This is a genomic window from Natronomonas halophila, assembly GCF_013391085.1.
GTDB classification, from domain to species: Archaea; Halobacteriota; Halobacteria; order Halobacteriales; family Haloarculaceae; genus Natronomonas; species Natronomonas halophila.
The window spans coordinates 601,967-656,593 of record NZ_CP058334.1; the positions used below are offsets into that span (position 1 = coordinate 601,967).

Sequence of the window (54,627 nt, forward strand, 5' to 3'; positions counted from 1 at the left end):
GGGGACCGCTTCAAAACCTGCCATCCGCAAACGCTTCTCGCGTTCGCGCGCTGGAGTCTCTGCGGGAACCCCGAATGCTTCGGCGAAGATGACGGCGTCGATCGTGGCGATGGCACGATAGCCGACGGCGGAAAACCAGTCGAACACTACCTCGACAGCGCTGGGGACCAGCTCGAGACAGCACTCGAGAAAAGCGAAGACGACTGGCAGCGAGAAGCCATCGCCGAACTTCGAGAGGATCTTGCAGCACTACAGGGATTCGAACGAGACCCGTCAGCTGCCGCTTTCACTGACGCCGGTAACGGGGAGGTGTTCCGTGGCCCATGACCGACAGCGAGATCGGTCAATCTGCGGACGGCATTGAGCAAATAAAGTTCGACCTGATTAGAGCGAACAACGCCACAGACCCGAAGGTAGACGAGTCGCCTAAGTACGGCTTGATTCACGGACTGCGTGGGATAGTTCGGTACTTCGACTCGGATACTGACCGATCCGAAGGAGGTGAGCGCTGATGTCGCTCGCCAAGCCGAAGGGGCCGCTCACCGAGATCGGCGAGTCCCCGAGCGATCACGAGTGCGAGCATCCCTCGCCCTGCCCGCACGACCCCGTCGTCCGGGTTCCGCATCCGAACCAACTCGGCGCCACGGGCATCACGCTCTGCCCGTTCCACCTCGCCATCTGGATCGACGAACGCGCCGACGCCGTCGACCCCGACATCGAAGCCCTCGCCGCTGACGACGCGCTCCTCGAGCTTGAAGACCTCCCACCCTGGACTCGCCACGCCGGCCAGGAATGGAGCCGGCTCGGCATCGACCACCACGGCCAGGGCCACCTCTACCGCGAAGTCAGCAGCGAGGACACCGCCCGCGTCATCCTCGTCGACGCCGACCTCGAAGTCCAGGACGTCAAGCGCGTCCCCGGCGAGCGCGACCTCGGCGACTGGATTCGCTACGTCCGCCGGAAACGCGGCTGGATGCGCCTCGACCCCGACGCGCGCGCCGCGCACGAAGGAGGTGACGGCCTGTGAGCGACGACAGTGTCGTTACGCTGGGTGAGGTCGAATTCGACCCTGTTGACATCCAGGACTTCCGCCTCAGCGTCGAAGGCACCTCGGGAACTGGAAAGTCCAACACCCTCGCCGTCATCCTCGAGGACCTCGCCGACGTCCCCATCCCGACGCTTATCGTCGAACGACTGGGTGCACTCACACCAGTCCGCCTCGTCGACGAACGGATCACCGTCGTCGGCGCTCGCGACGAGGAGGGAATCGACCTCGCAGTCGCCATCGAGGATCTCGACAAAATTGGTGAATGGGTCCTCGACCGCGGGATGAAGATCCTCGTCGACATCTCAACCTACGCCGACTACGAAGCCGAAAAAAGCCGCATTCACCTCGCCGCGGCGAAGGCTCTCCAATCCCTCAACGACCGTGCACACGAGAAGTACCGCTCCAGCGGTCGGACCAAATCGCTGCTGGTTCTCGACGAGGCGCACATGCTCGCGCCGAAGGACTCGGCGCCCCAACCGGAACTCGACGACTACGTAAAGCGCTGCCGCGGGCAGATCATCAAAGCCGCCACCGAGGGCGGCAACAAGGGAATTTCAGCCATCGTCGGATACCAGCGCCGCGCTTTCCTGCACAACGGCGTCATCCAGCTGTGTCAGGACTTCATCTCACACAAGCCAGGTGACGAGGATCTCGGCCGGACTGCCGACGCGCTTCGCTGCTCCGAAGAACAACTCGATTCCCTGGAGACAGGTGAGATTCTCGCCCGTGGTCAGTCCATCACCGATGGCGACCTCGTCGGACCGACCGAGGTAAGAAAGCGGACGTCGCCAGACCCTCGCGAGGAGACCTTCGAGATCCCGGAGACCCCCGACGAAATCGCGGACGTCCTCAAGGACATCCAAGAGGAAGTCGAAGAGGAAGCCGAGCGGCGTTCTGAGCGGGAAGACGAACTGGAGCGGTTACGCGAGAAGAATGAAGCTCTTGAGGAAGAAAACGAGGAGCTTCGACAGGAACTCGAGGACACCGACCGCCTCGCGTCTGCGCTGGAAAACCTTGGGTCGAACGGTGGCGGCGCTGTCCAAGATGTTGGTGAAGGCGTCGCCGACTTGCAGGAGCGCGTAGACGAACTAAAAGCGAAACGTGACGCACTCGAGGCCGACCTCGAGGACGCCAGAGCAGAAGCCGAAGCTGCTCGCGAAGAGCGCGACGAACTGGAAGACCAGTTGGCTGATGTCGAAGCGGAACTGCAGGAACTCCGCGCCGCTTTCGACGGTGCGGCCGAAGACGTCGCGAGTCTCGTCGAAACCTTCGACGTCGAAGTCGACTTCGAGCAACCGACGACATCGCCCGAGACACATTCATCGGTCGACGCGTCGACGGAGCATACTGCTGGTAGTGGAGGCGTCCAAGACGACATCCTCGCTGACTTCGTTCAGGATGCGGTCGACCGCCTCGTCGAGAAGACCGCCTCACTCTCCGAGCAGGAGAAGAAGCTCCTGAAATTCATCGAGGCACGCGGCAAAACGCTCGACAGCCAGAAGGCGTGGGCACAGGCCGCTCTCGGGCTCGACGGCAACCCGAACTCGACGCACTACAACTGGATGTCGGACCTCATCGACGCCGGGTTCGTTCGAAAGAACAACAACGGGAGCATCGCCCCGAATGTTCGGGGCCTTGTCAAGAACGAACTCGCTGATTACGACGTCAACGAGGAGACCGTCGAGGAAACCTACGAAGCGGTTCTCGCCCAACTCGCGCAGCGGAACGAGGGTGGCGAACGTTGAGCCTCCGACTCGGGGACTGCGGCGAGTGCGGCAATCTCGTCTGGACCACCGACGATTACGAACTCTGGACCGGCGATTCGACTGTCGTTCACGCTAACTGCGGTGGGGAGGCGATGCTCGATGAGTGAAGCCGAACTCGAGAACGAAGAGGTCGGTCTCCTCGTTGAGCAGGAAGCCTGCAATCGGTGGCACCTCGATCACGACGCCAACAACGGCGACGACCCGAGGCACTACGATGCCACCGCCACCACCGATACACCCGTCACCGGCATCGTAGCCGGCGCCCTCGTCGAGGTAAAGGGCTGCGCCGAGTGGATCTCCGACGGCTCCGCGCGGCGCCGAGGCCGTTGGTGGTTTTCAAAATCCAATCACGACGCGCTGCTCGATGAGGGCGGCTACTACGCCCTCGGCGTCTACGACTCCGACGAAGTCGAAGTCCACCGAGTCGTCCTGATCAACGCCCGTGCCGTCGACGGCATCCTCGCCGACCGATGGAGTACCTGCGGGAAGCAACACCATTCGAAGGAATCGGCTCAACTCCCCTGGCCTGAGGTTCTTCACAGCGGCCTCGACGTGGGGGTGAGCGACTGATGGCGGTTCGTGTCGAATGCCGGTACTGTACAACGGAATTCGTTCCACATCCCGAGTTTGCAGACCACCAAGACACCTGCAGGCTCAACCCGATTAATCGACCCCACATAATCGGTACCGCCAACGCACCAGGTATCGACGTTTCCCTCTCTGAACGGGGTGAGGGGTGATGGCCTCCGCAAAGGCCCCGTCTCTCGACCATGAAACCGCCCATAACGTCCTCGCTTCTGCCGCCAACAGCCGGCAGGCATCGAAAATCATCGACGTCCGCTCCTCGAGCGTGCTCGTCGCCGAGCGCGACAGTGGTATCGCCGTCATCATCGCCGGCTGTGACCGCGGCCTCCACGCCATCTGGGCGCGCCAAGGCACCTACTGCGACGATCGCCACATCGGGCTGACACCGCTCGTCGGCGCCGTCGATGCCGCCGACCGAATCGAAGTCGACCAGAACCCGTCGAGCGAGACCCGTCGCATCACCTACTGCGAGGAGCGTGATGCCGAATGACCGACCGGCATCACGCCGGCGACGACAAAGACATCCCCGGCCTCGAGGACGTCAACGACACCGACGACCCCGAGCAAGCAGACGAAATCCTCGAAGGCCTCCTCGGGCCCGACGCCGGCGACCGCGACGACGTCCCGACCAGCGCCGGCGACGATCAGGAAGAGAACGACGAGTCACGCGCTACTCGCGACGAGACACCGACCGGCAAGTGGGCCTGCCGGTTCTGCCGGGAAACACGCCGCTACGCCGACCCCGACGAGCATCACGATGCCTGCCGCGAATCCGCTCTCCATTGGGAGGAGCTCGAAAGTGAAGCCGACTCCCAACCCGAAGACGAACCCGACCTCCCGACGCCAGAAGACCGAGCGGGCGCCGAAGAGATGGGTGAAACGCCGGAGGAACAGCACACCTATCTCGTCGATACCGCCTGGCACGAGTTCCGCGCCTACCTCAAGTTCGAACGCCACGGCCTCGACCCCTACTACGCGCTCCACTCGCTGATGCGTCGGACCGACTGGCACGACGGGGCGCCCACGCGCGAAATCGAGTACATGGACACGACGTTCACCGTCGAATTCACCTATCGCGAGACCGACGCCGAGGAGAAGCGCTACGAGCCCTGGTCGAACCCCGACTTCCAGATTCAGCGCCCGCGCGAGTTCCACCTCCAGGTCGACGGCCCCGGCGATCTCCGAAAGGCCAGCTTCCATATCCGCCCGCGCTGGCCCGGCATCCAACTCCAAGACGGCACCGACGTCAACAACCCCCGGCAGATGACCGGCGTCGACGTCGACGCCGAAGGGTCGAACCTCGAGCCCGGCGCCTACCCCGAACTCCTCGACAAGGCCATGCAGGCCTTCGGCGTCAACGGCGGCAGCGACTACAGCCGGAAGCGGTACCTCTCACCGCCGAACGTCGCCCCCTGGAGCGTCGTCGTCGACGGAGAACTCTACGTCCGCATCAACGAGCGCTGGAGCGGCCGCATCATCGGCATCAAGGGCCCGCTTGAGCGGATGACCTACCTGCTCGCCGACGAGCGCAGCGGCTACCGTAAGCGCGTCGCCGACGACACCAAACGCGAAGGCTACTACCACACGACCACGCTCGGCTCCATGCGCTGCCGTCGTCTTCTCGACGGCCACCAGCTGGGCAAGGAGATCAAGCACTACCACGTCAAGAACCCCGACTCACTCGACGAGGATGACCCGCTCCGACAGCCGAAGGTCGGTGTCTCTCTCCAGCGCCGCATCTCGGATACGACCGTCTACTGGGATGCCGGTGCCCTCGAGGACGACGCCCGCGCTGCTGACGACGCCGTCGGCCTCAACGATATGGAGCGCGAACTCGACGAAGTCCTCCTGAACGTCCTCCGCTGGGCCGACATCCCCACTCGGCCGGATGCCCAGGTCTTCGTCGAGGACAACGTCTTCAAGCCCGACCTGAACCGTCGCGAACGACGTCTCGTCCCCGATCCGCTCCCGGTGATCGAGAACAAGCAGGAGCACATGGTTACGCGCGCGCTCAACAAGATGACCGACTTGGAGCGCAGCGACACCGACGCCCAGGTCGTCACCGAACTGCTCGCCGACGGCGGCCCGCAAACACCGAAAGGCCTCGCCAAACGCACCGGGAAGACCTACGAAACCATTCTCCGGAGCCTCCAGCGACTCGACGACGTCGTCGAACACAACTACGACGAAGTGAAGTTGAAGAGCCAGCACGTCGCCCAGCAACTCGCCGAGCGCGCCGGCAAGCTCCTGGAGGACTTCGGCTGGGTCACCGAGGAGATCGACCGCCTCGGCGACCAGCTCGCGAACGCCGTCGAAGGCCTCTCCCGACAGGACTCCGCCTTCGAGCAATGGGCCGAACGCTACCTCGAAGGTATCGACGACCTCGACGACGACCCTCGCATCATCCTCCGGTTCGGCTACCGGCCGAAGGACATGGAGGAAGCCCGCGAAATCCTTCAGGACGGCCTGATGGCCCTTCGCGACGCCCTCGGCGAGAACGCCGCCGACTCGTCGCGGCTCGTTCGCTGGGGCCAGCCGAAGATGCAGCTGCGAGACGGCACACCGATGGCGTGGGGTACGGGGGTAACTCTCCTCGACATCCTGAACGGTTCCCGCAGCGCTGTCTCCTGACCACCCGACTGGATAGAGGCATCACTCTCCCGGCGTTTTAGAGGCGGCAACAGTTTCCTGCTTTTATTCCTGAAGGTTATTTGCGAGTTACTTACCACCAGCTGACCGCTCCCCTCGATCAGCGGCGGCGCTTCGAAAATCGGTGGGGGGGCCCCTAATTCCCGTTTAGGAGGTGTGCCTAAGGGCACATCCAAAAGGACACCTCCGGGCCTTCGGCCCTCCGGTACCGCACCACCAACCGCAAAAGAACAACCGCACGGTACTTTAATGAATCTTGTAGGCTCCAACAAGAGTTTTCCTTCCACTCATCTATTTGCCTGAATATGTCTGATGAAGACCTTGGTTCAGATCCCGGTCGCAATCTGGTGCGTAGATCGCTTCCCCTTATCATCGCCGTCTCGGCGATTGGCGCTTTTCTAATAACAGCTGGGCATACTATTGCTATAGGTCTACCACAACTCAGTTATAACGGCGATTGGGGTGTGGTATCTTCTGGTTTGGTCGCGCTTGCTACACTCATTTTAGCATTTGTCACATATTCCACTCTTCAGCATACGGAGGAACAAATCCGTCATCTCCAAAGACAAGTCGAATTGCAAGAAACCCGTCTGATCAATTATCAAAAAGAAATAGAACGACCCTTAGTCAAAGATGTTCTGCAGCAAGTGCTTCTGCCATCCTTGGAAGGTATCGAGTCTAACCTTGCCCGGTTGGATTCATCGTCCAACAAAGGTATAGGCTGGAAACAGTCTAACCCCCAAGGAGCGCAATCAACAGAGTTGGACTCTCTTGTTGAACTCGATGAAGTCGATCCAGTCCTCATTGACTGGCTTCGCGACAATTATCCAAGCTTGATTGATTCCATAGAAGCATATCAAGAGAAGAAGGTTGACTTTGAAGATACAATGGATACCGTTGCTAGAGAGATCGAGGTGCCCATTAGGAAGGAGTTTCAAACCGGACGATTCGACCCCCTTTTACAGGAAGAAGAAGATGACATTCCGAGCGCGGTGGACGAGGTTGAGTGGTTGATCAGAAAAGCAATTAATCAAAAATCGTGGTCGAACCCAAAAGGTGGGATGATTCATCCTGAAAAAACTCTTGTTGGAGCCTCCGGGGGTAACATCCGCGGCCTATTTAGACGAGAGAATTACGGGAGGGAGGAAACTGCTGAAAGATATCAAGAGAGCATGAAGGAATTAACCGCAGCGAGCGAGGAATTAAAAGAAGAAGTCTCGGAGGTCATTCAGGAGGTCCAAAATGAATACAATATTCCGCCAAACGAATTTGACTAACTTTACCGGGAGATAGGAAATGTTCGACTCTCTCAATAGAATCGCACACTTTTGCCGTTCCGGCACACGCCTCTTTATATGTCCACTCCCAGCCAATCCGGCCGCTCTACGGATTCAAACATTTCGTGGCTCAAGGCCGACCAGGTCGAAGCCATGCGTGATGCCGCACACGAAGGCCGCCACGGCCCCCGCGACGACGCGATCGTCACGCTCCTCTACGGCACCGGCCTTCGACGCGGCGAGATCGCACAGGTCGACCGGGACATGCTCGACCTCGAGGAAGAGCAACTCCGCATCCCCAGCGGAATCCAGAAAGACTACCCGAACGACAACACACCTTCGCCGGCGACGTTCGACCTCGATCCGAGTGGCGACCTCCGAACCGTGCGGACCCACCGTGTTTACCTCTCCGATCACGATGGTGATGATGCGCTCTTCCCAAGCCAGAAGTCGCCCCGGATGACGGGTAAGGCCATCAACGACGTCGTGAAGCGTCTCGCCGAGCGCGCCGGCGTTGAACCCTACACCTACGCTGGGCGTGGTTCCGCGAAGGACGTGACCGCCCATACATTACGACACTCTGTCGCTTGGCGGATGCTTCGGTACGAAGACAGGAATACGCTCTATGACGTTCGGAATCGGTTACGACACTCATCTATCCTAACTACTGAGCGGAAATACGACCACTTCGAGACAATCTAAGTTCTATTTCTCGGACAAAACCTAAGGCATCTGCCGTGGGGTGTTGCCCTATGCCTGCTGGTCAGACTGTCGACCACTATGACTGCTTAAAATTCGATGTAGAACCAGATGTTCATCCAGATCCAGTATATTTTACTGAGCAGTCCCCTGCTTTCCAGGTCCATATCACCAATGACAACTCCAAATATGAGTGGTGGGAGCATAGCGACTTCGGCTGGAATATGGTAGTTGACGGCGATGTGGTCAGAAGTGAAAGAGAGATTTTTGGACCATTAGATAACGGAGAATCTACGAAGACTACCATAGAGCCCGGAGTCCTTGCTTATGAGGGCCACGGTGTCATCGAGATCTATACCGGTAAAGCAGGCCAAAGGAGAGACACTACTCGACGAAATCTCCATTCGAACGACGAGCGAAACTGTGACCCAGCTTATTCCTTTAGCGTCTGGGATGAATCTCACTACGAAGCGACCGTGAGACGCCCAAAGCAACTACAAAAAGGGATTATATTCACGTCTGCTGTGCTCATCATCTTCGCCTTTATACAACTCGTTTTGGCATCTTCGAGTCTCTAATCGGTTCCGTGATTGGGCCATTCCCGGAAACGGCCAGAACTAAACATTTCCCTCCGATTGGCATACACCAAGTGGGAAACGTCCGACCCGTCAATTGTAAGTAAGTAGTGCTGTATCGCTACCAGTATGGGTAAAAAGGCAGGAGCGATTATCGAAAATGACTCTTCTGCACGACAATCAACTGCTCTATCGATCGTGCTGCCTGTGTATAATGAATCAGGAAACCTTGAGCCATTACTGGAGGAACTTAGACAAGCCGCCGAATCAGATAATCTGAGCGATTACCAGCCATACGAAATCATTTTTGTTGATGACCGGAGTACAGATGGGTCGCGGGATCTCTTGCAAGATATCGCAGATAAACATTCGAATGTTAAGGTGATAGTTCTTAGTCGCAATTTCGGCCAAAGCGCGGCACTAGCAGCTGGAATAGACTCTGCAAGCGGAAATGTTATTGTGACGATGGATTCTGATATGCAGAATGATCCTGCGGATATCCCTCGGCTGCTCGAAGAACTCGAGAAGGGGTATGACTGCGTTAGCGGGTGGCGAAAGGATCGCAAGGATTCAATTTCAAAAACGCTCCCGTCGAAGATTCAAACGTACTTAGCTTGGCTAACTGGCCCTAAGATACACGACTTTGGCTGTACGCTCAAAGCGTATCGGTCTGAGGCAATCAAAGACATTGATTTGCATGGTGAGGGCCATCGGTATATTCCTGCAAGGCTACATCATCGAGGCTATCGGGTTTCTGAAATCCCCACGAATCACCGTTCGCGTGGAAGTGGGGAAACAAAATACGGCAATAAGAGACTTGTCAAAGGGTCCCTAGACTTGTTGTTCCACGCATTTTGGACAAGATTCTCTTCGCGACCGATTCACCTACTGGGGTCTCTTTCACTCCTTTTCATACTTGCAGGGGTGACGCTGGGTGTCCATTCTGTATATATAAAATATGTTCACAATATTCCGTTGGAGCCGAAAACGCCGAGATTGATATTGATATCCCTATTAATCTTGTTTGGTGTGCAACTGTTCATATTTGGCGTTCTCGCAGAAATGATCACAAAACTCTATTATAAAAGCGAAGAACCATACCGTATTAGCGAGGTCATTGAATGAGTCGTTATACCAGAGATGAATTGGTTGAGATCGACGGCTCCCCGGTCGTTCTCAATCTAGGATGTGGTACCGATCGTCGTGGAGTGGGGATAGACGTTAACTATGATACTGCCGACATATCCGCAGATCTAAATGAAGGGATTCCTGTTGAGGATGACGCAGTCGACCATATAATTATTGAACATGTTCTGGAACATGTTGAGAATCCTTCTGAAATCCTGCGTGAAATGTATCGAGCTCTACACTCTAATGGGACAGCAATTATCGAAGTCCCGAATGCAGGCTGGCTTCCTGTTCGGCTCTATCTAACGCAAGATATCCACCAATTTTGGGCTCATAAGGATCCGAATAAGGAGGGACATTGGTTAGCACGACGACTGGGTAACACCGATCCGGACAGAACAGCACATCTAACACTCTGGAGCAAAGCGTTATTGAGAGACCATCTTGACCGGGTTGGTTTCCAATATGAGTTCGTAAATTCCAAACATTGGTCTCGGAATATCCGAGCCAAAGTTAGCATTCCCGATGAATGATAGTACAGCTCCTTCGATATGGTATCTCCAGCCTCGGAGGTCTAATTTTTAATTTATTATTGCTATCCGCTCTTGTTGAGATAGCTGATGTAGGCGAAATCCCCGCAGCAGTAGTTTCTGCTGGAATCGCCCTTTTACTCACATTTGCGCTGAACCAGGGCTGGGTATTCAGTCAATATCAAGCTAAGTCCAAACAAGTACTTGCGAAAAGAGCATCTTTTTATTATATCATTATGATTGGGGGGAAATCTGCAAATATAGTAATCTATTCTGTTTTATTAAAACTGAATATCTGGTATCCACTTGCGTGGGTAATTGGGAGTGGAATCGTATTCGGAGTGACGTTCCTACTGAACCGGAATATTTGGACCAGAACAGCTGACTAAATTTTCATCCACAACTTTGAGTGTGGTTCTTGTGTGTGTATATTGTCATACTTCTACCCCCATGTTGTGTAATGTTTTCTGAAGCACAATAATTCGTATTTACTGACTGTTCAATCGCCGGCGATACGCTGAAAATTGTCTCTGTCCGCCTCTCTACTATGACGTACTGAGTGTTTCCGGATTTTAAATCGTTATTTGTATCCCTAATTATATCTTTGCTTCTACTGGATTCAGGGTCCCATGTCACAGTCCAATATTTTCTCGAAAAGTCGTTGGTAACTCTATGACCGGCTTCTAATATATATAATGGCTGCGCGCTGAAACCTTGAGCATCGTCCCCGAACTCCTTATGGAGATCGTTGCCGATGGCGACTGTATCCGTAACGGTGATTTGATTATCTCCACCTGCCGGTCCCACAACTAAAGGATTAGCCATAGTGAGGGAGATTATGATGGCGCTTACGAGTAAGCAACTCCATGCGATTTTCTGTACTGTTTCAAATTTAATTTCCCGCAAAATTACCAGGGCTGTAATCCCGGTGATTATAGACAAATAGGGGAATGCATCCTGGAAGTACGTGACAAAAATACCTCGGTCCCGTATAGCATAACTTGCGACAATAGCTAGTACCAAGCCAGCTGGGAGAAGCAACTTCGGGTTCCATAAAGGTGTATCTGAGTCTCCATCAATTTGGGGCGTCAGTAGAACCACAGGAAGCCCAAACCCAACAATTACCGACACTACGGTCGATTCCATGAGCCAACTTGATTCGGTAAACGGCGCGAAGTGGACAGAAAACGTTGATAAAACAGCACCTAATCCAAGTACTACAAACATAGCTAAAGTTCTCGTATTCCCAAGCCTCCTTCTAAGATATGTGACAGGATATATTAATAATAACAGCAGAACAGGGAGTAAGACAATAGCTGCCCGCATGTATGTGATACGATAGCCAATATTTCTTGCTACTACGACATAGACGAACGAAAATAAATTTTCAAGAATTCCTGTCTGGCCCTCAGCACCATTACCCGGTGAGACCGGTTCTGAAATTAGTCCAAATAGATGTGTGTTCAAGAGTTGGATAAAGTGTTCCGTAGAACCTCCGGACCATATCATGTATCCAACCATTACGGTTAGGCCTGTGGAAAGGACAAATAAAGCACCCCGTGAAACCGAGTCAATGAACGACTTCCCTTTGATGCCATATCGGTAGTACAACAAAAATACTAGAATGACACCAAAGTGAACGACGACCACCCGACGAACAAAAAACGCGGTTCCAACCGCCCCACCGAGTAAAATCGGATCACGTAGTGGAAGGTAATCGTCGTCAAGATGACCAAGCAGCGGTAATAGTCCAGTTAGAACTACTAGTTGTGCTACCTGTTCCGTCTTCAGCCAAAGCCCATAAACTAGTTCGAAAGGGGCCAAAACGAATACAGCCATGGCCATAATCCCGGCCTCGCGGGAATGGAGTTGGGTTGTGACAAGGTATATCGCCACTCCGAGAGTGAGGCTTACTAAAGCCATCTGTACTCGCGCAATAACGATTGGACTCAAATCGAGGAGTATAGCGGGCGATAGGAACGCATGGAAAAGAGGTGATCGGCTAAAATAATCTATAAGCGGAACTTGTCCTTCTAAGAGGAGTTTAGTGTCATATAAATATAAACCTGCATCATAGTTGACAACAACCAGATTAAAAAAGACGATTCGAAAAATGACACCAAGAGCTAGTATTGTGATAACGGGATGAGAATAGACCCGATCTCGAATAGATTCCATATTCATTCTTGTCAAAAAGGTAGGCCGATATATCTTCAAATTATCGAACCTGTGATATCGTCTCTGACGCAGAATTTAAGAGCATTTTAATCAACTCCTCAATACTGACGAGTTGGTTGAGGGCATTCCAGGTTTGATTGATCCCAATGAGGTCCCGATCTATATTGTGTCGGACTGAGCGGGTAAGTTAATGAATTGATTTTGTTATCGATTCGCGCTAACGTTTCAAGCGTCTACAGCCGATGGCATCGTGAGCGTGTCATCGACTGATCGATGTCGTTCGGTTCTCGCCGACGCCTTCACACGCTTGAGTGTCTCGGCGTCGGCGCTGGGTACTCCTGATGATTACCCTCGAAATGTTTCGCGATGGCCAGCGCCGTCTGCGGGCCGACGACGTCGACGGCGGCCCGCATGATCCGTTCGGTGCCGAGCCGCTGGAGAATCATCACCTCGAAGGCGAGATTCTCCTCGTCGTCGATCTCTGTCGAAGCGTAGAGGTCTTTCGTAGCCTGCAGCTCCTCCTCGAGAACTTCGTCGATCGTGTCGATCTCATCTGATTGTAATCCTCCTCTGATGGCGTAGCCGGCGAGGAAGCCGGTTCCGACGCCGATAAGAAAGGGTTCGAGCATGGAATATCGAGGTATAGCTGGGCCTCTGAAGGTTTTTCTGGGAGTCAGCCGAGTTCGGTAAACTCACCCCCTGTCCATTACGCGCGCAGTATAGGTCGTGGAACGTGGCGCGCGGGCGTATGTGATGATGATTTGATTCAGGGAACGATGTCAGACCACGGCGCATTGAGCGCTTTCTCGCCGACGGGCGTCAGTACGTACCCGCCGAGCTCTTCATCCTTTACGATACAGGCACCGAGGTCCTCGTTCGTACTGGCGTAATTCGCGATGGTCGTCTCTTTCACAGTACAATGGTCGGCAATCTGGCCATAGGTCCCGACACGATTATCGCGGACTGCACGCAGGACGTCCAGCATGTTCGAGCGCTTGTCATCGCTGACGTATGCCCATGGCTCGATGACAGTCGGGATATCGTGGTCATCGAGGTTGTTCTTGACGCGTTCTTCCTGGGCTTTCTCGGCGTCCCGAATCGTCGTCGTCCGCTCGGCCCGCGGTTGCTCGGTCGGGTACAGCGAGAGGTCGCTCGGAACGGGATACTCTCGCCGCCGTTCAAGCGCCTCTGCCACGACCTCGGCGTCGATGTCGGCCGGACTGATGTCATCGGGGAAATCATCGTCGATGAGATACCAGTCCGAGTAGTAATCCCGAATCGCGGGTTTCTCGTCGCCGTCGTGGACTTCGATATCGTTGACTTCGACCCACCACTCCACGTCGTCGAATGTGTAGTGCCACTTGTCGCGTTCCTCTTCGCGAACGCGGGCGCCCCACGCGATGCCGTATCGATCCAACCAGACTCGGTCTTTATCGGAGAGCCCGCACCGCGCGCCGGCGAACTCAACGGGCCAGCGTTTCCATTTCGGCGTTGCGATGAGGCCCTGGCCCTTTTTGAAACTCTTAATCTGCTCTTCGAGGCCATCGAGGTCCAGGCCCTCTTTCAGCGTGCTAATCCCTTCGTCCTCGTTCGACAGGACGATCTTGTTTCGCATGTTCACGCGGATGGAGCGCTCGACGTCGTTGAGTTTCTGGGTCGACCCAACGAGCATGATACCGCGAGAGCCGCCCTGTGAGGCGAGTTCGAAAATCGTTTGGGTCGTCGCCTTCCGCTCGGCGCTATACTTGTGATTTCGCGGCTGTGAGGGCGCGACGTTCTTCAACTCCCGAATCTCCAGCGCAATCCGAGGCACGTTCTTGTTCTCGTCGATCGCCGTCCAGATAAGCTGCATCCACAGGTCCATGATGACGAACTGGAGGGCGCCGTGGCCGTCATCGAGGAAGTTACAGTTCAGCGCGGCGACGCGCTCCTGGTCTTTCAGCACGGCCTCCATATCGAGGTTCGTCTCGGCATCGGCGTCCTCGATGAGGCCGTCGGCGGCGTACTGGGCGAGTGTGTTGGCCGCCTGCTGGAGGGTTTCGTCTTCCTCCATCTGATAGGAGATGTCGCGCATCGCCTCTTCGTCACCCAGTTCGTTGACGGTGACGGTGGCTTCCTTCTCGCCGGCGAGGTCCTGCAGTTCGTCGACGAGTTGGTCGACCGTTCCAGTGCCGCGGCGCGTCGTTTTCAGCGCCTGCTTGATCCGGCGTTCGGTTGAGCCGCTGGCCGAGGACTTGCCAGCCAGTCGGAGGATGATCTCGGGCGTCAGTGTATCGACGCCGACGGTGAACAACTCGAAGTTCCCGGGGAGTCGGTCCGGGAGGCCCGGCATCGCGGGCACGTAGACGCGTGTCTCGTATGCTTTCGGTTCCTGCCCGAGGCGTTTGAGACTCTGCCGAATCGGGTCTTCGTCGTTCGGGATGGCGATCATCGGGAGTTCGTTTCGGCCGTCGTCGAGGATGGAGACCCACTTGTAGCCGTGTTGGTCCTTCAGGTTCCCACAGATGCGGGCGTTCGTCGAGTCCTTGCCCTGGCGTGGACTCGCCGTGGTCAGGATGTGGTCACACGACATGTGCGGGACGGCGGCGCTCATGTACTCGACGGAGGCTGTCGAATCGCCAGCCATCCGCTTCCGGCCGATGGGGAGAAGGTCCTCTTCTTTGACCAGCGAGCGCATCCCCTTCTTATCGAGATGTTCGAGCGTGATCGGGGCGTAGTTCGTCCGGTCGCTGGCGCCGGCGATGTAGCCCTGCGCTTTCGCAATTTCATGCAGGACGGCGTGTTCGTCGACAGCGTCGGGGCGGCGACCACGCGTCCGAAGCCGGTGCATCCGGAGAAAGGCGCTGCGGGCCCACGGTGCGACGTCGCTGCCGCGAAGGACGTCGTCGCGGTCGGGGTCCAGCCACAGGTACCAGTGGGCTTGCGCGAGCAGTTCCTCGGCATCAGCGTCGCTATCGCCGACCAGCGCGTCTTCGGCGTCGCTGATAAGCGTCCGAACCTCGGCTTCGACCTCACGATTCTCCTGATAGAGTTGCTCACGAATCCGGTCGCGAAGCCGGTTTTCGGCCGCGGTGGCCGTGTCGGTCCGGTCGCGTTCCTGAATCGCGTCGAATTGGCTATTCATGATGGAATCGTGTACCGTTGGGTCGTTTCTTCAGGCGTTGCGTCCGGCAAGTCGTATCGCGTCTCCAGCGACTGCATCGGGAATCGCTGGGAGAAGTTCGCTCGCAGCTTTGCGACGTCCGGAGGCAGCGCCTCGACGCGGGCGCGGACGCCCACGATGTCCCGGCCGCCGTCGGGTGCCTCCAGCGTCATCTCACGCTCGACGAGCGCCGCGGGCACGAGTTCTTCGTAGCACTCGGCGACGAGATCGGGGCCGTAGCCCATCCCGACAAAGCGGAGACCTTGCCAGATGTAGCGGCGGTCGTGCTCGGTGACGCGGCCGGCGAGGACGTCTCGTGGGACGATGCCTTCCTCGGAATCCAGCACCTCGCTCACGAGTTCGTCGTAGATACCGGGCTTCTCGAAGTTCTCCCGCCAGCCCGCGAAGTTGAGGATATAGCGGTCGACACACCACGCGTACCGCTCCTCGATGGCTGGCGACGGGTGATAGCCGTTCGAGCGTTCGAGGGCCCGCGTCGCGAGCGTCTCCACGAGATCCTCGCGGTCCTTCGAGGCGTATCGCCGCCCGGCGAGAAAGCCGATGTGGAGGGTGACTTCCGGCGTTTCGACGGTCTTGACGAGGACGCTGATTTCCTCCCACGTCTCGCCGGTGCGGTCGCCGCGAAGGCGTCGGAGGCGACGTTTTCGCCGCCACTGGTCGGTCTTGTACACGCCGAGGCCGACCAACAGCGCTGCGGCCAGCATCGACGGATACAGCCACACCTGTACCCAGAACTGGACGACGATGAGCTCAAGGACGAACACAATCGCCGCCGGCACCAGGAGGCGCCAGATGAGTGCCGATGTCTGCAGCGAAGTTGCCAGATCCATGCGCCAGAGCTTGAAGCGCTCCGAGGCCGACGCCGCCGGGCCGTCGTCGCCGGCATCGTCGCTCTCGTCGGGGCGGTCCGGGACCTGAATAACGGTCTCGGCCTCTGGCTGGTCGTCAATCGGGCGGACCGCAGGCGTCAGGGCTTCGTCGAAGGGATCGGTGACGCCTTCCTCCAGTGAGAGCGTGTCGGCTTCGCCCTCGAAGGCGCTGCGGATGTGGGCTTTCGCTTTCTCAACCGTGTCGTCACCGAAGATGATGGCGCGATTCGTGCCCTGCGTCGTCCGAATCTCGTCGGCTGCCTGCGTAATCGTCTCCGGCGAGTAGCCGGTCTCTTGGGCGGCGCGGCGAATCCGCGCGGACCGAATTCCCCAGATGGTACCGCGGCCGAACACGACGGCCGCGATGACGTAGCCCCAGCCGTTCGTCATCCACTCGAAGAGCGCCGAGATGACGGGCGCACTGGAGGCCGACACTTCGGTGCCGGAAGTCGCGGCGTAGAAGAACCCGGCGCCAGCGATTGACGCCAACAGGATCGCGCCAAGAGTAAGCGCTTTCGTTGCGGGCGAGGCGACGAGCAGACCTCGAATGCTTCGCCAGACGCGAATCGGGATACGGAACGGGAACGTGAGGACTCGCCACAGGAGCCTCAGCCCTCGCGACCCTGCCTCGAAAACAGGTCCGAGCAGCGTTTTGATGCGGCGGGCAGCACGAACCACGAGCCGAACGGGTAGGGTGAGAACCCGCCAGATGAAGCCGATAACCGTCGCGACGGCCGCCCGAAGGCGGTCAAGCGCCCCCATCAGTCATCACTCCCGGTGCCGTGGTTCGACGGCCCGAACGCCATCTTGTCCTCGTTATCGAGTTCCTCGATGAGCTGGGCGACGTCGTCGCGAGCGTCTCGATACAGGTGGCCGAGGTTGTACTCGGTCTCCATGTACTCGAGTGTCGCCTTCACCTCGCCGAGGGCCTGCTTCGCGGTCGGGATGCGGTTCCCGCGAAGGACGGGCTCCAGCCACGAGTTCTCGATGTTGCCGGGTTCGAGATCGGCCACGCCGTCGTGGACCTGCTCCAGTCCGTCGTCGGTCTTCCGGTGGGCGCCCAGCGCTGCCAGCCGGGCGAGTTGGCCCGCGGACCGCGTCTTCAAGCCGTCCTGCCAGTAGATCGCGTTCGACCCGACGGCTGGGATGTCTTCGAGCGGCACTTCGTCGGCGGTCTGGCGCTGCTCGCGATACGCGAGTTCCAGTTCGCGACGCTCGCGTTCGGCGCGTCCGACGTCGTTCTGCAGGGCCTCCAGGAGGCCGCCGTAGCGACGCTGAATCCACTTCGCCAGCAGCGCGATACCGGCGAGCAGCAGGACCCAGAACAACCAGTTCGTCGCGGCGGCGATAGCCAGCCCCATCAGTTGGGCGGCTTTCTCGGTGAGGAAGCCTTCAACGAGGTCGGCGCGGTCATTGATGTAGCCAAGGTAGACCTGGAGTTCGTCGGGGGAGGTCCCGTAGCCGTGGGCTTCCGAGACCTCCTTCAGTTCCTCAATGACGGGCGCGTATTCCTGCAGTTCACTGGCGCCGACGGAGACGCCGGTCTTCCGCGCATACAGCGTGATCTCTTTCGTGCTGCCGTCTTCGAAGAACAACTCCAGCGTGTACAGCGATTTCTCGCCGAGCGGCGCGGCATCGTCATCGTAGTCGACGCGGACCTGCCGGCCGCCGGCCAACACCTCGGCGTTCGCGGGTTGCTGTTGGACACGGGCGGCCTCGACGGATTGAGAGAGGGAGAACACCGCGAACGGCCCGGTGGTTTCGAACACCGAATCCGACTGGTTGACGGCAACGCCAAGGAAGTCCTCGTCGAACTGCACGGGCGTGACGCGCACCTGTGAGGCCGCGGTCGGGCCCTCGGGCTCCGAGTCACCGGCTGCCGGTGTCGGCGTCGAGGCTGTCTCTGTCGGCGTCGCGGTCGTCGTGTTCGTACCGTCCTGGGCGACGGCGCCCATCGGGACGGCAACCAGCGAGAGGATCAGTAGCGCGGCGAGGACGAGACGCTTCATGTATCGGCCTCCATGCCGGCGCCGTTGGCCTCACGCTGGTCTTTCGGGAGTCGCTCGGCACGGCGGTCCTGACGGACTTCGACCGACCGCTGCGGCGTCGGTAGCCGCTCCAACGTCTCCATGATTTCCTCGCGAGCGGCTTCGCGATTGAATCGCTCGTTGGACTGCATCCGCCGCTGAAGGTCGGACAGCAGCGCCTGTGCCTCGCCGAGTTTCGCGTCCTTGGTGTCGAGTCGCATCTTGTATTTCTCGATTTGCTCTTTTTGCTGGAGGTAGCTCTCGTAGGGCATCTCGATGGGGGATCGATACTGGTAGTCGGCAGCGTTCGAGACGCCCTCGGTGGTTTCCTGGGCTTGCGTGCGAATCTGGTAGTGGTCCTCGTCGATCTGGACGGCGTGACCCGGGATTTCGTGGGCGACGCGGTCGCTCAACACCGTGCGTTTCGACCGGAGTTCGCGGTCGTGGGCGACAAGCTTCCGCCGGCCGAAGAGCCCGAGAATCCGGGTGGGGAAGTGCTCGTAGACGATCTTGTTGCCGTCGGTGTTCGTCGTCGTCTCGGCTTTGCCGTACCAGACGGTTTCGGTGCTTTCCTCGTCGCCGCCTTCGTCTTCGTAGACGATGTCGAGGCGGCCGCGGCCGCGGTCCTTCTTTGCCCGGTAGGCGACGCCGCCGAAGATACCGACGATGGCGATAACGCCGGCCTGAATCGCGTTCGCGTACGGGACTTCCGCCGGCGCGCCGGCTTTGAACGTGAAGTAGACGTAGACGCCAGTTGAGATGATGATGCCGCCGATAGCAAGTACCACCACCTTCGCGGGTAGCGTCAGGGTCTTGTGTTTCTTCAGCCACGAGACGCTGTAGTCGCCGCTGCGGCGGGCTTCCTGTTTCACGCGGTCGGTCCCGCTGTCGGGGTTTTCGCGGTCGTCACCGAAGACGTTCCAGCGGTCCAGCGCCCAGATGACGAGCAGAACGATGACGACGGCGATAACGCCGATGGCGACGTAGTTCACCATCAGCGGTCCCCCTGAGCGACTTGCGCCTCGATACGGGCGGCTTCATCACTCTCGTCAGTGTGGCCGATCTCGACGTCGCTCTCCTCGTAGAGATCCATCCCGCGTTCCCAGAGGGCGTTGTACTCTTCGGCGCGGTCGGCCAACGCCTGCGTAATTTGGTGGCAGCCGATGGATTCGGCATACCGCCGATAGGCGCGCTTCGTCTGGCTCATATCGGCGTCGGCGTACTCCGATTCGAGCGCTTCGCGTCGCCGGCGCTCGACTGGATCGATGAACACCGGACAGCGAGTTCGGTAGTGCTCACACCCCTTGCACGAGTCGGGGAAGTCGCCCGTGCCGTCGCCATCGACGCGGCGCATCGGATATTCGGCCATCCCGGCGTCTTCGTCGTCGCTATCGATGCGGCGGAGTTGCGTGAGGTGGTGGTCGACGATGCTCACCATATCGCCGCCGGGCAGGTCGTGGGCGTCTCGGAGCCACTGGTAGATGCGCTTGGTGAGGTCGGGATCGTCGACGAATCGGACTTCGGCAGCGAGCTCCTCCTGGAGCCAAGTGATGCTGCCGAAGCGAGACGGCTGCTGGTGCTGTGTCTGTGGGTTCATGGATTAATCAGTCTCCTGTAATCGGTGGTCGGCGAGCGGTGCGTCTGGCGGTGTTTGGATGTCGAGACCGTCAAGGAGGTCGGCGATGGTCGGCGTCACCTCCACCGGCGTCAGCAACAGCCCGACGCCGGCGATGGTGCGGACGCTGAACTCGTCGTGTGGGTCGAAGGGACAGGCGTCGCTGCGACTCACGTCGGCTGGAATGTAGAACTGGATGTTGCCGGCGCCAACCTCGGTGACAGTCCCCGTCTCGTGGGGCATGTCTAAGTCGTGGTTGTAATGGTTACAATCGAGGAATCCGTTACAATCGGCGGCCGATTAAAAACGGCGGCCCGGGGCCACGGGCCCGCGGACCGGCGGCGTAACTCCGGGTCATCCAGCGATTTTCTTTCGGAGGCTGGTTGAATCATCGAGGTTCGAGGTATGCGTCGCCCTCGGAGATCCGGAACTCGCGCTCCCCGAGATACGTATGCACGCAGAGCTTGTAGATCTCGTAGCCGAACTCCGGGATGGTCGTACCCGTCGTCTCGCCGAAATTGATGTATCCAGTTTCCGGGTTATAGCGACGCCGGACGCGGTGGGCGCCGTACTCTATAGTTTGCCCTCCGAGTTCGCGCTCCTTCGGGAGCGGGAGCTTCGGGGCGGTGAGTTCGACGGGTTTCTGTTCGCGATGCAGGACGTCGCCGCGGCCGTCGATACAGTCGTCGTCAACGAGCCACGCGAGGAGTTCGGCGGGCCGGCCGCCGTTCCACGCTGGTTCTTCGAGTTGGGTGCGACACAGCGGCTGGCAAAAGCGGAGGGCGAGTTGGCGGGCTTTGTGCTCGGCGGCGTCAGTGCCGGCGACCTCGACGTGGCCGCGTTGGCGGTCGGGCGTGGTGTCGTCGCCCCACCAGTTGTCGCGGTTCCCGAGCGGTTCGCGACTGCTAAGGCTGGTGCTGTCGCTCTCGGTGGATTGGCGTGTGGACATGATGGGTGAAGGTGACAGTTGGGACTGGTGTACTCGGCGTGCGGTGTTCGCGCTGCGCCTCCGCCAGTCCAACTGGGTTGGGTTTTCAGGGGCAGCGTTGTATCCCGGATGGGGCCACACGCACGCCGCGCGTTACTCGATATAACTGCCTCCTCCTAGAAAAACCTATGCCTATATTCGCGTTTCAAGCACTCTACCCACCGATTTCCTATTAAAATACCCAAGAAACTGATAGGTATAGGTGTTGCTTTATTGTCTCGGGTTGTGGGTGGCTCAGCTGTCGATACGCCCGAATGTTTAAACCCCTAGGCGCGGCCACCAGTATGTGAGCGCAGACAGCACGCGAGAAAGACGGGTTCGAGGGAGCTACCCAAGTTCCCCTCGCCGACATCTGATTGTTGGTGAGGGGACGCTTAAACCCCGCGGCCCAACTTCTCGTCGTGAAACCGCTGCGCCGCAACCACCAACCATGGAATTCAAACAACTACTCAACGACGACGACGCGGTGTCGCCGGTCATCGGTGTCATTCTGATGGTCGCAATCACCGTGATTCTCGCGGCCGTGATCGGGACATTCGTTCTCGGTCTCGGCGACCAGGTTCAGGAAACCGCACCGAACGCACAGTTCAGCACCGACTACGATACGTCGGGCGACCCGGCACTTACCATCACGCATGACGGTGGGAGTACCATCCCTGCAGACCGACTCACTATCTCCGGGAACAATCACCTGAACCCAAACACGAATGAGACATGGATAGATTATGCAGGCACTGTCAGCGGTGATAGCGAGGTGGCAGCCGGTGACCAAGCTACTGTCACGTTCCAATCGGATATTTCGGACAACAGTGCGCGCGTCATCTGGACGTCTGAGGGCGGCGGCCGAACCGCAACCCTCACCGAGTGGGAAGCCTAACTGAGCTAACCGACCGCTTTTTTATTTGCGCACCACCTCGATAGCACCGTGCTTGCCGACCCGACCGACGCTGCGGCCGCCAAGAAAGCCCTCGTCCGCACGTACAACCCACCGGGCTACGATGACTCAGGGGCTGTATGCAGGACTACGAGCGTGTCCGGCGCGCCGCGGCCAAACAGCAGGAATCCTGAATACCTCCGAACCCATTTATCGCCAGAAAGCATAGCGAGACCTAATGGAAAACACCCCATCGGCGAAAACACAGGCGCAGATATATACGGCCCCACAAACAGATGTCTCGCAGAATCAGGGCAAGTTTCGAACCAATTTCAACTTCCCCGGGCGCACGCTTCCTGACCACGACGACCACGGCTACGGTCCGCTGGCGACCGTCGTCGAGTCGTTCATGGACCCCGGCACGCTGATTCGGATGCACCAGCACCGCAACGAAGAGATCATCTCGTGGGTGCCCGAGGGCGTGATGCGCCACGACGACCGGCAGGGGAACGAACTGGTGACCGACCCCGAGCATCTGATGGTGATGAACGCCGGCAGCGGCTTCTGGCACGCCGAAGAAACCGAGGCCGGGGACCCGCCGCTGCGGATGCTCCAGATTTTCGTCCGCCCCCATAGCCTCGATTTGGAGCCGGACATCCAGCACGAACCCATCCCCGAGCAGACGGCAAACGAGTGGCGCCACCTCTTCGGCCCGAAGGGCGGGGACGCGCCGCTGTACGTCCGCAACGACGTGGCGTTCTACGACTGCCGACTCGACGAGGACGCGACCGTCGCACTTCCCACACGCGCCGGGTGGGATACCTACCTCTACGTGTTCGACGGCGCGGTGACCGTCGGCGAGGACGCCCACGTCGGATTCACCGAAAGCGCGCTCGTGACCGACGGCGAGGACGTCGCCGTGACCGCCACCGAGGAGTCGACTATCGTCGCCTTCTGTATCAACCCCGAAGCACCGATTACCCGACAGGGAACGATTGGCCGCTGACGCGTCGCCGGGGATGACGAGTCGTGGAACGACGCGAGCCACACCCGTCAACCTCGCATGAATATTTAAATACCACATCCATGAAATATGATGTGGTATGGCATCCCAAGAAGTACGGCTGGAAAGCACCATCGGTAGCTACACGGCGAGCGGCCAACTCCATACGCTGAGCGTCTGGTTCATCCTCGCGTTGCGGCTCATGATGGGGCTGGCGTTCCTGCAAAGCGGGGTCGATAAGGTACTGTCCGGTAGTTTCAGCGCCGCGGGCTACCTTCAGAACGCCCCGCCGGCAAACGGCAGTCCGGTCGCGGACCTGTTCGTGAGTATGGGGAACACCCCGTTATTCGTCGACTTCGTGAACATCGCCGTCCCGTGGGGCGAGGTCCTCATCGGCCTCGGCTTGCTCGTCGGCTGTCTCACCAGACTGGCCGCCTTCTGGGGTGCGTTCATGATGCTCATGTTCTATCTGGGCAACTGGGACATCAGCCACGGCTACATCAACGGCGACTTCGCGTATATGCTGGTGTTCCTCTCGGTGGCCGCGTTCGGCGCCGGCCGTATCCTCGGCCTCGACGCCTACATCGAGCAATACGACGTCGGCGGCCAACCGCTCGTCGAGCGGTATCCGTGGACCCGGTACTTCCTCGGCTAGCGGTTCGATTCCTCTTTTATTGCCGTCCGCCGCGACCACCAGCACGAATTGCTACGGGACAGGGGTTTATCCGTCCCATCCGACTAGGGCTCCGTAATGCCGTCCCCGTTCGAGGTGCTGGAGATCGAGCCCGGAGCAGACGAGGAGACGGTCGAACGGGCCTATCGCGAGCGCATCAAGGACGCCCACCCGGACCACGGCGGCTCACGGGAAGCCTTCCGGCGGGTCCGCGGCGCCTACGAGTCGATTCTGAACGGCGACGTCGATGTCGACGGCGATGGCGACGCCGCGGAAGATGCCACGGCGACGAACGGAACGACGTCGGATTCCGAACCGACCGCCGAGAAGCCGCCCGAGGAACGGCCCTCGCGCGTGGAGTATCTCAACTACGAGGTGCTGGCGGATTTCGGCTGGTCGGTCACCGACGACGACCTCTTCGAGAAGGCATCGGCGGCGGACCTCGATACGCGGGATTACGGTCGCTTTCTCGTCGAACCAAACGAGTTGCTGCTGGAAGCCGCCGAGGAACGCGGCTTCACATGGCCCTTCGCCTGCCGGGGCGGGGCGTGTGCGAACTGCGCGGTCAAGGTAGTCGAGGGCGAACTCTCACAGCCGGTCGACCACATCCTACCTCCAGAACTCGTCGAGCGGGACATCCGGCTGTCCTGTGTCGGCGAACCGCTCACGGAGACGCTCCGTATCGTCTACAACGTCAAGCACCTGCCGGAGTTAGAGGAACTCCGTCTGCCCCCGGGGCCGTTCAAACGCGCCAAGGCCGATGACTGACGGGAGACTGCCGACAACGGGTTTCGAACGCCGTTTTCGGTCCGGCGTATTTATATCGGGCCGCCGAAGCATCGGCCGCCTAGAGGCGACCCGCCGATAGGCTCCGTCTTCGGGCTGGCAGCCTGCATCACTGCCTTTCCGAGCGCGTTCTTCCCGCGATAACGGCGTTATCAGATACCGAAACTGCTCTCGTGGTATTTAGTTACGCTGTTGACAATAGTACCGTATGTACCTGTTACAGAAGGGTGGGTTGTTTCTGTTGACCGCGCTGATAGTCGGGGTGGTGTTGCTGGCGATCTCGTATCTCGGCACGACGCTGTAAGGGGAGAGGTCAGCGGTCGGCCAGTGTCTGGACGCCGGTGATTTCGAAGCGGGCCCCGCCCGAGGAACTCTCCGCGGCCTCGATATCCCAGCCGTGGGCTTCCGCGATGCTTTGGACGATAGCCAACCCGAGGCCGGTGCCCTCGTCGCCGGTCGTAAAGCCGGCATCGAAGATTTCGTCGCGTTTGTGCTTGGGGATGCCGGGGCCGTTGTCCTCGACGAAGAAGCCCTCGTCGTCGATCATTCCGACACGAATCCGGGCGTCCTCGCCGCCGTGTTCGATGGCGTTCCGAAAGAGGTTCTCGAAGAGGCGTCTGACCCGCTCGCCGTCGGCGGTGATGTCCTGCAGGTCGCCGTAGTCGAGTTCGGCCCACATCTCGTCGACGCTGCTCCAGGCGAGACTGACCGTCTCTTCGAGGTCGACGCGTTCGAACTCGTCGACGTCCTTGCCCTGACGGGCGAGGGTGAGAACCTCCTCGATAAGTTTCTCCATCCGTTCGAGGGATTCCTCGGCGGTCTGGAGTTGCTGCTCGTTGTCCTCCTTGCCCTTGGCCATGCCGATGTTGCCGATAGCGACGTTGAGCGGGTTCCGGAGGTCGTGGCTGACGACGCTGGCGAAGGCTTCGAGTTGGGCGTTGCGGCGCTCCAGTTGCTCGCGTTTCGCGCGTTCGTCGCTCCGGTCGGCGAGCAGCAGGACGTAGCCGAGCAGGGTATCGTCGTCCTGAACCGCGGTGAGGGTCCCCCGGCCGTAGAACGTCTCGCCGTTGGCCTGTCGGAACTCGTCTTCGAACTCGACAGCATCGGTCCGGAGCGCACGCTGGAGGTCCTGTTTCGGCTCCCGGTCGCTGTGTTCCGGATAGAGGGCGTCGAGGCGCGCGCCCACGACGTCCCCGGGAGCGAAGCCGGTGAGGTCGGCCGCGCCCTCGCTCCAGTCCTCGATGTAGCCCTCGGGGTCGAGACGCGCGACGACGAACCCGCGGGCCGCATCCAGCGTCCGTTCGGCCCGTTCGGCCCGCGCTTCGAGGTCACCGACCGTGTTGCGGCGGCGCGTATCGACGAAGGCGGCGATGGCACCGCCCGCGGCCCCGACCGAGGCGACGGTCGATATCATGAGCAGGGGGTCCAACTCGGCACCGAAAACGCGCGTCCGCAGGAGGACGGCGTCGGCCGAAAAGCCGACGGCGGCCGCGCCGGCCACCGTCCACAGGAGGACGCGGCCCGAATCCGCCGATAGCGTTCGTACCCGGACCCCGAGCGACAGCAGGAACCCGCCCGAGAGGAACACCGGCGTCAGCGCCAGTATCAGAATCGGGTCGAGCGTCTCCGCGGCGTAGGCCCGTTGGCCCGCGACGGCGATGGCGGCGATACCACCGAGCACTAACAGCGGCCCGACCGGCAAGGCGTCAGCGAATCGTCCCATCGGGGGAGTGTGTGTCCGCGTCCGGTATAACCTCTCGCATCGCCACGACAGTCATATCTCCCCGACTCCCGTCGGGCGCCGAAGCCACAAGCGCTTTCTCGGCGCCCGCGTCACCTCTACCACATGCTCACGTCCGTCGAGGCGGCCGCGGTACTCGCGGCCGTCGCCATGGGTGGCCTCGCCGCACAGGTCGTCGTACCGACCTGGCGGACCGTGCTCGCCGCTGCCCCCTGGACCGTCACCGCCGCCATCGCCGTCATCGCGGCGCATATCGGTGCCTACGACCTCCTCGCAGTCGACGCCTCTCCGCTTGCGGTCACCGCTGGCATCGCGGCACTCGCGGCCGCGAGCTGGGTCGGCTGTATCGAACTGGCCACCCTCCGTGACCTCGCCTACCGGGACCGCTATCTGGCTACAACGGGGACTGTGGCCGGCCTCATCCTCGGCGGGTCGCTGCTCTCACACGCCGATTTCACGCCGCTGCGACTCGTCTGGCTCGCCATCGCCCCCATCGGGGCCGGACTGCTCGCCGTGGTGACGTATTTCGTCCTCGGTCTAGTCTACACCGACGCGCTCACCGAACTGCAACTGGCCGGTCTCTATACGGTCGGCGTCATCACCTTCGACGGCGTGGCCTCGGCTATCGTCGTCGAACAACTCGGCGGAACCGACACCGCCGTCGTAACCACGGGTCTCATCTGGGTGGCCGAGCGCGTCGGCCACGACCCGTACATCTGGGCGCTGGTTCCCGCCCATCTGCTGGTCGGCATGCTCTTCGTCAGCGCCTGCGGTTGGGCCGGCAGACACCGCCACGAGGCCGGCATCCTCTCGGCACTCGTCGGGTCGATTGCGGTGCTCTGGTCGGCGACGGTCCTCCTGTTGTCAACCATCCTCCTCGGATAGTTACTTATCACCCCGAGGTGTATCGGGAGTGTGAAAAGCCACATCCGTGACCCGGTCGGAACCGGCGTGGCCGTGGCCATCGGTGTCGCTCTCGGCGTAACGCTTGCGGCGCCGATACTCCCCCAACAACTCGGCCTCCAGACCGATATCGGCGGCGGCCACATTACGATGCTTCTGGCGCTCGGCAGCCTCGGCCTCATCGCGGTTCCGTTCGGCGCATTACTCCTCTATCTCCTCTTTTCCAGAACCGACAGATGAACATCGGACGCAATCTGGGGCTTTTCGTCGCTCTCTCGGCGCTGTGGGGACTGTCCTTCCCAGCTATCTCGGCGGGGCTCGAAACGCTGCCACCGCTGCTTTTCGCCGCGTTCCGGTACGACGTCGGCGGCACACTGCTGCTCACGTTCCTCGTCGTCCGCAGTACCGACTGGCGACCGAAAACCCGGGAAGACGGTCTCGCCATCCTCATCGCAGGCGCATTCCTCATCGCCGGCAACAGCCTGCTTTTCGTCGGCCAACAGACCATCCCGAGCGGTATCGCCTCCATCCTCTATGCGCTCGTCCCCATCCTGACCACCGGCTTCGCGGCGGTCTTTCTTCCGTCCGAACCGTTGACCGGCCGGCGCATGGTCGGCGTCCTCATCGGTCTAGCGGGCGTCGGCGTCATAGCTCGACCCAACCCATCGAACCTGCTCGCGGCCGAACTGGTCGGCATCGCGTTCGTCATCGCCGCCGCCGGCAGCGTCGCCCTCGGCAGCGTCCTCCTCCGGACGCGCACCCCGACGCTGGATACGGCACCGATGACCGCGTGGGCGATGCTTCTCGGTGGCCTCTTCCTCCACGCCGGCAGTCTCGCGGCCGGCGAACCAGTCGCCAGCGTCCGGCTCTCACCAACCAGCATCGTCGCCATCGTCTATCTCGGCGTCCTCGCCAGCGCCGTCGCCTACGTCATCTACTTCACCCTTCTGGACCGATTCGGCCCGCTGGAAATCAACCTCGTCTCCTACGTCGTCCCCGTCTTCGCCACCATCGGCGGCATCTTCCTGCTGGACGAGGAACTGACGGCCACGATGGCGCTCGGCTTTACGCTCATTGCCGGCGGGTTCTTCGTGCTGAAGGCGCGCGTCATCGCCGAGGAGTTCGGTTATTCGGCATGACGGCGTGAGGTGGTCAGACTCTTATAAAAAGAGGTGGGACTCTTAATCGAGAACGACCAGCGGGTCGCCCTGATCGACCGAATCGCCTTCGGCGACGGCGATTTCGGCGACGGTGCCGCCGATTTCGGCGACGACGTCGTTTTCCATCTTCATCGCTTCGAGGACGCAGATAACGTCACCGGCTTCGACGGTGTCACCCTCGGCAACGTTGACTTCGAGGATGGTTCCCTGCATCTCGGCGTTGATGACCTCGCCGTCGGCGGTGACGGCCGGTGCGGACCCGCCGTCGCTTCCGCCACCACCGCCTCCGCCGCCGCCACCGCCACCCGAGGGGCCGGGCGCGGAGGGGCGTTCGGCGGCGAACTCGGCGCGCTCTTCGAGTTCGACCTCGAAGCGCTTGCCGTTGACCTCGACGGTGAACTCCCGTTCGACGACGTCCTCCTCGCTGGAGGATTCGACGTCGCCGGTACCCCACTTCTCCTGAGCCTCTTCGAGCCGTTCCTGTTCGAGTTCGTGGTCGAGGTATTTCGTGGTGTGCGTCCCCGAGGTGAACTCGTCGTCCCGGAGCATCAGCCGGTGGAAGGGGATGATGGTCGGGATGCCCTCGATGTCGTATTCGGCGAGCGCGCGGTCCGAGCGGGCGAGACACTCCTCGCGGTCCGATCCGTGGACGATGAGTTTCGCGATCATCGAATCGTAGTCAGTCACGAGGTCGTCGCCCTGCCGGAGCGCGTCATCGAGGCGGACGCCGATGCCGCCCGGTGGGTCGTAGGTTTCGAGTTTGCCACCCTTCGCGGGCGCGAAGTCCTCGGCGGCGGTTTCGGCGTTGATACGGTATTCGACGGCGTGGCCGTCGAGTTCGACGTCGTCCTGCGAGAAGGTCAGTTCCTCGCCGTCGGCGACGCGGAGTTGCCATTTGACGATGTCGATGCCCGTCAGTTCCTCGGTGACGGTGTGTTCGACCTGAATGCGGGTGTTGACTTCGAGGAAGTAGAAGTTCGCATCGGGGCCGAGCAGTTCGCCGTCCTCGCGGTCCTCCTCTTCGACGAGGAACTCGAAGGTGCCCGCGTTGTAGTAGTCGGCGGCGTCAGCACCGCGGCGGGCCGCCTCACCGATTTCCTCCCGGAGTTCCTCGGAGAGGGCCGGCGAGGGGCCTTCCTCGATGACCTTCTGGTGGCGGCGCTGCAGCGAGCAGTCACGCTCGCCGAGATGCCGGACGTTGCCGTGTTCGTCGGCGAGAATCTGTACCTCGATGTGCCGGGGGTTCTCCAGATAGCGTTCGAGATAGACCGAGTCGTTGTCGAAGTACGCCTCGCCCTCGCGCTTTGCGGCGTCGAGTTGGTCTTCGGCTTCGTCGGGTTCCTGAACGATTTTCATCCCGCGGCCGCCACCGCCGCCTTCGGCCTTGATGGCGATGGGGTAACCGTATTCCTCGCCGAACTCGTGGACCTCCTCGACGTCGGTGACGGGGTCGGTAGTCCCGGGGACGATGGGCACGTCCGCCTTGTCCATGATTTTCCGGGCCTTGGTCTTCTCGCCGGCCTGTTCCATCGACTCAGAGGAGGGGCCGACCCACGTAATCTCGTCGTGGGCTTCGACCTTCCCGGCGAACTCGGCGTTCTCCGCGAGGAAGCCGTAGCCGGGGTGAATGGCGTCGGCGTCGGCCTTTTCGGCGGCCTCGATGACCGCGTCGTGGTCGAGATACGAGTCGGCTGCACGGGCAGGCCCGATGTTGTACGCCTCGTCGGCGTATCGCACGTGGCCGCCGTGTTTGTCCGCATCGCTGTAGACAGCGACGGTGTCCACGCCGAGGTCGTCGCAGGCGCGCATCACGCGCACCGCGATTTCACCTCGGTTGGCAACGAGTACCTTATCGAACATCCTGTGGGTAGAAAATCACGGGGCATACGTCATTCTATCGATTTTAACAATTACCAACTCCGGGAGAGTTTTCGCAGGAAAGGACGTATACTATCCGGAAGAGGACGGTTGACGAAACGGGGGCCGGCTCAGTATCGGTCGGTTCGGCCGGCCGCACTCCAGGCGTCCCGCGGCGCGTCGGTCGGCACGCGAACCATGCGGTTCTGCAGCGAGTTCACACGGCCGGTGAACCGCCAGCGGTTACCGGACCATTCCGGTTCGACGTCTTCCTCTTCTGTCTCTTCCTGTGCCCGCATATGCGAGCGGATAACGGCGGCGATGGCCGCCGCCTCGTCCTCGTCGGCGTCGTCGGGGATGTCGAGTCGCATCGTTACAGCGGGATGTTCCCGTGCTTGCGGTCCGGCTGGTCCTTGCGCTTCGATTCCAGCATCTCCAGGTCGTTGATGAGTCGCGGCCGCGTCTCCTGGGGTTCCAGCACGTCGTCGACGAAGCCGCGCTCGGCGGCCGTGTAGGGGTTCGCGAACGCATCCCGGTACTCGTCGATGAGTTGCTGGCGCCGTTCTTCGACGTTGTCGGCGGCTTCCAGTTCGTCGTCATACAGGATGTTGACCGCGCCACGCGGGCCCATCACCGCGATTTCGGCGGTCGGCCACGCGTAATTCACGTCCGCCTCCAGATGCTTCGACGCCATCACGTCGTAGGCCCCGCCGTAGGCCTTCCGCGTGATGACCGTCAGGAGCGGCACCGTTGCCTCCGAATAGGCGTAGAGCAGTTTCGCGCCGTGTTTGATGATGCCGTTGTGTTCCTGGTCGGTCCCGGGCATGAAGCCGGGCACGTCGACGAAGGTGACGATGGGGATATTGAAGGCGTCACAGAAGCGGACGAACCGCGACCCCTTCAACGAGGAGTCGATGTCCAGCGTCCCCGCGTTGACGCGGGGCTGGTTGGCGACCACGCCGACCGACCGGCCGTCGAGTCGACCGAACCCGGTCACGAGATTGCGCGCGTACCCCTCCGCGACCTCGAAGAAGGACTCCTCGTCGACCACCCGGTCGATGACGTCGACGATGTCGTAGGGCTTCTGCGGTTCGGCGGGCACGATGTTCTCCAGTTCCTCGTCGCGGCGCTCGGGGTCGTCCCACGGTTCGACTCGCGGCGGGTCCTCGACGTTGTTCGACGGCAGATACGACAGCAGGCGTCGAATGTCGTCCAGCGCCGACTCCTCGTCGATTTCGCCGAAGTGGGCGACGCCGGATTCGCTGGTATGGGTCGAAGCGCCACCGAGTTCCTCGAAGCCGACTTCCTCGCCGGTGACCGTCTCGATGACGTCCGGCCCGGTGATGAACATGTGGCTGGTGTCCTGAACCATGAAGATGAAGTCCGTAATCGCGGGCGAGTAGACTGCCCCACCCGCACACGGACCCATGATGGCCGAAATCTGCGGGACGACGCCGGAGGCCTTCTGGTTTCGGTGGAAAATATCGGCGTAGCCGGCCAGCGAGTCGATGCCCTCCTGAATCCGGGCGCCCGCGGAGTCGTTCAGGCCGATAATCGGTGCGCCCGTCTCGATAGCCCGGTCCATGACTTTGCAGACCTTTTCGGCGAAGGCTTCGCCGAGCGAGCCGCCGAAGACGGTGAAATCGTGCGCGAAGACGAAGACCTGTCGGCCGTCGACCTCGCCGTAGCCCGTGACGACGCCGTCGCCGTAGGGCTGGTCTTCGTCCATGTCGAAGTTCGTCGACCGGTGGGTTTTCAGTTGGTCGAACTCCTGGAAGGTACCGTCATCGAGGAAATACTCGATGCGCTCTCTGGCGGTCATCTTGCCCTTCTCGTGTTGGGCCTGAATGCGCTCCTCGCCGCCGCCTTGCTCGGCCTCCCGCTTCTTCTCCCGTAACTCCTCTATCTTGTCATCCATCGTCATAGTGACCGCCTTGCTCGGGGAACGGCCAGCAACGAAAAAGGCGTTCCGCTATCGGATAACGAAGGGGCGGCCCCGAATCCGCCTACAGCGGGGCGCCGGTCAACTCGAAGACGCTCAGCGCCAGCGTGCCGAGAACGGCCAGCAGCACGAGCGTCCGCACCGACCACAGCCAGACCGGTCCGAGGGACTCGAAGGTCTCCGTGCCCGCCTGAATCTCCTCGACGGCATCACCGGCGAGCACCCAGCCCACGAAGAAGACGACGAGCAGGACCGTCGCCGGAACGAGCAGGTTCACGCCGATGTTGTCGAACCACGTCAGCCACGCGGTGTCTCTCGCCGAGGGCACGCCGAGCAGGAAGATGGCGCTGCCGAGCAGGAGCGTCGTCCGCTTGCGCTCGAAACCGTACGTATCGACCAAGTGAGAGACGACGACTTCGAGGAGCGATATCGCGGAGGAAAGCGCCGCGACGGCCACGATGAGGAAGAAGACGAAGCCGACGGCGGCACCGAACGGCACCTCCGAGAGCGCGGTCGGCACCGAAACGAAGATGGCGCCCGGGCCTGCCGAACCGTAATTCCCGCCCTGAACCGCGAGCAGCGGGAAGACGACGAGGCCGGCAGCGATGCCGACAAAGGTGTTCGTCACCGCGATGGCGCCGCTGTCGACGAACATGTCCTCGTCGTCACCGATGTAGGAGGCGTAAGTAATCATCACCGAGAAACCGACCGACAGCGAGAACAGCGCCTGTCCGACCGCGGCCGGGATGACCGCCTGATAGTTCGCCGCGATGACCGAGAAATCGGGCTGGAGGAAATACTCGTAGCCGGCACCGGAGCCGGGAAGCGTGAACGCGTAGACTGCGAGTCCGACCAGCAGCACGACGATACTGGGGACCATCACGCGCGTCGCGCGTTCGATACCACCCCGAATCCCGAAGGCCACGATGCCGACCGTCACGGCCATGAAGACCGCATGGAAGGCGATGGCCTCGGGGCCGGCGGAGACGGCGCCGAAGTACTCGCCGGGCGCCGAGAGGTACGCGCCCGTCAGGCTCCCGATGATGTACCGGAAGACCCAGCCGCCGACGACGCTGTAATACGACAGCGTCCAGAAGCCGGCGAAGACGCCCAGAGCGCCCACGGCCCGCCAGCCGGGGAAGCCGAGTTCGTCGAAGGCGTCGATAGCACTCAGGCCCGCCCGGCGACCGATGACGAACTCCGCGAGTATCGCCGGGAGACCGATAATCAGTACAGCAATCAGGTAGACGACGAGGAACGCCGCCCCGCCGAACTCGGCTGTCTGATAGGGGAACCGCCAGATGTTCCCGAGACCGACGGCCGAGCCGACCGAAGCGAGTATGAAACCGAGTCGCGTCGCCCATGTTTCTCTGTCTGCCATGCCTATCGGAGAGCAACCGGTGGATAGGGATAATTGACACTATTCGACGGCGCTATGGGACGGATTTTGACTTCCGGAAGATGCCGCCGCTATACTTCCACCCCGTGGCGAGCGTTTTTATATACCGATTCGATGCCATACGACAGGCACTTATTCACCAATCCGTCAGGGAGAGATATGCGACTCATCGCCCACCGTGGCTTCGCGGGGGCGTTCCCGGAGAACACCCGTCAGGCAGTCGACGAGGCCACCGCCTACGCGGACGAAATCGAAATCGACGTACGGCGGTGCGAAAGCGGCGAACTCGTCGTGATTCACGACGCGACCGTCGACCGCGTGACCGACGGGGCCGGCGCCGTGGCCGACCACACCATCGACGAACTCCGCGACCTCGACGTCCTCGGCACCGGCGAGGGCGTGCCAACCCTCTCGGAAGTCCTGCGCGCTGTCCCGAACCACATCGGTGTCAACGTCGAACTCAAGGAACCCGACCTCGCCATCGACGCGCTGACGCGAATGAGTTCGCTCCACCCCCAGACGCTCGTTTCCTCGTTTCTACCGGACGCGCTGGCGGACTGTCGGACCGCTGCACCCTCCGTGCCGCGGGCACTCATTACCGACGACGACGAGGATGCGGTCCGGACCGCCCGCGAACTCGACTGCGAGTACGTCCACCCCGCCATCGACGCCTGTACCGAGCGACTGATCGGCGCCGCACACCGGCAGGGCCTGAGCGTCAACGCCTGGACGGTCCGCACCCGCGAGGAAGCCGCGGACCTCGCCGAACTCGGCGTCGACGGCGTCATCGCCGACCACTGGGACATCAGGCCGGAGGACAACCTCTAGCCGGTTCTGTCATACGAACAACCCGTCAATCAGAGTCCTTCGATCGGCGCCATCCCGTCGATTTTGCGTCAAATTCGTGAACAACTGTTCGTGAAATCAACCGCCATGCGTGTCCCGTGTTACCACGAATACGGCAGTATATGGCACGATTTAAGCGCCTGCCGGTCACCAACACAGGTGGATGAAGCTACACGAATATCAAGCGAAGGGAGTCTTTGCCGATGCCGGGATTCCGGTTCCGGATTCCACGCTCGCATCGACCGTCGACGAGGCGGTCGAGGCGGCCGAGGAGATCGGCTACCCCGTCGCGATCAAGGCGCAGGTACAGGTGGGCGGCCGCGGTAAAGCGGGCGGTATCAAACTCGTCGACGACGCCGACGAGGCCCGCGAGGCCGCCGACGAAATCATCGGGATGGATCTCAAGGGACTGCACGTCGACAAGGTCCTCGTCGAGGCTGCCGTCGACTTCACGAACGAACTCTACGTCGGCGTGACGATGGACCGGACCGTCGGCAAGCCCGTCGCCATGGTCTCGACCCGCGGCGGCGTCAACATCGAGGAAGTCGCCGAGGAAGACCCCGACGCAATCGTTCGGGAACACATCGACCCCGCCTTCGGGATGCATCCCTTCCAGGCCCGGAAGGCCGTCTACGAGGCGGGCGTCGACCGCGAGGTCGCCAACGACGTCGCCTCCATCCTCTCGCAGCTCTACGACCTCTGGGAGGCCAAGGACGCGACCGAAATCGAGGTCAACCCGCTGATGGTCACGGCCGACAATGAAGTCATCGCGGCCGACGCCGTGATGAACATCGACGAGGACGCCCTCTTCCGGCATTCGGACCTCGAAGCCATGGAAGACGAAGCCGCAGGCGACGAACTCGAAGCCAAGGCCAACGAGTACGGCTTCGACTACGTCCGCCTCTCCGGCAACACGGGTATCATCGGCAACGGCGCCGGCCTCGTCATGACGACGCTGGACCTCGTCGACTACTACGGCGGCGAACCCGCCAACTTCCTCGACATCGGTGGTGGCGCCAAGGCCGAACGCGTCGCCAACGCACTCGATATGGTCTTCTCCGACGAGAACGTCGACGCGGTCGTCTTCAACATCTTCGGCGGCATCACCCGTGGCGACGAGGTCGCCCGCGGTATCAACGAAGCCCTCGAAAGCTTCGATGAGATTCCGAAGAAGGTCGTCGTCCGCCTCGCCGGCACCAACGCCGAGGAAGGTATGGAAATCCTGAACACCGACCTCGTGACCGTCGAAAAGACGCTGGAAGACGCCGTCCAGCGTGCGGTCGAATACGCAGAGGAGGCGAACTAACATGTCCATTCTAGTCGACAACGACACGCGCGTCGTGGTACAGGGCATCACCGGCGGTGAGGGCGAGTTCCACACCAGCCAGATGATGGAGTACGGAACCAACGTCGTCGCCGGCGCCGTCCCCGGCCGCGGCGGCCAGGAAGTCGCCGGCGTCCCCGTCTACGACACCGTCCACGAGGCCGCCCGCAAGGAGGACGCCGACGCATCCGTCGTCTTCGTCCCCCCGGCCTTCGCCGCTGACGCCCTCTTCGAGGCGCTCGACTCCCCCGTCGACCTCGTCGTCGCCATCACCGAGGGTATCCCCCAGCAGGACATGTCGAAGGTCTACCGCAAACTCAAGGAAACCGACACCCACCTCGTCGGGCCGAACTGCCCCGGCGTCATCACCCCCGGCGAAGCCAAACTCGGCATCCTGCCGGGTAACATCTTCTCCGACGGCAACGTCGGTCTCGTCTCCCGCTCCGGGACGCTGACGTACCAGGTCGTCGACAGCCTCACCAACCGCGGCATCGGCCAGACCACCGCCGTCGGTATCGGTGGCGACCCCATCATCGGGACGGACTTCGTCGACGCCCTCGACATGTTCGAGCAGGACCCCGACACCGACGCCGTCGTCATGTGTGGCGAAATCGGTGGCGAGGACGAGGAAGAGGCCGCCGAGTTCATCGGCGCCAACATGGACACGCCCGTCGCCGGATTTATCGCCGGCCGTACCGCCCCGCCGGGCAAGCGTATGGGCCACGCCGGCGCCATCGTCTCCGGCTCCGGCACCGGCACCGCCGAATCCAAGATCAACGCCCTCAACGACGCGGGCGTCCCCGTCGGCGACACCCCGAACGAAGTCGTCGACCACATCGAGGACTTCCTCTAGAACACCCACTTTTTGCACCTCCTTCGCGCGCCGAAGGCGCGCTCAGTCGGGCAAAAACTTGGGGAAAATATGCGCGACTCGCTCCTGTCGCGCGCCTCCGGCGCGCGGTAGTCGCTCGTCGCTACCGGACTGCGGGCACCTTCGGTGCCCTTGTCCGGGGAACCGCCTCGGGGGCCGACCTTCGGACGGCCCCTCGGCGGATGCTTCACGTCACCTTCCCGTTTATTTAAATACCAGAACGGCAGCACCGGCCCTGTGCGCTGAGAAACGCCCACGGCCCGCCGAGGCGGTTGTGCGGCACACGGGTCGTGGTGTTGGGTGCCGCCTGTTCGCTATCCGAAACGCCATAATGCTCGGCGAACAGTCGCCGGTATGCGCGAACACATCGTCGGTCGGTCGCGGCGCCTGACGGCCTACTTCTGCGGCATCGCGCTCGGCTTGGCCTTCCTCGTCGCGGGGCTGGAGGCTGCGCGAGTGCAGTTTCTCGGGGACCTCGGTGGTGTCGCACTCTTCGGCTACGCGGCGATCGGCCTGCTCGGCGGTCTTGCCCTGTCGTTCGTCGCCGGCTATCTGAACGGCGGTATCCTCGCCAGTTGGGCCGGTGGCTTCGTTCCCGCGGCCGCTCGCGTGGGACCACCCTTGGCCGATGGAGCACTGCGCGAGGCGGCCGTCACGCTCGTCGGCGCGGCCGGCAGCGCCATACTGCTTGGCACCATCGGCTTCGTCGTCGCCGTCGAGAAGCATCGCCACGACAGCCGGAATGCCGACCTGCCGGACCCGCCGTCGCGGTTCGCGCTCCTGCAACTCGTCGCACTCGCGCTATTGGTCGGGACGACGCTCCTGATGCTGTCGCTGTTCCTCTGAACCACGACACGAACGGCGAATACCGTCGGGATTATGCGTCCGGCCGCCGGCCGATCGATATGGCAATTCTGCACACCTGCCTCAACGTGGCTGACGCCGACCGCGCCGTCGAGTGGTACACCGAGAACCTCGGTTTCGAGGAATCGTGGGGCTTCGAGACGCCCGACGGCGAGACGGTCAACCGCTACGTCGCCGACGAGGACGGCGTCGAACTCCAGCTTTCGGACACCGAGGGCCAGACGCCCGCTGACGAGGGGGACCTCTGGGACCACCTCGCCGTCAAGGTCGATGACGTCGACGCGGCCTTCGAAGATATCGACAACCACGGCGTCGTCAAAGAACCCGCCGACCAGCCCGCCGCGGGCGCCCGAACGGCCTTCGTCAAGGACCCGGACGGCCACGTCATCGAACTCATCGAACCGCTCGAAGATTAAGCCGGATCGGCCGGTACGACGAAAACAGGTTTGTCGACCCGCGAGAGTACGGCTCGCGTCGTCGACCCAATCGTCGAGATACCGCCCTGCCGCGCGGGACCCATGATTATCTCGTCGACGTCGTTCTCGCGGACGAAGGTGACGATTTCTCGTGCCGGTTCGCCGTCGCGTCGGAACGTCCGAATCTCGGTCACATCGGCGAGCCGAACCTGTGCGAGGTCCAGCGCCGCCTCCCGGTCGTCGGACTCGTCGGGGACGTCGACGGTGAGTACGTTAACCCGGTCGCCGTCTTCCAGTTTGTCCCGAAGGTACTCGCAGGCCGCCGCAGTCGTCTTCTCTGACGCCGTTGCGACGAGGTACTGGGTCACTATCGGAGGTTAGGCGACGGGGAGTTAAGCGCTTTCCCCGATTTTGACCCGGTTCCGTAACGACCGGCCGTCGGCGAGTCGCCGAACGTTCTCCGCGACGATATCCGCGAGTCGGCCGTAGTAGTTCGGCGTCGCGCCTGCCGTATGTGGGGTGATAAGCACGTCGTCGAAGCCCCACAGCGGGTGGTCGTCAGGCAACGGTTCGGGGTCGGTGACGTCGAGTGCGGCACCGCCGAGCCGACCGCGTCGGAGGGTGGTCACCAGCGCGTCGGTATCGACCACCGCGCCCCGGGCGATGTTGACGAGGACAGCGTCCGACGACAGCGTTCCGAACTCAGTGTCCCCGATGAGTCCGCGGGTCTCCGACGTCAGCGGACAGCAGAGTACGAGGTAGTCGGTTCGGCTGAGCGCCTCGTGGAGTTGCTCCTGGCCGAACACTTCGTCGGTTGGACCGCCCCGCTCCGGCCGGCGACGGACGCCGAGCGTGCGAACGTCGAAAGCGTCGAGTCGCTCCGCGATGGCGGTGCCGATGGCACCGAGTCCGACGATGGTAGCCGTCGACCCCGCGAGTTCACCGGGCGACAGCGTCTGCCACGTCTCCGCACGGCTGGCGTCGTGGAAATTCCGGGAAAACGCGAGCATCGCACCGACCGCGTGTTCGGCGGCGTTCGGCGCGTGGACACCCGCTGCGTTCGTGAGTTCGACGCCGGCATCGGCGAGAGCATCGAGCGGGAGGTGTCCGTACCCGGCGTAGGCACACGCGAACAACTCGAGGGAATCGGCCCGCTCGAGCAGGTCGGTATCGATTCGCGGGCCCGTTACCACGTCGGCGTTGGCGATGGCGCGCCGCTCCTCGGCCGGCGTTTCGGCGTGCCGCACCGTATGTTCGTCAAGCCGCGTCCGGAGTTCGGTCGCATACTCTTCGGCGTCATGGCGATGGACGCCTTCCCGAAGGACGAGCAGGTCCATACCGGCCGTTCGACGGCCGGTCATATCAACCTCCGCGGCTCACAGCGAGAGCGGAACGACGACCACGGGGACGTCCGCGCCTTCGATAATTCGGCGCGCAGTGCTGCCCATCTCCGGACCTGCGTCAGGCGTTCCGGCGTGTGGGCCGATAATGATTGTATCTGCGGTTCGGTCGTTAGCCGCCGCGAGGATGGCGTTCGCTGGGTTGCCGTCGCCTTCCAGTCGTTCGGTCGAAATCTCGGCCTGTCCGAGCAATCGGGCGTTCGCGACGTTAATCGCGTCCTCGGCGTCCCGCTCCTCAGCGGCCGGAACCGTGACCACGTCGACCCGGTCATCCCTTTCGAGGCGGTCTTCGAGATAATCGCAGGCTGCGGCCGTCGTATGCACCGAATCGGTGGCGACGAGATACTGCATACCGACACCTCGGGCGGCCGCCCCTCGAAAGTTCGGGTCGGCGCGAAACGCGGGCCTTACCAACGACCAGTTCGAGCGTTCGGTAATGACGAGTCGTCGGCAGTGGGCGGCGTTGAGCGTCGCCACGTTCGCACGCTTTGCCGGGGCCATTCTCATGGGGACGGTGCTGGCTGTCATCGTCGAGGAACGCGCCTCCGCCTTCGCCGCGGGCGTCGTCGGCACCGCTTACTACGCGGGCCTGATGTTCTTCTCGCCGTTCTGGGGCGCGCTGGCGGACATCTCCGGCCGGCGCCGCCTCATCCTCGTCGTGACGGGTATCGGCGGCGTCCTCGCGATACTCCCCCTCATCGTCGTCGATACGGTGCCGGTCGCCATCGGTTCGCGAGCCATCTACGCTGCCTTCCTCGCCGGGTTCGCGCCCGTCGCGCTGGCCATCGTCAGCCATCACGGTGGCACGACGGGGCGAGGCCGCTCTATCGGCATCTTCAACAGCGCGCGGTCCGGCGGCTTCGCGGTCGGCTACGTAATCTCCGGTGCCCTGTTGGAGTACGTCACAGCCGTCGATATCTACTGGGCTATCGCGGCGATTACGTTCGTTTCGACGGTCGCAGTGCTGCTCGTCTCTGACCCGACGCCGACGCCCGAACGCCAACCGACCGCGAGCGAACTGGTCGCCGAAACGCGTCGACGGCTCTTTCCGGCGCCCGACGAACGCAGTCACCTCAAACGGAACGGACTGGTGTGGCTCTACGTCGCCGTCGCGCTCCGGAACGTCGCCGTCCTCGGTATCATGGCGATTATGGCGCCGTACCTAGTCTCAGTGGTCGGCGTCACGCAGGTGGCGATGGGGGTTCTTTTGGCGTTCAATCACGGCTCACAGGTCGCCTTCATGTACTGGCTCGGCGTCGTGGCCGACCACATCGGCCGCAAGCCGCTGGTCGTCGTCGGCATGGGCGGCAGCGCCGTCTTCGCGGTCATGGCCGCCGGCCTGACGATGCTTCCGTCGGGCCTCCCGCAAATCGCCTTCGGCGCACTCACATTCATCGTCCTCGGGGCCTCGTTCTCGGCGATGACCATCGGCGGCCTCGCCTTCATCAGCGACGTGGCGCCGGTCGAACGGGAATCCGAACTGATGGGCATCCGCGAGACGGCGAAGGGCATCGGCGGCGTCATCGGCCCGGCGCTCGTCGGCGCGGGAGCGACCCTGTTTACCTACGAACTCGCCTTCGCGGGCGCGAGCCTCGTCGGCTTCGCCGCGACTGCTATCGTCGCGTGGGGACTGGTCGAGACCTACGATGCCGATAGCAACACCGTCGTCGTGGACGACTGACCTCGACGCGAGTCCAAGGGTGTTTTGCCGCGGCCGTCCAAGGTAGGGATATGAAAATCCGCGGCCAGCGTGAGTGCAAGGAATGCGGGACACGGTGGTCCTACTACGACACCGGCGAGGTAGCCTGCCCGGAGTGCGGTAGCCTCCACAGCGTCGGCGTCGACGAGGAACGCGCCCTCCACACGGCAGCCCCGAAGTCGCTGGACCTCACGCCGATTCGGAACGATGTCGACGAGGTTCCGCTGCGTCGCCTCGCCGAGCGGGCGACCGAACGCGCGAAGGAGTACACCGCGGGCTACGGGTTCATCGACGCCGGCGACCTCCAGCCGCTGGACGACACCTATCTCGCCGCGATGGAACTCCGCCACGTCGCCGGGGAACTCGCCCGGAAATCCAGCGCGACCGAGGATGAGGAACTCTATTTCACCAAACTGCTGCAAGCCGACGAAGGGGAGCGTCCGGACCCCGAGGAAGTACCCGATTCCCTGCGGGCGCTTTCGGGGCTGGCGTACGCGAACGCCGTCGAGGAGTATCGGTCGGACCTCCGAACCTACCTCGACGAGCACGCCGACCCGACGGTCCGAGATACGCTGGAGCGGCTCGCCGACCACACCAAGCGAATCCGAGCGCTCGATGGGGACGTGCCGCCGCGGGAGGCCGAGACGCTCGTGGCGGCCGCTCGCGATGTCGGACGATACCTCATCGAGGGCGACGAAGGCACGCTCACGCAGGCCGAAAATCGCCTGGACGGCCTCGTCTGACGTTACTCGGTGTATTCTGCGGCGAGTCGCTCGACCAACTCTCCGTCGAAAGTGTTCTCCGGCACGTCGTCGTGCCACGCCACCTCGTCGATGCCGGGTTCGGGGCCGAAAGTCGGGTCGTGCTCGGCGGGGGTACCGACGAACGTGGCGAAGTAGAACTCGAAGGATTCGCCAGTCTCCTCGTGGACGAACGTCTGTTCGGCGATGGCGCCGAGGCCGGTTATTTCGACCTCGATGCCGGTTTCCTCCAGCACTTCGCGCCGCGCTGCAGCGACGGGGGATTCATCGGATTCGACGCGGCCCCCCGGAACCAGCCACGCGTCGCCTTCCCGAACGAGGAGGATACGGCCGTCGTCGATAGCTAAACAACCGGCGCCCCACTCGCCGTCGTCGCCACGTTCGATACCTTTCTCGAACCGCTCGGCGGAGATTTCGATGCGTTCGGCCTTGCGGTAGTGGTCGTCGTAGCGGGCCGCCAACACGTCCGGTGAGAGACTCATCGGTAGTCGAAGTTTTTGCGAGAAGTCAGTCAGGGCAGTTCGACGTCGACGTCTTCCTGCAGGCCCGCCGCCTTGACCGTGTTGTACAGGAGCATCGCGCGGGTCATCGGGCCGACACCGCCCGGGACGGGCGTGATGTAGTCGGCCTGCTGCTTGGCGCTGTCGTAGTCGACGTCGCCGACCAGTTCGTAGCCCTTCTCGGTGTCGGCGTCGACGCGGTTGATACCCACGTCGATGACCGTCGCGCCCTCGCCGACCATCTCGGCGTCGATGAACTCGGGCATCCCGGCGGCGGCGACGAGGATGTCGGCGTTGCGGCATTTGGCTTCGAGGTCGTCGGTTCGGGAGTGACAGACCGTCACCGTCGCGTTGCCGTCCGGCGCCTTCTGCAGAAGGAGGTTGGCCAGCGGCTTACCGACGATGTTCGAGCGGCCGACGATGACCGCGTCGGCGCCCTCGGTTTCGATGTCGTAGGCCTCCAGCAGTTTCTGGACGCCGTGGGGCGTACAGGGCCGGTAGCGGTCGTTACCGGCGACGAGTCGGCCGACGTTCTCGGGGTGGAAACCGTCGACGTCCTTGATGGGGTCGATGCTCCGGAGGACCTGCCGGTCGTCGACGTGGTCGGGGACGGGCATCTGGACGAGGATGCCGTGGACCTCGGGGTCGGCGTTGAGGTCGTCGATGGTGTCGTAGAGTTCCTCGGCGGGCGCGTCGGGGTCGATTTCGACGTGGATGCCGTTGATGCCGACCTCCTCGCAGTCCCGCTGTTTCATCGAGACGTACGTCTCGCTGGCGGGGTCGTCGCTCATCAGGACGGTGGCGAGGCCGGGCGTGACGCCCTCAGCTTCGAGCGTCTCGATGCCCTCGGCAAGTGATTCGCGGATATCAGCGGCGACGGCATTGCCGTCGATGTCCTCTGTCATTACCGGAGGCTGGTCGGCCCGTACGTATAAAATATCCGGGTTCGTGCCTTTTTCTATCCGTTAGTGTGGTAACGTGTACAAGAACATGCCTATAATTCGCCTCCAAGCACCTTCGCCGCCGTGAGTATCGGGTCCCACGTCGTGTTGAACGGCGGCGCATAGGCGAGGTCGTAGTTCGCCAGTTCCGCGACGGTAACGCCCTCGGTGACGGCGCCGACGACGGCGTGGCTCCGGTGGACCGCCCCCTCGCCGTACTCGGAGACGAGGCTGGCACCGAGGACACGCTCGGTGTCGCGGTCGGCCGTCAGCGTCACTTTCACGGTGCCGCCCTCGGGGTAATAGCCCGCGCGGGATTTGGCGTCGATGGTCTCCGTGACGGGGTCGAAGCCCGCTTCCATGGCTTCGTCATGGTCCAAAATCCCGGTACGAGCCGCCTCGACGTCGAAGGCCTTGACCGCCGCTGTGCCCGCGATACCGCCACCCTCTGTCGGGGTGCCGGAGACGGTCTGGCCGACCGCGCGTCCGTGCCGATTCGCGGTCAGCGCCAGCGGGACGTAGGCCGGGTCGCCGGTGACGACGTGTTCGGCCTCCGCGCAGTCGCCGGCCGCGTAGACGTCCGGCAGGTTCGTCTCCCGGTATTCGTCGGTAGCGATGGCGCCGGTCGGACCGAGTTCGACGCCCGCCTCATCCGCGAGGTCGGTTCGCGGCCGGACGCCCGTTCCGAGCAGGGCCATCTCAACCTCGATGCGTTCGCCATCGGCCGTGACGATGGCCTCGATTTCCTCGTCGCCGTCTCGCGGCTCGTCGCCGCTCGATTCTTCCGCGGCGCGTTGCGCCGCGCCCTCGAAGGCCTCGACCTCAGAATTCAGATACACTGCAACGTCCTTCGATTCGATGTGTTCGCGGACGGCCTCGCTGGTGGCCTCGCTGAACCCCTTGAGGATTCGGTCGCCGCGCTGGAAGAGATGAACCTCGAAGTCGTTTTCGGCCAGCGCCTCGGCCATCTCGACGCCGATGTAGCCGCCGCCGACGAGGCCGACCGCGCCCTCACAGGATTCGAGGAAATGGCAGGCCGGCCCCCGGTCCGGCTGTTCGAGCGGGCCGTCCTCCCGCGAACGGGCGACGAACTCCCGCAGTTCCTTGCCTTCGGTCATCGACCCGAGCGTGTAGACGCCCTCGCGGTCGCGGCCGTCGATGGACGGAACGACCGCTTCCGCACCCGTGGCGATGAGGAGGTCGTCGTATTCGACGGTCACCTCGCCGTCGTCGTGTTCGGCTGTGACGGTACGCTTCTCGGGGTCGATAGCGACGACTTCGTGGCCCGTCCGCAGGTCGATATCCCGCTCCTCGCGGAACTCCTCGGGCGTCACCGAGACGAGTTCCTCCAGCGTCTGGATTTCGCCCTTGATGTAGTACGGCAGGCCACAGGCGCCGTAGGAGACCCACTCGCCCTTCTCGAAGACGACGACGTCGAGGTCCGGGTCGTCGCGTTTGGCCTTGCTCGCGGCGCTCATCCCTGCGGCGTCCCCGCCGATGACGACGAACGTGCTCATACTGACCGTTCACAGCGACGGCGAATAAAGGCCGGTCGCTCGTGTGCTTGGAAGAGGCGGTCGCGGACGTCAGGTCTGGTCCATCGGCTCGGTGTACCACCACGCCCACGCGATGAGGACGACCTGCATCGGGAGGCGGCCCCACCGCGCCAGCGGCGAAGGGTCGCGAATCGGCGCCGACGCGCCCTCGATGACCACGCCGCTCGTCGCCATGTAGACGTTCGCCGGGAAAACGGCGACGAGCAGAGCAATCAACCCCCACGCCGCGTAGGGTCGCGTTCGCGGATGGAACATCCCCAGCCCGAGGGCAACCTCCGCGACGCCGGAGAGATACACCAGCGCCATCGGCGCCGGCAGATACGGCGGGATAATCTGGACGTACGACTCCGGCGCGACGAAGTGCATGATGCCGGCGATGACGTAGATGCCACCCATCAGGTAGCCGAGCGGCCGCTTGAGGCGAGTCAACAACTCCGAGAGGCCGGCGTCCATAGGTACGACTCCGGCCGCGAGGGGTTATTCCTTGGTGCTGGCGCATGTTTCCCCGGCTTCGGCCCGGCGGTCGCCCCGGCCTCGATGCGGCCAGCGGTTACCGATTGTATCGCCGATGCCGGTACTAACTTACCACTGTAAATCGATGGGTGTTGTATGCCAACCTCACAGTTCAGCGTCGAGGGACGCAACGCTATCGTCACCGGCGCATCGCAGGGCATCGGAAAGACCATCGCCGAACGACTCGCCGCCGACGGCGCGAACGTCGCCATCTGTTCGCGCGCACAGGAACGGGTCGACCCCGTCGCCGAGGGGATTCGCGACGAGGGCGGCACCGCACTCGCCGTCGAGTGTGACGTCCGGGATTCCGAATCGGTTCAGGCGTTCGTCGACGAAACCGTCGAGGAGTTCGGCGGCGTCGACCTGCTGGTCAACAACGCCGGCGGCGAGTTCGTCGCTCCCTTCGAGGACATCTCCGAGAACGGCTGGAAATCCATCGTCGACCTCAACCTCCACGGCACCCGCCACGGCATCCAGGCCGTCGGCGAATACATGCGCGAAAACGACGGTGGCTGTATCATCAACATGTCCAGCGTCAACGGCCAGCACGCCGCGCCCCACGAGAGCCACTACAGCGCCTCGAAAGCCGCCATCATCCGCCTGACCGAGACGCTGGCGACCGAATGGGCCAAATACGGCATCCGCGTCAACTGCGTCGCCCCCGGCCTCATCCAGACGCCCGGCGTCGCCGAGACGCTCGGCATCGACGAGGACCAGATGCCCGACCGCGAGGAAGTCGACCGCCGCATCGGCCACACCGAGGACATCGCCGACGTCGTCCAGTTCCTCGCCAGTGACGCCGCCGCGTTCATGAACGGTGAAACAGTCACTGTAAAGGGCGTGCCGCGGGCTGGCAACAGTTTCGACGTCGACCTCGGTCTCGAATAACAACGAAGAAATCGCTTTTTTCGACGCCCGGACGCGTTACCCGAATATCGGGTCGGTGATCGGGTCGAGCACGCTGCCGTTCTCCGGCGTCGCCGTCGGCGTCGCCGTGGGTTCAGGCGTCGGTGTCGCCGTCGGTGTTGGTGTCGCTGTCGGCGTCGGTGTTGGCGTCGCTGTCGGCGTTGGCGTTGGTGTCGCCGTCGGCGTCGGTTCGGGTGTCGGTTCCGGCGTCGGTTCCGGCGTCGGCGTCTCGGTTGCGGTCGCGACCGGCTCTTCGCCCCCGGTGTCGGCCGGCGGGCTACCGAATCCGGCGGCCGGTCCGAGCGCGGCGATGGACCCGGTCAGCGTCAGGCCGACGGCGACGAGGCTGGCCGCAAAGAGCGCGAACGCGGCCGCTTTGATGGGCGGCGTGTCGGTGATGCTGCCGCCCGGCGGAGTCGGATAGCTCGGTTCCTCGATGGTGGCCGAGCCGCCCGCGGCCGACTCCGGTTCGGGTTCGATCGGCTCGATGATTTCCGCGGTGCCGTCGCCCTCGCTGAGCCACTCGCCGAACTCGAAGCCGCCCGGGTACGTATCTGCCTGCTGTGGCCCGCTGAAGAAGGGCAGCAGACCGAGCAGTCGCGCCCGGGTCGAGACGTCCGGTTTGGGCGTCGCGCCGACGACCCGGGGCGTTTCCGGCGGCTTCGTTGGTCCGATTTCGCCGTCGTCGGCCATCCAGCGGCGGAAGTCGAAGCCCGAGTAGGTCGGACCGAGGTCGGCCTCGGGTTCGGGTTCGGCCGTTTCGGTGTCGACGGCCTCGGCCTCGGTGGCGTCGAGCCAGCCACCGAAATCGAAGCCCTCGAAGTCAGTTGGTTCGACCGTCTCGACCGGTTCCTCGGTATCGACGGCGTGTTCTGCGGGTTCGTCGGGGGTCGGCGAGGTGTAGCTCCCGAGCCACTCGGTGAAATCGAAGCCACCGAAACTCACCGATTCGGCCGCCGACGTGTCGGACTCCGACGAGCCCCCACCCCAGAGGTTCGATAGCGACCCACCGAGCCATTCCCGGAAGTCGGAGCCGGCGCCCCGGCTAGTCCCGGCCCCGTCGGTACGGGTCGGCGGACGCTCGTCGTCGTCCCTGCCACCGCCGTCGGCCATCCCGAACTGGAACCCGCCGACCGCTTCGGGTCGTTCGCGTTCGTCATCCGGTGTTGTATCTCGTTCTGTCATCTATACGTAACGCGTTTCCTTACTGGGGTGATTCGGGATAACACGTATAAATTCTCTGCTCAGTATGGCCGGCCCTTAATACACCGGTCTTGCCCGTGGTATACAGTATCGTGATACTTAATGTCACTCATTAACATAATAAATCAGACAGGAAATCGGAGCGGGCGGCCGAGCGATGAAACCACCAGAACGGCCACGTCGGTCAGGCTTCGACCCAGTCGTCGGTCTCCGTATCGTACCGGCAGACGTCCGAAAAGAGGCTCTCTATCGTCGCCAGCGTCTGGTCGTCGTGTGCGTTCGGGTCGATGTGATAGTGGGCCACGCCGTCGACAGCCTCGATGCGTTTGGTCGTCACGTGGAGATACTGGAACACCCGTTCGGTGTCGACGTACTGCAGCAACGTCGTGAGCGAATCGAAGCAGACGTGCGTGCGAGCGTCGTCGTCCTCCCAGGCGGACAGGCAGTTGTTCATTTTGATACCGATACCGGTCAGGTCGCTCGGTTCGGAGACCGTCGTCGTCGAGATGACCGTTTCGCCGGACTGGCGGGTCGTCGAACCGCCGCCGGAAGCGGCCACACTGCGGGTGTTATCGGCCGTAATTATGGCGACTTTCCCGGGGAGGCCCCCGTGTCGACGCCACATATCGAGCCGACTGTCCGGGTTTCCCGACAGCGATACGAAAAGCAGATTCCGCTCCGCGTCCGTCTCCGCCTTGATATGCGGACAGATAGACATCCCACCCTCCGATAACGACGGCGCCTCCAGAAGCACGTTCGCGGGCGGGTCCACCGCCAACGCGGGGTCGTCACAACGACTACGCATAGTGCTCATTCGATACTATGTCTTCGCCCTACAGCACATAAACGGTTCCGTCCGTTATCAGGACGGGAAAACGCCCTAGAACTCGTCGAGTCGACGCTGGTCCGCCGGGAGTCCGTCCTCCGAGTCGACGTCCGCGCCGAGCATCCGCGGCAACGCCACGTCCGCGAACGTCAGCGCCAACACGAGGATTATCGGTGCCAAAAAGAGCCCGTAGAACCCGAAAATAATGGGCCCGAAGATGTAGGCCAAAAGCAGCAGACCGACGTGGGTCCGGTTGCCGCTGAGGAACGGCCGCAACAGCAGGTCCGGAATCGTATCGACGATGATGACGGCGACGACGAGGAATCCCCCGATGTAGACCAGCATCGACAGTTCGTTGTTCAGCACGATGGGGGCGCCGGCCGCGGCCGCCAGCGGCACGTAGATGATTTTCATCCCGACGACGGGAATCAGGCTCGCGATACCGGTCAACACCCCTGCGAGCACCGGATACGGAACGTGGGCTATCGACGGCACCACCGCGTTATATCCGAGATAGGAGACGACGGCGATGATCGAGATCGCGATGACGTTCAGCAGGTTCCCGTAGAGGACGGCCTCCAGTTCATCGTCGGCCGCCTCGAAGAAGTCACGCGCCGTCGCCCCGTCCTCGAACTGGAGGAGCCACTCCCGAATCTTCCAGCCCTCGATGAGCAGGTAGTAGGTGACGACGAAGATGATAAACAGGTTCAGCACGAACGACGACAGAATCTCGGTGATGAACCCCGCCTGGTCGAGCGCGAACTGGATGAAGGGGTCCATCTGCCCGCTCTGATAGGCGTGTATCAGGCCGTCTATCGTCAACTCCGGAAGCCCCTCGGTGTTCTGGAACCACGGCGTGTCCTCGACGGTCGACAGGACGAACGGGTTCTCCTGAACGAACCGCCGGACCTCCAGTACCATCAACACGAGCGTATAACTGAGCAGGAACAGCAACGGAACCCCGAGCAACGACAGCGTCAACACTGCGCGGGTTCGGGCCGGGATGCGAAGCCGTTCGAGGTATTTGTAGAACCGCCGGGTCGAATAATAAAGGAACACGGCGACGGTAAACGCCGCGATGAACCGATAGATAACGTAGGCGGTGGCCGCGCCGACGGCGATACCGAACGCCGTCACCACCGCTTTGTTCTCGTCCATATGACACCTGTCAGACGGACCCTCAATAAATTCAAGGGTACGTCGGAACGATGAAACCTACTCTCCGGCGGCCTCGATGTGGCTCCGTGCCTCCGCGCGCGTCATTCCGCGAACGCCACAGGAACACGACAGCAGTTCCGGGTCCGAAAGCTCCTCGACCTGTTCGGTCCCGGTTCGTTCGAGTTCCGCCGTCTCCTCGTCGTACGCGAAGGTCATACGGTAGTTCACCTGCGTGACGCCCTCGATGCGGTGGTCCGCCTCGGGGTCGGGGGTCTCGATGGCCTCGGCGTGTTCGGCCTGCATCTCCGATTTCCACTCCTGTAGGGCGTCGTTGATATCAGCGTCGTCGGACATACGCGTGGGGACGGAACGGCCCTCAAAAAGGCCGTCGACGACCGTGGCTTGAGACGAGCGTCGACACGTGTTATCGGCAACGACCACCACGGCGTTTGGCTGTTCGGCCATCAGTGGGGCATATACGCGGAGTAAGCCGTCACTTGTGGGAGAACATACGAAGCCTACCGAACAGTAATTATTCACAACCGATATTTCTGGAGTGGTCCTCACCCGCCAGACGATCGCGATTGCGCCTGCTAACCGAAATCGCACGTCGAGTGGACGCGAAACGCGAACCCGGACCGTCCCCCGAAGAGCTGACGGGTCTGCCGAGGCGCTCCGGAACCCCCATCACACCCTACCATCGCGTTGGCGCTGCATAACAAAGGAACCCTTCTTCCTAGGTACTCGATAATGACAGGTGACGACCCCGGGCCCGACGACGGCAATGGGAACGTTTCGCGACGAGGCATCCTCGGCCTTCTTAGTGCGGGTGCCGCACTCGGCGTGGGCAGTGTGTACGGCCTGACACAGACGACGGGCACCGCCGAGGCCTCGTCCCACGTCGACTTTGAGGGTGGGACGATAACGCTCGAAGAAGACGAAGAACTCGACAGTATCACTCTCGAAGGTACCGCGAGCGCCGAATACGATATCAGCGGTATCGACGACCAAGCAGCGAGCGCCGTGATGTACGTAAACGCCGGGACTGCGGAGGGGTTAGCTGGTGTGAACGGGGATGAAAGCTTCTCGTACGATACCGTAGACCCCATGAGTGACGCCTTCTCCGAGGACGTCTCCATCTCGATACCGCTGACTGACGAGGTAGCGGACCCGGCACCCGGCGAGGAACTGACGACCGAGTTCTTCGTGACAGTCGGGTTCAGCGTGGATAACCAGAACGACCAGGAGGTCATCGAGGCCGGCCTTTCGAGTACGTACGCGAACCTCACCGTACGGCGCCGCGAAGCACAAACGTCGGATGGCGGAGGCACCGAGAGCGGCGAAGCTGCGAACCAAGAGAGCAACACCATAGAGGCTTCGACCTCCGGTTCGTTTCACTTCGTGGAAGCAGACGACGGGTAGCTACCCCTCCGTCGCCATATCGCGATTCCACACAGTAACGCCGGGGATGTCACCGAATGGTTCGGGAGGTAAACGCCGACGCGAGGGCTACTGGCGATCGTCTCCTTTCCGTGAACGAAGTAAGCGGATGGGCCGGGGCGCCGCTTCGATTCTCCGTCGCGGAAGTTCGTACCGCTCGCTGTCGCTCGCGGTACTCACCGAATAGTGCGACGGAGAAATTTCAGTGGGCCGGGGCGGATTTGAACCGCCGGCTTCCTCCGTGTGAAGGAGGTGTCATAACCGACCTAGACCACCGGCCCGCGCGTCAAAATATCGGGCGGCCGGACTTAACCCTTTTCAACCGACGTAGTTACTGTTCGGCGCGCTGGCCGCGGTAGTTGTCGAGTTTTTCGCGGGCGTCCCGGATTGCCTCGCGAGTCTCGCCTTCGGCCTTCTCCTGCAGCTCCGTGAGTTCCTGCTTGACCTCTTCGAATCGCCCGGGTTCGGGCTCTTCTTCCTCGCGGTCCATGAGGTTCCGAGCCTTCTCGCGGACCGGTTCGAGTTCTTCCGCGACACCTGCTTTCGCGGTGGTTCCGGCACGCTTCAGGTAGTATCGGGCGTCTTCGAAGTGTTTGTTCATGATACGCCTTAATATAGGGCGAGCGAGGCTAAAACCATTGTGGCATCCGCGGTATCCCATCCCACACGCCCCAGCAGGCATGGCCGCCGGATACCGGGGCGTCGGGCCATCGAGCGAGTGACGGCACGCACGGCCATGATATATAAGCGCGGGGCGTCAGGGTTATGGCCGTTCGTCTGCTACAGTATCGCATGAGCCAGACCGCCGAAACGACCGGGCAACCGGTAGAGGTGACCGAGGCGGCCGCCGAGCAGGCGCTCGACCTCCTCAACAACGAGGGCTACGACACCGACGAGGCTGGCCTCCGACTGTTCGTCCAGCAGGGTGGCTGTGCCGGCCTCTCCTACGGCCTTCGGTTCGACCTCGAACCCGAGGAAGACGACGCGATTACCGAACACAACGGCCTTCGGGTGTTCGTCGACCCGGCGAGCCAGAAATACGTCGACGGCTCCGTCCTCGACTTCGAGGGCGGCCTCCAGGGGGCGGGCTTCCACGTCGAGAACCCCAACGCCGAAAGCGAATGCGGCTGCGGCGAGTCGTTCCGAACCTGAACTGACGAGCGCGGCGGCTGGTCGGCAGTATCTCGTTTCTCAAAAATCCCCGGCGAGGCCGGGGGGCTCCTTCCCCTTTCGAAGGACCGCGATGGTTATTCGAGCTGGAAGGCGACCTCGACTTCGGCCTGGTATTCGCGGTCGCTAACCGACGCGACCTCGACACCGAGTTCGTCGACTTCGACCCAGTGGACGTTGTCGAGGGTTGCCTCCGCTCGGTCGACGGCGTCGTCTACCGCCGCATCGAAACTCTCGTCGCTCGTACCGACGAGCGTGATTTTCTTGAAGACCATCGCAGCCCCGACTTCTTTCCGCAGGCTCCTAAATGTATCCTGACCTATCGGGAATCATAAATGTAGCTCGCCGATTCGCTCCCCTTTTGTACGGCGGCTGTACACGTTCGTGTATGGAATCCGTCGACGAGTTGCAGCCGCCCGAACGGCTCCTCATGGGTCCCGGCCCGAGCGAGACACACCCCCGTGTCCTCCGGGCCTTCGGAACGGAGCCGGTCGGCCACCTCGACCCCGCCTTTATCGAGGTGATGGACGAGACACAGACGTTGCTTCGCGAGACGCTCCGGACGGACAACGAGCGGACGATTCCGGTCAGCGGGACCGGGTCGGCGGCGATGGAAGCCGCCATCGGCAACCTCGTCGAACCCGGCGAAACCGCCATCGTGCCGGGCAACGGCTACTTCGGCGACCGGATGGCCGAGATGGTCCGCCGGGCCGGCGGCACGCCCGTCACCGTCGACACGCCATGGGGCCAGCCGCTTGACCCCGACGATATCGCCGATGCCTGCGCGGAACACGACCCCTCCGTCGTCGGCGTCGTCCACGCCGAAACCTCGACGGGCGTTCGCCAGCCAGACATGGGCGAGATTACGGCGGCCGCCCACGACCACGGTGCGCTCGTGGTCGCCGACTGTGTCACCTCCATCGGCGGCGTCGAGTTCCGGATGGACGAGTGGGGCGTCGACGCGGCCTACGCCGGCCCCCAGAAGTGCCTCTCGTGTCCGCCGGGCGCCAGCCCCCTGTCGGTCAACGACGACGCGATGGCGAAAATCAAGAACCGCGAGGAACCCGTCCGGTCGTGGTATCTCGACCTCTCGCTGCTGGACGACTACTGGGGCGAGGAACGCGCCTACCACCACACCGCGCCCATCAACAACGTCTACGGTCTTCGGGAGGCGCTCCGCATCGTCCACGAGGAGGGTCTCGAAGCCCGCTGGGAGCGCCACCGGAACGCCTCCGCCGCCCTGCAGGAAGGCCTGTGGGCGCTCGGACTCGACCCCGTCGTCGACAAGTCGGTCCGTCTGCCGAGTCTCATCACCGCCCGCCTGCCGGGCGGTCTCGACCCCGGCGAAATCGTTGAGACGATGCGCGAAGAGTACGACGTCGAAATCGCGACGGGCCTCGGCGCCTTCGCTGACGAGGCGGTCCGGGTCGGCTGTATGGGCTACGGCGCCCGCCGCGGGCCGGTCTTGGAGACGCTCGGCGCGCTCGGCGAGACGCTCGCGAAGAAGGGTATCGACGTCGCCCCCGGCGCGGGGGTTTCGGCAGCGACCGACGCCTTCAGCCAGTAAACCCGGTCAGGGCGCCGGCAACACGTCGGCGCTCGGATGGAGCACCTGATAGCCGTTCTCCTCGACGCTGATGACCGCCCAGTCGTAATCGGGTTCGACGGCGAGTAGCCGTTCGCGGACGGTCGATGCCTGCTCCGCGCGGGTGACGAAACAGCGCAGGTTCCCGTGTGTGGCGGCCTGTTCCGGGTCGGCGGTCGTCACGTGGACGGTCCGCCATTTGCGTTCGGCGCGGAACTCCTCCCCATCCTCGGTCACCTCGTAGCCGAGGTCAGTGAAGATGTCTCGTGCCTCCTCGTCGAGAGATGTGCTAACGGCTCCCATTCATGTGAGGGTTGCACACGGTGGGAGATAAAGATTAGCACGTTCCCAGTGGGTGACCTGTAGCCACGAGCGTAGATACTATCCGGCCGCTATCAGACGGTTTTACAGAAACGTTTCGGCGTGCTTACTCGTGGGCGGCGTCCCACTCTTCGGCCTTGTGGAAGTTCGAGCAGACGTTACACTGGATGCGGCCCATCGCGTCGACGGCGTTGTCGAACGTCTCGCAGTTCTCGCAGAAGAATCCCCATCGGTTCTCGGCGTCCGAATCAGCGTAGACGACCCTGAAGGGCGCCTTGTTGCCGCGTTCGACCTCGCGGGAGACGTAGAGCGTCCGACCGTCGGGGCCCTCTCGTTTGTCCATACCGAAAGTGGGCCGCCCGGCGGCAAAACGCTCACGGTCCCGATACGGTACGGTTTTGCGCCTCCCGACCCTCCGGCCGAACGTGCGTCTCCTCCACTACTCCGATATCGAAAACGCCCACGACGACCCCGAACGGGTCGGCCGGATTGCCGGCCTCATCGCCGACCGGCGTGGCCCGGATACGCTCGTCTGCGGCACCGGCGACAACACCGCCCCCGGCGTCCTCCCGCTTGTCACCCGCGGCGGGCAGGCGCTGGATTTCTTCGATGCCATCTCGCCGGCCGTCGAGACGTTCGGCAACCACGATTTCGATTTCGGCCTCGACCGCACCCGCGAACTGGTCGACGCCTCCCCACAGGAGTGGCTCACCGCGAACATCTACCACGACGGCGCTCAGTTCGCCGACTGCGCCCCCTGGGCCGTTCACGAGGCCGACGGCGGTACGGTCGGCTTCTTCGGCCTCACCGACCCCACGACGCCCTCCGGGGCCGAAAGCGCTCAGACCCTTTCCTTTACGGACCCCATCGAAGAGGCCCGCCGCGCCGTCGA

General features: G+C 62.2%; 62 protein-coding genes and 1 tRNA gene (2 of these 63 only partly in view). 33 read left to right on the plus strand and 30 right to left on the minus strand.

What is annotated here, in order from left to right; all coding sequences use genetic code 11:
* The 14 genes from HWV23_RS03330 to HWV23_RS03390 form a co-directional block, all read left to right on the plus strand.
* A protein-coding gene (locus tag HWV23_RS03330; RefSeq protein WP_178289004.1) for a hypothetical protein crosses the window boundary here: on the plus strand, positions 1–327 show its 3' portion. Its footprint begins 153 nt before the window's first position; 327 of the gene's 480 nt are visible here — the last part of the coding sequence; its start codon lies off the left edge, out of view; it ends in the stop codon at positions 325–327.
* Positions 324–512 carry a hypothetical protein gene (locus HWV23_RS03335; RefSeq protein WP_178289005.1) on the plus strand — a complete coding sequence of 63 codons (189 nt, stop codon included), beginning with the start codon at positions 324–326 and terminating at the stop codon, positions 510–512. The genes HWV23_RS03330 and HWV23_RS03335 overlap by 4 nt, the downstream gene beginning before the upstream one ends.
* Entirely contained in the window at positions 512–1,027 is a 516-nt protein-coding gene (locus tag HWV23_RS03340) for a hypothetical protein (RefSeq protein ID WP_178289006.1), read from the plus strand. The genes HWV23_RS03335 and HWV23_RS03340 overlap by 1 nt, the downstream gene beginning before the upstream one ends.
* Positions 1,024–2,793 (plus strand): ATP-binding protein, encoded by a 1,770-nt coding sequence (locus HWV23_RS03345; RefSeq protein ID WP_178289007.1) that lies wholly within the window; start codon positions 1,024–1,026, stop codon positions 2,791–2,793. Before HWV23_RS03340 ends, HWV23_RS03345 begins: the two co-directional genes overlap by 4 nt.
* Positions 2,790–2,921, plus strand: coding sequence for a hypothetical protein (locus tag HWV23_RS17155; protein WP_281362689.1), 132 nt, complete (start codon positions 2,790–2,792; stop codon positions 2,919–2,921). The genes HWV23_RS03345 and HWV23_RS17155 overlap by 4 nt, the downstream gene beginning before the upstream one ends.
* The gene (locus tag HWV23_RS03350; RefSeq protein ID WP_178289008.1) at positions 2,914–3,384 is read left to right on the plus strand and encodes a PD-(D/E)XK family putative nuclease; all 471 of its coding nucleotides are present in this window, start codon (positions 2,914–2,916) and stop codon (positions 3,382–3,384) included. The genes HWV23_RS17155 and HWV23_RS03350 overlap by 8 nt, the downstream gene beginning before the upstream one ends.
* Positions 3,385–3,553: 169 nt before the next feature.
* Positions 3,554–3,889 carry a hypothetical protein gene (locus HWV23_RS03355; RefSeq protein ID WP_178289009.1) on the plus strand — a complete coding sequence of 112 codons (336 nt, stop codon included), beginning with the start codon at positions 3,554–3,556 and terminating at the stop codon, positions 3,887–3,889.
* Positions 3,886–6,030 carry a DUF7845 domain-containing protein gene (locus HWV23_RS03360; protein WP_178289010.1) on the plus strand — a complete coding sequence of 715 codons (2,145 nt, stop codon included), beginning with the start codon at positions 3,886–3,888 and terminating at the stop codon, positions 6,028–6,030. Before HWV23_RS03355 ends, HWV23_RS03360 begins: the two co-directional genes overlap by 4 nt.
* Before the next feature lie 323 nt (positions 6,031–6,353).
* A complete protein-coding gene (locus HWV23_RS03365) occupies positions 6,354–7,325 on the plus strand; it encodes a hypothetical protein (RefSeq protein WP_178289011.1) in 972 nt (323 codons plus the stop codon).
* Positions 7,326–7,403: 78 nt separating this feature from the next.
* Positions 7,404–8,027, plus strand: coding sequence for a tyrosine-type recombinase/integrase (locus HWV23_RS03370; RefSeq protein WP_178289012.1), 624 nt, complete (start codon positions 7,404–7,406; stop codon positions 8,025–8,027).
* Positions 8,028–8,077: 50 nt separating this feature from the next.
* Positions 8,078–8,602 carry a hypothetical protein gene (locus tag HWV23_RS03375; protein WP_178289013.1) on the plus strand — a complete coding sequence of 175 codons (525 nt, stop codon included), beginning with the start codon at positions 8,078–8,080 and terminating at the stop codon, positions 8,600–8,602.
* Between the two features lie 126 nt (positions 8,603–8,728).
* The gene (locus tag HWV23_RS03380; protein WP_178289014.1) at positions 8,729–9,724 is read left to right on the plus strand and encodes a glycosyltransferase family 2 protein; all 996 of its coding nucleotides are present in this window, start codon (positions 8,729–8,731) and stop codon (positions 9,722–9,724) included.
* Entirely contained in the window at positions 9,721–10,260 is a 540-nt protein-coding gene (locus HWV23_RS03385; protein ID WP_178289015.1) for a methyltransferase domain-containing protein, read from the plus strand. The genes HWV23_RS03380 and HWV23_RS03385 overlap by 4 nt, the downstream gene beginning before the upstream one ends.
* Positions 10,257–10,646 (plus strand): GtrA family protein, encoded by a 390-nt coding sequence (locus HWV23_RS03390; protein WP_178289016.1) that lies wholly within the window; start codon positions 10,257–10,259, stop codon positions 10,644–10,646. The genes HWV23_RS03385 and HWV23_RS03390 overlap by 4 nt, the downstream gene beginning before the upstream one ends.
* Positions 10,647–10,650: 4 nt before the next feature.
* On the opposite strand, the gene HWV23_RS03395 is transcribed toward HWV23_RS03390, so the two are convergent.
* The 9 genes from HWV23_RS03395 to HWV23_RS03435 all read right to left on the minus strand — a co-directional run bounded on the left by HWV23_RS03395 (position 10,651) and on the right by HWV23_RS03435 (position 21,058).
* Positions 10,651–12,435, minus strand: coding sequence for a hypothetical protein (locus tag HWV23_RS03395; RefSeq protein ID WP_178289017.1), 1,785 nt, complete (start codon positions 12,433–12,435; stop codon positions 10,651–10,653).
* A gap of 299 nt (positions 12,436–12,734) precedes the next feature.
* Positions 12,735–13,064 (minus strand): hypothetical protein, encoded by a 330-nt coding sequence (locus HWV23_RS03400; protein ID WP_178289018.1) that lies wholly within the window; start codon positions 13,062–13,064, stop codon positions 12,735–12,737.
* A gap of 137 nt (positions 13,065–13,201) precedes the next feature.
* Positions 13,202–15,559, minus strand: a complete 2,358-nt coding sequence (locus tag HWV23_RS03405) for a hypothetical protein (RefSeq protein ID WP_178289019.1) — start codon at positions 15,557–15,559, stop codon at positions 13,202–13,204.
* Positions 15,556–17,229 carry a hypothetical protein gene (locus HWV23_RS03410; protein WP_178289020.1) on the minus strand — a complete coding sequence of 558 codons (1,674 nt, stop codon included), beginning with the start codon at positions 17,227–17,229 and terminating at the stop codon, positions 15,556–15,558. Before HWV23_RS03410 ends, HWV23_RS03405 begins: the two co-directional genes overlap by 4 nt.
* Positions 17,229–18,476, minus strand: coding sequence for a hypothetical protein (locus HWV23_RS03415; RefSeq protein ID WP_178289021.1), 1,248 nt, complete (start codon positions 18,474–18,476; stop codon positions 17,229–17,231). Before HWV23_RS03415 ends, HWV23_RS03410 begins: the two co-directional genes overlap by 1 nt.
* A complete protein-coding gene (locus HWV23_RS03420; protein WP_178289022.1) occupies positions 18,473–19,489 on the minus strand; it encodes a hypothetical protein in 1,017 nt (338 codons plus the stop codon). The genes HWV23_RS03415 and HWV23_RS03420 overlap by 4 nt, the downstream gene beginning before the upstream one ends.
* Complete coding sequence (locus HWV23_RS03425) at positions 19,489–20,091, minus strand: hypothetical protein (RefSeq protein ID WP_178289023.1); 603 nt, start codon at positions 20,089–20,091, stop codon at positions 19,489–19,491. The genes HWV23_RS03420 and HWV23_RS03425 overlap by 1 nt, the downstream gene beginning before the upstream one ends.
* A gap of 3 nt (positions 20,092–20,094) precedes the next feature.
* A complete protein-coding gene (locus HWV23_RS03430) occupies positions 20,095–20,352 on the minus strand; it encodes a hypothetical protein (RefSeq protein ID WP_178289024.1) in 258 nt (85 codons plus the stop codon).
* 145 nt (positions 20,353–20,497) lie between these two features.
* Positions 20,498–21,058: a hypothetical protein gene (locus tag HWV23_RS03435; RefSeq protein WP_178289025.1), complete on the minus strand. Its 561-nt coding sequence runs from the start codon at positions 21,056–21,058 to the stop codon at positions 20,498–20,500.
* Positions 21,059–21,527: 469 nt separating this feature from the next.
* Between HWV23_RS03435 and HWV23_RS03440 the strand changes: the two genes are divergently transcribed.
* The 4 genes from HWV23_RS03440 (at position 21,528) to fer (ending at position 24,415) form a co-directional block, all read left to right on the plus strand.
* Positions 21,528–21,974 carry a type IV pilin domain-containing protein gene (locus tag HWV23_RS03440; protein WP_178289026.1) on the plus strand — a complete coding sequence of 149 codons (447 nt, stop codon included), beginning with the start codon at positions 21,528–21,530 and terminating at the stop codon, positions 21,972–21,974.
* A gap of 235 nt (positions 21,975–22,209) precedes the next feature.
* Entirely contained in the window at positions 22,210–22,977 is a 768-nt protein-coding gene (locus tag HWV23_RS03445; RefSeq protein WP_178289027.1) for a pirin family protein, read from the plus strand.
* 97 nt (positions 22,978–23,074) lie between these two features.
* Entirely contained in the window at positions 23,075–23,629 is a 555-nt protein-coding gene (locus HWV23_RS03450) for a DoxX family protein (protein ID WP_178289028.1), read from the plus strand.
* Positions 23,630–23,725: 96 nt separating this feature from the next.
* The gene (gene fer, locus HWV23_RS03455) at positions 23,726–24,415 is read left to right on the plus strand and encodes a ferredoxin Fer (RefSeq protein WP_178289029.1); all 690 of its coding nucleotides are present in this window, start codon (positions 23,726–23,728) and stop codon (positions 24,413–24,415) included.
* Between the two features lie 331 nt (positions 24,416–24,746).
* Here the strand turns inward: fer and HWV23_RS03460 are convergent, their stop codons facing one another.
* Positions 24,747–26,156: a two-component system sensor histidine kinase NtrB gene (locus HWV23_RS03460; RefSeq protein ID WP_178289030.1), complete on the minus strand. Its 1,410-nt coding sequence runs from the start codon at positions 26,154–26,156 to the stop codon at positions 24,747–24,749.
* Positions 26,157–26,279: 123 nt separating this feature from the next.
* Between HWV23_RS03460 and HWV23_RS03465 the strand changes: the two genes are divergently transcribed.
* The 3 genes from HWV23_RS03465 to HWV23_RS03475 are packed head-to-tail and all read left to right on the plus strand — an operon-like array spanning position 26,280 to position 28,216.
* Entirely contained in the window at positions 26,280–27,059 is a 780-nt protein-coding gene (locus HWV23_RS03465) for a hypothetical protein (protein WP_178289031.1), read from the plus strand.
* 30 nt (positions 27,060–27,089) lie between these two features.
* Complete coding sequence (locus HWV23_RS03470; RefSeq protein ID WP_178289032.1) at positions 27,090–27,317, plus strand: hypothetical protein; 228 nt, start codon at positions 27,090–27,092, stop codon at positions 27,315–27,317.
* The gene (locus HWV23_RS03475; RefSeq protein ID WP_178289033.1) at positions 27,314–28,216 is read left to right on the plus strand and encodes a DMT family transporter; all 903 of its coding nucleotides are present in this window, start codon (positions 27,314–27,316) and stop codon (positions 28,214–28,216) included. The genes HWV23_RS03470 and HWV23_RS03475 overlap by 4 nt, the downstream gene beginning before the upstream one ends.
* Before the next feature lie 42 nt (positions 28,217–28,258).
* Here the strand turns inward: HWV23_RS03475 and HWV23_RS03480 are convergent, their stop codons facing one another.
* From HWV23_RS03480 to HWV23_RS03495, 4 genes are all read right to left on the minus strand, one after another.
* A complete protein-coding gene (locus tag HWV23_RS03480) occupies positions 28,259–30,097 on the minus strand; it encodes an acetyl-CoA carboxylase biotin carboxylase subunit (protein WP_178289034.1) in 1,839 nt (612 codons plus the stop codon).
* A 128-nt stretch (positions 30,098–30,225) separates the two neighbouring features.
* Positions 30,226–30,465 (minus strand): DUF8022 family protein, encoded by a 240-nt coding sequence (locus tag HWV23_RS03485; RefSeq protein WP_178289035.1) that lies wholly within the window; start codon positions 30,463–30,465, stop codon positions 30,226–30,228.
* A gap of 2 nt (positions 30,466–30,467) precedes the next feature.
* Positions 30,468–32,018: an acyl-CoA carboxylase subunit beta gene (locus tag HWV23_RS03490; RefSeq protein WP_178289036.1), complete on the minus strand. Its 1,551-nt coding sequence runs from the start codon at positions 32,016–32,018 to the stop codon at positions 30,468–30,470.
* 82 nt (positions 32,019–32,100) lie between these two features.
* Positions 32,101–33,417, minus strand: a complete 1,317-nt coding sequence (locus tag HWV23_RS03495) for a sodium-dependent transporter (protein ID WP_178289037.1) — start codon at positions 33,415–33,417, stop codon at positions 32,101–32,103.
* Positions 33,418–33,594: 177 nt separating this feature from the next.
* Between HWV23_RS03495 and HWV23_RS03500 the strand changes: the two genes are divergently transcribed.
* From HWV23_RS03500 to HWV23_RS03520, 5 genes are all read left to right on the plus strand, one after another.
* Positions 33,595–34,263, plus strand: coding sequence for a glycerophosphodiester phosphodiesterase (locus HWV23_RS03500; RefSeq protein ID WP_246282724.1), 669 nt, complete (start codon positions 33,595–33,597; stop codon positions 34,261–34,263).
* A gap of 181 nt (positions 34,264–34,444) precedes the next feature.
* Entirely contained in the window at positions 34,445–35,587 is a 1,143-nt protein-coding gene (sucC, locus tag HWV23_RS03505) for an ADP-forming succinate--CoA ligase subunit beta (protein ID WP_178289039.1), read from the plus strand.
* A gap of 1 nt (position 35,588) precedes the next feature.
* Complete coding sequence (gene sucD, locus HWV23_RS03510; RefSeq protein ID WP_178289040.1) at positions 35,589–36,458, plus strand: succinate--CoA ligase subunit alpha; 870 nt, start codon at positions 35,589–35,591, stop codon at positions 36,456–36,458.
* A gap of 372 nt (positions 36,459–36,830) precedes the next feature.
* Complete coding sequence (locus HWV23_RS03515; protein ID WP_178289041.1) at positions 36,831–37,322, plus strand: hypothetical protein; 492 nt, start codon at positions 36,831–36,833, stop codon at positions 37,320–37,322.
* 59 nt (positions 37,323–37,381) lie between these two features.
* Positions 37,382–37,756 (plus strand): VOC family protein, encoded by a 375-nt coding sequence (locus HWV23_RS03520; protein ID WP_178289042.1) that lies wholly within the window; start codon positions 37,382–37,384, stop codon positions 37,754–37,756.
* On the opposite strand, the gene HWV23_RS03525 is transcribed toward HWV23_RS03520, so the two are convergent.
* Genes HWV23_RS03525 through HWV23_RS03535 form a run of 3 tightly spaced genes read right to left on the minus strand, consistent with a single transcriptional unit; the run spans position 37,753 to position 39,507 of the window.
* Complete coding sequence (locus HWV23_RS03525; RefSeq protein ID WP_178289043.1) at positions 37,753–38,124, minus strand: universal stress protein; 372 nt, start codon at positions 38,122–38,124, stop codon at positions 37,753–37,755. The two genes, HWV23_RS03520 and HWV23_RS03525, sit on opposite strands and share 4 nt — an antisense overlap.
* A gap of 24 nt (positions 38,125–38,148) precedes the next feature.
* On the minus strand, positions 38,149–39,117 hold the full coding sequence (locus tag HWV23_RS03530) for a D-2-hydroxyacid dehydrogenase (RefSeq protein WP_178289044.1): 969 nt from the start codon (positions 39,115–39,117) through the stop codon (positions 38,149–38,151).
* A 15-nt stretch (positions 39,118–39,132) separates the two neighbouring features.
* Positions 39,133–39,507, minus strand: coding sequence for a universal stress protein (locus tag HWV23_RS03535; RefSeq protein ID WP_178289045.1), 375 nt, complete (start codon positions 39,505–39,507; stop codon positions 39,133–39,135).
* Positions 39,508–39,592: 85 nt separating this feature from the next.
* On the opposite strand from HWV23_RS03535, the gene HWV23_RS03540 reads away from it, so the two are divergent.
* Together HWV23_RS03540 and HWV23_RS03545 are read left to right on the plus strand one after the other, a co-directional pair.
* Positions 39,593–40,837, plus strand: coding sequence for an MFS transporter (locus tag HWV23_RS03540; RefSeq protein ID WP_178289046.1), 1,245 nt, complete (start codon positions 39,593–39,595; stop codon positions 40,835–40,837).
* Between the two features lie 50 nt (positions 40,838–40,887).
* Positions 40,888–41,598: a DUF7117 family protein gene (locus HWV23_RS03545; protein WP_178289047.1), complete on the plus strand. Its 711-nt coding sequence runs from the start codon at positions 40,888–40,890 to the stop codon at positions 41,596–41,598.
* A 2-nt stretch (positions 41,599–41,600) separates the two neighbouring features.
* On the opposite strand, the gene HWV23_RS03550 is transcribed toward HWV23_RS03545, so the two are convergent.
* The 4 genes from HWV23_RS03550 to HWV23_RS03565 form a co-directional block, all read right to left on the minus strand.
* A complete protein-coding gene (locus HWV23_RS03550) occupies positions 41,601–42,098 on the minus strand; it encodes an NUDIX hydrolase (RefSeq protein WP_178289048.1) in 498 nt (165 codons plus the stop codon).
* Between the two features lie 29 nt (positions 42,099–42,127).
* Complete coding sequence (folD, locus tag HWV23_RS03555) at positions 42,128–43,021, minus strand: bifunctional methylenetetrahydrofolate dehydrogenase/methenyltetrahydrofolate cyclohydrolase FolD (protein ID WP_178289049.1); 894 nt, start codon at positions 43,019–43,021, stop codon at positions 42,128–42,130.
* An 89-nt stretch (positions 43,022–43,110) separates the two neighbouring features.
* Entirely contained in the window at positions 43,111–44,574 is a 1,464-nt protein-coding gene (locus HWV23_RS03560; protein WP_178289050.1) for an FAD-dependent oxidoreductase, read from the minus strand.
* Between the two features lie 69 nt (positions 44,575–44,643).
* On the minus strand, positions 44,644–45,066 hold the full coding sequence (locus tag HWV23_RS03565) for a DoxX family protein (RefSeq protein WP_178289051.1): 423 nt from the start codon (positions 45,064–45,066) through the stop codon (positions 44,644–44,646).
* A 156-nt stretch (positions 45,067–45,222) separates the two neighbouring features.
* Between HWV23_RS03565 and HWV23_RS03570 the strand changes: the two genes are divergently transcribed.
* The gene (locus tag HWV23_RS03570; RefSeq protein WP_178289052.1) at positions 45,223–46,014 is read left to right on the plus strand and encodes an SDR family NAD(P)-dependent oxidoreductase; all 792 of its coding nucleotides are present in this window, start codon (positions 45,223–45,225) and stop codon (positions 46,012–46,014) included.
* A gap of 36 nt (positions 46,015–46,050) precedes the next feature.
* Here the strand turns inward: HWV23_RS03570 and HWV23_RS03575 are convergent, their stop codons facing one another.
* The 4 genes from HWV23_RS03575 to HWV23_RS03590 all read right to left on the minus strand — a co-directional run bounded on the left by HWV23_RS03575 (position 46,051) and on the right by HWV23_RS03590 (position 49,573).
* Positions 46,051–47,217 (minus strand): hypothetical protein, encoded by a 1,167-nt coding sequence (locus HWV23_RS03575; RefSeq protein ID WP_178289053.1) that lies wholly within the window; start codon positions 47,215–47,217, stop codon positions 46,051–46,053.
* Between the two features lie 202 nt (positions 47,218–47,419).
* Entirely contained in the window at positions 47,420–48,049 is a 630-nt protein-coding gene (locus HWV23_RS03580; protein ID WP_178289054.1) for a DUF7504 family protein, read from the minus strand.
* A 66-nt stretch (positions 48,050–48,115) separates the two neighbouring features.
* Complete coding sequence (locus tag HWV23_RS03585; protein ID WP_178289055.1) at positions 48,116–49,219, minus strand: AI-2E family transporter; 1,104 nt, start codon at positions 49,217–49,219, stop codon at positions 48,116–48,118.
* Positions 49,220–49,276: 57 nt separating this feature from the next.
* Positions 49,277–49,573, minus strand: a complete 297-nt coding sequence (locus HWV23_RS03590; protein WP_178289056.1) for a hypothetical protein — start codon at positions 49,571–49,573, stop codon at positions 49,277–49,279.
* Positions 49,574–49,924: 351 nt separating this feature from the next.
* Here HWV23_RS03590 and HWV23_RS03595 point away from each other — a divergent pair, with 351 nt between their 5' ends.
* Positions 49,925–50,641, plus strand: a complete 717-nt coding sequence (locus tag HWV23_RS03595; protein ID WP_178289057.1) for a hypothetical protein — start codon at positions 49,925–49,927, stop codon at positions 50,639–50,641.
* A gap of 224 nt (positions 50,642–50,865) precedes the next feature.
* Here the strand turns inward: HWV23_RS03595 and HWV23_RS03600 are convergent.
* Positions 50,866–50,940, minus strand: a tRNA-Val gene (locus tag HWV23_RS03600).
* A gap of 50 nt (positions 50,941–50,990) precedes the next feature.
* A complete protein-coding gene (locus HWV23_RS03605; RefSeq protein WP_178289058.1) occupies positions 50,991–51,260 on the minus strand; it encodes a DUF7553 family protein in 270 nt (89 codons plus the stop codon).
* 191 nt (positions 51,261–51,451) lie between these two features.
* On the opposite strand from HWV23_RS03605, the gene HWV23_RS03610 reads away from it, so the two are divergent.
* Positions 51,452–51,811, plus strand: coding sequence for a HesB/IscA family protein (locus tag HWV23_RS03610; protein ID WP_178289059.1), 360 nt, complete (start codon positions 51,452–51,454; stop codon positions 51,809–51,811).
* Positions 51,812–51,906: 95 nt separating this feature from the next.
* Here HWV23_RS03610 and HWV23_RS03615 read toward each other — a convergent pair whose 3' ends face one another.
* Positions 51,907–52,104: a dodecin gene (locus HWV23_RS03615; protein WP_178289060.1), complete on the minus strand. Its 198-nt coding sequence runs from the start codon at positions 52,102–52,104 to the stop codon at positions 51,907–51,909.
* Positions 52,105–52,217: 113 nt separating this feature from the next.
* On the opposite strand from HWV23_RS03615, the gene HWV23_RS03620 reads away from it, so the two are divergent.
* Positions 52,218–53,396, plus strand: coding sequence for a pyridoxal-phosphate-dependent aminotransferase family protein (locus HWV23_RS03620; protein WP_178289061.1), 1,179 nt, complete (start codon positions 52,218–52,220; stop codon positions 53,394–53,396).
* A gap of 6 nt (positions 53,397–53,402) precedes the next feature.
* Here HWV23_RS03620 and HWV23_RS03625 read toward each other — a convergent pair whose 3' ends face one another.
* Together HWV23_RS03625 and HWV23_RS03630 are read right to left on the minus strand one after the other, a co-directional pair.
* Positions 53,403–53,717: a DUF7116 family protein gene (locus HWV23_RS03625; protein WP_178289062.1), complete on the minus strand. Its 315-nt coding sequence runs from the start codon at positions 53,715–53,717 to the stop codon at positions 53,403–53,405.
* Positions 53,718–53,841: 124 nt separating this feature from the next.
* Complete coding sequence (locus tag HWV23_RS03630) at positions 53,842–54,078, minus strand: DUF5816 domain-containing protein (RefSeq protein ID WP_178289063.1); 237 nt, start codon at positions 54,076–54,078, stop codon at positions 53,842–53,844.
* A gap of 82 nt (positions 54,079–54,160) precedes the next feature.
* Between HWV23_RS03630 and HWV23_RS03635 the strand changes: the two genes are divergently transcribed.
* Positions 54,161–54,627, plus strand: partial view of a bifunctional metallophosphatase/5'-nucleotidase gene (locus HWV23_RS03635; RefSeq protein ID WP_246282725.1) — the 5' end (the start) only. Its footprint extends 895 nt past the window's final position; the window shows 467 of its 1,362 coding nt (coding positions 1–467); it begins with the start codon at positions 54,161–54,163; its stop codon lies beyond the right edge, outside the window.

Bases quoted from the DNA above. Each gene is read 5' to 3' on its own strand.
- HWV23_RS03485 (WP_178289035.1), bottom strand. From the start codon at position 30,465: ATGCGACTCGACATCCCCGACGACGCCGACGAGGACGAGGCGGCGGCC.
- HWV23_RS03385 (WP_178289015.1), top strand. From the start codon at position 9,721: ATGAGTCGTTATACCAGAGATGAATTGGTTGAGATCGACGGCTCCCCG.
- HWV23_RS03565 (WP_178289051.1), bottom strand. From the start codon at position 45,066: ATGGACGCCGGCCTCTCGGAGTTGTTGACTCGCCTCAAGCGGCCGCTC.
- folD (WP_178289049.1), bottom strand. From the start codon at position 43,021: ATGACAGAGGACATCGACGGCAATGCCGTCGCCGCTGATATCCGCGAA.
- HWV23_RS03540 (WP_178289046.1), top strand. From the start codon at position 39,593: ATGACGAGTCGTCGGCAGTGGGCGGCGTTGAGCGTCGCCACGTTCGCA.
- HWV23_RS03390 (WP_178289016.1), top strand. From the start codon at position 10,257: ATGATAGTACAGCTCCTTCGATATGGTATCTCCAGCCTCGGAGGTCTA.
- HWV23_RS03625 (WP_178289062.1), bottom strand. From the start codon at position 53,717: ATGGGAGCCGTTAGCACATCTCTCGACGAGGAGGCACGAGACATCTTC.
- HWV23_RS03590 (WP_178289056.1), bottom strand. From the start codon at position 49,573: ATGTCCGACGACGCTGATATCAACGACGCCCTACAGGAGTGGAAATCG.
- HWV23_RS03585 (WP_178289055.1), bottom strand. From the start codon at position 49,219: ATGGACGAGAACAAAGCGGTGGTGACGGCGTTCGGTATCGCCGTCGGC.
- HWV23_RS03410 (WP_178289020.1), bottom strand. From the start codon at position 17,229: ATGGGGGCGCTTGACCGCCTTCGGGCGGCCGTCGCGACGGTTATCGGC.
- HWV23_RS03475 (WP_178289033.1), top strand. From the start codon at position 27,314: ATGAACATCGGACGCAATCTGGGGCTTTTCGTCGCTCTCTCGGCGCTG.
- HWV23_RS03395 (WP_178289017.1), bottom strand. From the start codon at position 12,435: ATGGAATCTATTCGAGATCGGGTCTATTCTCATCCCGTTATCACAATA.
- HWV23_RS03360 (WP_178289010.1), top strand. From the start codon at position 3,886: ATGACCGACCGGCATCACGCCGGCGACGACAAAGACATCCCCGGCCTC.
- HWV23_RS03350 (WP_178289008.1), top strand. From the start codon at position 2,914: ATGAGTGAAGCCGAACTCGAGAACGAAGAGGTCGGTCTCCTCGTTGAG.
- HWV23_RS03445 (WP_178289027.1), top strand. From the start codon at position 22,210: ATGGAAAACACCCCATCGGCGAAAACACAGGCGCAGATATATACGGCC.
- HWV23_RS03400 (WP_178289018.1), bottom strand. From the start codon at position 13,064: ATGCTCGAACCCTTTCTTATCGGCGTCGGAACCGGCTTCCTCGCCGGC.
- HWV23_RS03335 (WP_178289005.1), top strand. From the start codon at position 324: ATGACCGACAGCGAGATCGGTCAATCTGCGGACGGCATTGAGCAAATA.
- HWV23_RS03545 (WP_178289047.1), top strand. From the start codon at position 40,888: ATGAAAATCCGCGGCCAGCGTGAGTGCAAGGAATGCGGGACACGGTGG.
- HWV23_RS03550 (WP_178289048.1), bottom strand. From the start codon at position 42,098: ATGAGTCTCTCACCGGACGTGTTGGCGGCCCGCTACGACGACCACTAC.
- HWV23_RS03610 (WP_178289059.1), top strand. From the start codon at position 51,452: ATGAGCCAGACCGCCGAAACGACCGGGCAACCGGTAGAGGTGACCGAG.
- HWV23_RS03375 (WP_178289013.1), top strand. From the start codon at position 8,078: ATGCCTGCTGGTCAGACTGTCGACCACTATGACTGCTTAAAATTCGAT.
- HWV23_RS03480 (WP_178289034.1), bottom strand. From the start codon at position 30,097: ATGTTCGATAAGGTACTCGTTGCCAACCGAGGTGAAATCGCGGTGCGC.
- HWV23_RS03605 (WP_178289058.1), bottom strand. From the start codon at position 51,260: ATGAACAAACACTTCGAAGACGCCCGATACTACCTGAAGCGTGCCGGA.
- HWV23_RS03430 (WP_178289024.1), bottom strand. From the start codon at position 20,352: ATGCCCCACGAGACGGGGACTGTCACCGAGGTTGGCGCCGGCAACATC.
- sucD (WP_178289040.1), top strand. From the start codon at position 35,589: ATGTCCATTCTAGTCGACAACGACACGCGCGTCGTGGTACAGGGCATC.
- HWV23_RS03450 (WP_178289028.1), top strand. From the start codon at position 23,075: ATGGCATCCCAAGAAGTACGGCTGGAAAGCACCATCGGTAGCTACACG.
- HWV23_RS03460 (WP_178289030.1), bottom strand. From the start codon at position 26,156: ATGGGACGATTCGCTGACGCCTTGCCGGTCGGGCCGCTGTTAGTGCTC.
- HWV23_RS03515 (WP_178289041.1), top strand. From the start codon at position 36,831: ATGCGCGAACACATCGTCGGTCGGTCGCGGCGCCTGACGGCCTACTTC.
- HWV23_RS03380 (WP_178289014.1), top strand. From the start codon at position 8,729: ATGGGTAAAAAGGCAGGAGCGATTATCGAAAATGACTCTTCTGCACGA.
- HWV23_RS03440 (WP_178289026.1), top strand. From the start codon at position 21,528: ATGGAATTCAAACAACTACTCAACGACGACGACGCGGTGTCGCCGGTC.
- HWV23_RS03370 (WP_178289012.1), top strand. From the start codon at position 7,404: ATGTCCACTCCCAGCCAATCCGGCCGCTCTACGGATTCAAACATTTCG.
- HWV23_RS03520 (WP_178289042.1), top strand. From the start codon at position 37,382: ATGGCAATTCTGCACACCTGCCTCAACGTGGCTGACGCCGACCGCGCC.
- HWV23_RS03420 (WP_178289022.1), bottom strand. From the start codon at position 19,489: ATGGTGAACTACGTCGCCATCGGCGTTATCGCCGTCGTCATCGTTCTG.
- HWV23_RS03355 (WP_178289009.1), top strand. From the start codon at position 3,554: ATGGCCTCCGCAAAGGCCCCGTCTCTCGACCATGAAACCGCCCATAAC.
- HWV23_RS03615 (WP_178289060.1), bottom strand. From the start codon at position 52,104: ATGGTCTTCAAGAAAATCACGCTCGTCGGTACGAGCGACGAGAGTTTC.
- fer (WP_178289029.1), top strand. From the start codon at position 23,726: ATGCCGTCCCCGTTCGAGGTGCTGGAGATCGAGCCCGGAGCAGACGAG.
- HWV23_RS03620 (WP_178289061.1), top strand. From the start codon at position 52,218: ATGGAATCCGTCGACGAGTTGCAGCCGCCCGAACGGCTCCTCATGGGT.
- HWV23_RS03570 (WP_178289052.1), top strand. From the start codon at position 45,223: ATGCCAACCTCACAGTTCAGCGTCGAGGGACGCAACGCTATCGTCACC.
- HWV23_RS03415 (WP_178289021.1), bottom strand. From the start codon at position 18,476: ATGAAGCGTCTCGTCCTCGCCGCGCTACTGATCCTCTCGCTGGTTGCC.
- HWV23_RS03630 (WP_178289063.1), bottom strand. From the start codon at position 54,078: ATGGACAAACGAGAGGGCCCCGACGGTCGGACGCTCTACGTCTCCCGC.
- HWV23_RS03435 (WP_178289025.1), bottom strand. From the start codon at position 21,058: ATGTCCACACGCCAATCCACCGAGAGCGACAGCACCAGCCTTAGCAGT.
- HWV23_RS03575 (WP_178289053.1), bottom strand. From the start codon at position 47,217: ATGACAGAACGAGATACAACACCGGATGACGAACGCGAACGACCCGAA.
- HWV23_RS03500 (WP_246282724.1), top strand. From the start codon at position 33,595: ATGCGACTCATCGCCCACCGTGGCTTCGCGGGGGCGTTCCCGGAGAAC.
- sucC (WP_178289039.1), top strand. From the start codon at position 34,445: ATGAAGCTACACGAATATCAAGCGAAGGGAGTCTTTGCCGATGCCGGG.
- HWV23_RS03535 (WP_178289045.1), bottom strand. From the start codon at position 39,507: ATGCAGTATCTCGTCGCCACCGATTCGGTGCATACGACGGCCGCAGCC.
- HWV23_RS03425 (WP_178289023.1), bottom strand. From the start codon at position 20,091: ATGAACCCACAGACACAGCACCAGCAGCCGTCTCGCTTCGGCAGCATC.
- HWV23_RS03560 (WP_178289050.1), bottom strand. From the start codon at position 44,574: ATGAGCACGTTCGTCGTCATCGGCGGGGACGCCGCAGGGATGAGCGCC.
- HWV23_RS03495 (WP_178289037.1), bottom strand. From the start codon at position 33,417: ATGGCAGACAGAGAAACATGGGCGACGCGACTCGGTTTCATACTCGCT.
- HWV23_RS03405 (WP_178289019.1), bottom strand. From the start codon at position 15,559: ATGAATAGCCAATTCGACGCGATTCAGGAACGCGACCGGACCGACACG.
- HWV23_RS03580 (WP_178289054.1), bottom strand. From the start codon at position 48,049: ATGAGCACTATGCGTAGTCGTTGTGACGACCCCGCGTTGGCGGTGGAC.
- HWV23_RS03465 (WP_178289031.1), top strand. From the start codon at position 26,280: ATGCTCACGTCCGTCGAGGCGGCCGCGGTACTCGCGGCCGTCGCCATG.
- HWV23_RS03340 (WP_178289006.1), top strand. From the start codon at position 512: ATGTCGCTCGCCAAGCCGAAGGGGCCGCTCACCGAGATCGGCGAGTCC.
- HWV23_RS03490 (WP_178289036.1), bottom strand. From the start codon at position 32,018: ATGACGATGGATGACAAGATAGAGGAGTTACGGGAGAAGAAGCGGGAG.
- HWV23_RS03365 (WP_178289011.1), top strand. From the start codon at position 6,354: ATGTCTGATGAAGACCTTGGTTCAGATCCCGGTCGCAATCTGGTGCGT.
- HWV23_RS03530 (WP_178289044.1), bottom strand. From the start codon at position 39,117: ATGACCGGCCGTCGAACGGCCGGTATGGACCTGCTCGTCCTTCGGGAA.